The sequence below is a fragment of the Yersinia sp. Marseille-Q3913 genome (assembly GCF_963892745.1).
In the GTDB taxonomy this organism is placed as follows: Bacteria; Pseudomonadota; Gammaproteobacteria; order Enterobacterales; family Enterobacteriaceae; genus Yersinia; species Yersinia bercovieri.
On the sequence record NZ_CAWQAF010000014.1, the window covers coordinates 1 to 57671 of the forward strand.

Here is a 57671-nt window from a genome sequence, read left to right on the forward strand (position 1 = left end):
TGCGACCAATTGATTAAAAGTCAACTGCTCTACCAACTGAGCTAACGACCCATTACCGGTACTACTGACGATAATTTCCTGCTGCCTTAACGTTTTACAAGTTGTCTTGGCAACGGCGGCATATATTACTAATTTCTCTTCACAGTGCAACTTAAATTTCTGTTGAAGCGTCTAACTGCTTGTTCTTCACTCGCCAAAGCCCAGAAATTAGTCAATATGACCAATTCCTGGACTCGAAAAAGACTAAAGAGCAGATAAACGTTTCTGTGCCTGTTTAGCAGCATCAGTATTAGGATATTGCTTGATCACTTGTTGATAAACCGCCTTCGCTTTGTCGCTTTGGCCTTTATCCTGCATGATCACCCCAACTTTAAACATCGCTTCTGAACTTTTTGGAGACTTTGGATAATTTTTTACTACAACAGCATAATAATATGCAGCATCGTCTTTCTTACCTTTGTTGTAATACAACTGCCCTAGCCAGTAGTTGGCATTAGGCTGGTAAGTCGACTTTGGATACTGTTTCACAAAACCTTGGAAAGCAGTAATCGCTTGATCGTATTGCTTTTTCTCAAGAGCCAAGGAAACGGCTGCATTATAATCGCTGTTTTCATCACCAGTACTTGCCGCAGGAGCCGCTGCACCTGCCGCGGCAGTATCGGAACTTCCAGTCGCTGCATTAGCTGACGCAGCAGCATCAGCCGCAGGAGCTGCTGTTGAAGCCCCCTGACCACCACTCAGACTATCCATCTGCTGGTAGATCTGTTTTTGCCGCTCAACAATTTGATTGAGCTGGTACTGATTTTCTTGGATCTGACCGCGTAAACTATCAACATCGCGTTGCGAATCAGACAGTTGTTGCTGAAGTTGAGTTAATAGTTGGCTGTGAGCGTTGGAAATACGCTCAAGTTGAGTGACCCGATCTTCTACCGAGCCGGAGCCGACATTACTGATTGGCGCTTGGGCAGTAGCGGCCCATGGGACCGCTACGCCAACCAGTAACGACAGACCCACCAAGTGACGTCTGAAGTTACTGTTCATGCGATTCTCTTAGTAAACCAGAACTGCACGACGGTTTTTAGCGAACGCTGCTTCGTCATGGCCCAGTACTGCTGGTTTCTCTTTACCGTAAGAAACGATAGAGATCTGGTCAGCAGAAACGCCTTTACCTTGCAGATACATCTTCACTGCATTAGCACGACGCTCGCCCAACGCGATGTTGTATTCTGGCGTACCGCGTTCATCCGCGTGGCCTTCAACAACAACTTTGTAAGATGGGTTGCTACGCAGGAATGCAGCGTGTGCATCCAGCATTTGAGCGAAGTCAGAACCGATATCGTATTTATCGAAACCGAAGTAAACGATATTGTTCTTTTGCAGTTCTTGCATCTGAAGACGTGCTTGCTCTTCGGAAGACAGGTTGCTGCCATTTTCTGTACCAGTGCCAGCGCCCATGCCAGATTGGTCATTATTTGCGCTTTTGTTAGAACTACACGCAGCTACAGCCAGAACTGGCAAAGCCAACATTAGCCCTTTTAGCACTTTGTTCAGTTGCATCTCTTTGATCCTTTTATAGTTTGCCATACATACGTATTTACACATGCATCACAGATACGGCGACCAGGCAGGAAATTTGACCTGTCCATCAGTTGCCGGAAGACGCGCTTTGAAACGCCCATCAGTCGAGACCAGCTGTAACACGGCTCCCAGCCCTTGTGTCGAGCTATAGATAACCATGGTGCCGTTAGGCGCGATACTAGGCGTTTCATCCAGGAACGTGTCCGTTAATACTTGAACGGCTCCCGTTACTAGATCCTGTTTGGCGATGTGTTGCGCCCCACCATTGGAACTAACCAATACCAGGAACTTACCATCAGGACTCACATCTGCGTTCTGGTTCTGAGAACCTTCCCACGTGATTCGCTGTGGCGCACCGCCATTAATATTCACTTTATACACTTGTGGACGACCGCCCTGATCCGAGGTATAGGCCAGGTTTTGGCTATCCGGGAACCAGCTTGGTTCTGTGTTATTGCTACGGCCATCGGTAACCTGGCTGATTTGGCCAGAAGCTAAGTCCATAACATACAAGTTCAGGCTGCCGCTTTTAGATAAAGCGAAGGCCAGTTTAGTCCCGTCCGGTGAGAAGGCTGGTGCGCCGTTATGACGTGGGAATGAAGCCACTTGTCTGATTGCACCATTTGCCAGCGTCTGAATAACCAGTGCTGATTTACCACTCTCGAAAGTGACATAAGCAATTTTGCTACCATCTGGAGACCAGGCTGGTGACATCAAAGGTTCAGGAGAACGGTGAACCACAAACTGGTTGTAACCATCGTAATCAGAAACCCGCAATTCATGTGGGAATTTACCGCCGTTCGTTTGCACGACATAAGCAATGCGGGTACGGAAAGCACCTTTAATCCCGGTCAGTTTTTCAAATACTTCATCACTGGCAGTATGCGCTGCATAACGTAACCATTGTTTGGTTACTTTATACTGATTTTGCGCCAAAACGCTACCCGCAGCACCAGAAGTATCGACTAACTGGTAAGAAACGACATAACTGCCATCGGCACTCGGTTGAACCTGACCAACAACAACGGCATCAATACCCAATGCAGTCCAGGCCGCAGGCGTGACTTCAGCCGCAGTGGAGGGCTGTTGTGGCATGCGAGCTGCGTCAATAGGGTTAAACTTACCACTGTTACGTAAATCCGCGCCAACAATAGCGCCAATCTCTTCAGGTGGTGTGCCCGGCCCCATCCATTTGAATGGAACGACCCCAATTGGGCGCGCAGAGTCTACCCCTTGGGTAATCTCAATTCGAACTTCTGCGTGTAATACAGACGCCCATAAAACTAAAAAGCCTAGCGCTACTCGAAATGCCTGCTTCATCTTGTCTCCCTTATCCGAGCGGGATGCCCGCGATAATTAGCAGAATTTTAACAAACCAACGCAAACAAAACTACATAATCCACTGGTCGATTAACACTATTATCCACTGCCAATCAAACTTTATTGCGGTTTAAAATCAAGTGGAACATTCTTAAACACTTCATAAACATCCTGGCTTGGCGGTTTAGGTATTTTAGCCAGTTTTGCCGCGGCGATAGCAGCCTGACACAGTGCCGGGTCGCCACCTTCAGCTTTAACATCAATTAATAGACCATCTGGTGCTAATTTAATTCGCAGATTACAGGTACGGCCTTTGTAAAGATCTGCATCATAAAATTTACTTTGGATTGCAGCAGTTACCTGGCCCAGATAGCCACTGATATCACCCGCTGATGCCCCACTCTTCTTGCCACCACCTTTACCTGCGGCGGCAGCACCTGCGCCTGAACCACTTTTCGGTGCATTCTTGGAGTTTGCCAGGCCACCAAACAGATCATCTACGTCTGTTGTGGCAGCAGCAGCTTCTGCGGCAGCTTTTTTCTTAGCGTCAGCAGCGGCGGCTTTCTTAGCGTCTGCGGCAGCTTTTTTCTCAGCATCTGCGGCCGCTTTCTTTTCAGCAGCATCGGTTGCGGCTTTTTCAGCAGCTTCTGCGGCCTTCTTCGCATCAGCATCGGCTTGTTTCTTCGCCGCAGCCGCTACAGCAGCCTCTTTTTTGGCTTCAGCTTCCGCTTTTTTCTGCGCGTCAGCCTGCGCTTTCACGATTTTATCTGCTTCCGCTTTGGCCTGAGCCGCTGCGGCCTCAGCCTGTTTCTGCTCTTCTTTCGCTTTTGCAGCAGCGGCGGCGGCAACTTTCTGTTGCTCAGCGGCCTGTTTTTGCTGCTCAGCGGCTTGTTTTTTCTGTTCTTCAGCCGCCTGCCTGGCATCTTCTTGCGCTTGCAGACGCTCTTTTTCCAACTCTTTCAGGCGCTGTTGTTCTGTGGCCTGTTTTTGCTGTAACTCTTCCGCTTGCTGTTCGGCTTTCTTCTGGCGTTGCTGTTCTGCGCGTTTAGCATCCGTCTGCTGCTGTTGCTGACGGTTATACTGTTCTGTCACCGCGCCCGGATCGACCATGACGGCGTCGATAACTTCGCCACCCGCACCACCGCCGCCCATTTCAGTCGTCTGCGTCAGAGAGCCCCAAATCAACAGGGCAATCAATACGATATGCAGAACCACCGAAACTATAATGGCGCGATTCAGCTTATCATTTTGCTCGGTTGCCTTACCCACGCTCGATTTCCACACTCGATGTCCGCGCTCTATTTCTAAAAAACGGAACTGCTAAAAACAGGGTATCTACTGACTGAATTCACTAGCAATCTAGCCAATATCAACGCAAATTTATATCGGTTGAGTCATTAAGCCCACCGATGTCACGCCAGCCTGATGCAGCATATTCAGGGCCTTGATGATTTCATCATAAGGGACCTCTTTTGCGCCGCCAATCAGGAATACGGTTTTCGGATTCGATTTCAATCTCGCCTGAGCTTCCGCCACCACTTGTTCTGAGGGCAGTTGCTCCATCCGCTGATGATCAATCACCAGCGAATATTGCCCCACACCTGACACTTCGACAATCACCGGTGGATTATCATCACTTGAGACGGTTTTTGAATCCGTCGCATCAGGCAGGTCCACTTCAACGCTTTGCGTGATAATCGGCGCTGTCGCCATAAAAATCAGCAATAGCACCAGCAAGACGTCAAGCAAGGGAACAATGTTAATTTCAGACTTAAGCTCGCGACGTTTACGACCACGTACTCGCGCCATACAACCCCCTACTTATTTGCTATCAGCGCTGGCAAAAGCCTGACGATGCAGAATAGCAATGAACTCTTCCATGAAGTTGTCATAGTTTTGTTCAAGTTTATTCACGCGCTGATTCAGACGGTTATAAGCCATAACCGCAGGGATGGCTGCAAACAGACCGATTGCCGTAGCAATCAGTGCTTCAGCAATACCCGGTGCGACCATCTGCAATGTTGCCTGCTTTACCGCACCCAGAGAAATAAAGGCGTGCATAATTCCCCATACTGTACCAAACAGGCCGATATATGGGCTGATGGAACCGACAGTACCAAGGAATGGAATATGAGTTTCCAGCGCTTCTAATTCACGGTTCATTGAGATGCGCATCGCACGGGAAGCGCCGTCAATCACAGCCTCAGGTGCGTGGCTGTTTGCACGGTGCAAACGGGCAAACTCTTTAAAACCAGAATGGAAGATCTGCTCGGAGCCGCCAAGCGTATCGCGGCGGGCCTGGCTTTCCTGATACAGGCGAGAGAGCTCAATGCCGGACCAAAATTTATCTTCGAAGGCTTCCGCATCGCGGGTGGCAGCATTCAGAATACGCGTTCGCTGAATGATGATCGCCCATGAAGCAATAGAAAAGCCCATCAAAACCAGCATGATAAGCTTAACAAATAGGCTTGCCTGCAGGAATAAATCCAGAATGTTCATGTCAGCCACTACTTAAACTCCGCGACAATAGACTTAGGAAGCGCTCTTGGCTTCATTTGGTGTGGATCGATACATGCGATCAATACTTCTGCACTACTCAGAAGATTGCCATGTGAGTCGAGAATTCGTTGAGCAAACGTGAGAGAAGCCCCACGCATTGCGGTAATTTCACTCTGAACTTCCAGCATATCATCAAGACGTGCAGGTGCCAGATATTCTACCGTCATGCGGCGGACAGCGAAAGCGACATGCTCACTGAGCAATTGCTGCTGGTGGAAATTGCGTTGGCGCAACATTTCTGTGCGCGCCCTTTCGTAAAAGGCAACGTAGCGTGCATGGTAAACCACGCCACCAGCATCGGTGTCTTCAAAATAGACACGTACTGGCCATCGAAACAACGTATTACTCACTCTACTTCCCAGTAATGCAATTAACGGACACACTATACTGAAGAGCGTTACGCTTTGGAATCACTTGCGAGAATAGAACGAAAATAATTATGGGCCAGGCGGCCCATAAGGAGAGATTTTGTGCAGATTAGGCGATATAGGTTCAGATTAAGCGAAAAAGTAGAATAATCCCGCGCCCAAGATCACAATTGCTGGAAGTGGTGAGAAAAAAGCGCGCAGCCACACCCGTTTAGGGCGAAAGCCTACACCATGAATCACACCAGTACACACTGCCCACACGATAAACACCTCTTGCCACACTTCAAGTGAGCTGGTTGCCGCCGCGAAACGCGAAGGGTCCCAAAACACACAGAAAGCCACAGCAAACGCGAGCAGCAGTGAAAGGGCCCTAAGCGGGCCCTTATCCATTAACTCATATAGCTTATCGGACAACATCGTCTTCGCCATTTTTAGCGGCTTTCTCGGCTGCATTGGCTTCACTCTGCTCCAGCGCCAGAGCAGTAATGATACCAAAGGAGCAGGCCAGAAGTGTCCCTAGAATCCAGGCAAAATACCACATGCTTTATGCTCCTTAGTACAGTGAATGCTTGTTGTTTTCGATAAAGTCTTTATCAATACGCCCGAACATTTTGTAGTAGCACCAGCTGGTGTACAGCAAGATGAGAGGCACAAAGATGATTGCAACAATGGTCATCACTTGCAGTGTCAACAGGCTAGATGTCGCATCCCACATTGTCAGACTGATATTTGGCACTGTGCTTGACGGCATAACAAATGGGAACATGGTGACCCCGGCAGTCAAAATCACACAGGCAATGGTCAGTGATGAGAACAGGAAGGCCCAAGCCCCTTTTTCAAAGCGCGACAGCAAAATAGTAAACAGTGGCAGAATCACCCCAAGAGCAGGCAGCGCCCACAGGCTTGGGTACTTGTTAAAGTTAATCAACCATGCACCGGCCTGATGTGCAACTTCTTTGCGCATCGGGTTAGATTGAGCCGCTGTATCCAACGCTGATGTAATAACAAAACCATCAATGCCATTAACTAACCAGATACCGGCCAGCAGGAAGGCAACCGCCATCACCAAGGCAGAGATCTGCGCGGCAGCACGGGAACGCAGATGTAGTTCACCACGGGTACGCATTTGCAGATAGGTTGCCCCTTGCGTGACCAGCATGGTTAAGCTGACCACCCCCGCCAGTAGGCCAAACGGATTCAGCAACTGGAAGAAGTTACCGGTGTAGAACAGGCGCATGTAGCTGTCCATATGGAAGGGCACGCCTTGCAGCAAGTTGCCGAACGCCACACCGAACACCACCGCAGGCACGAAGCTACCCGCAAAGATGCCCCAGTCCCACATGTTGCGCCAGCGGTTATCTTCCACCTTGGAGCGGTAGTCAAAACCGACCGGACGGAAGAATAACGCAGCCAACACCAGAATCATCGCGATATAGAAGCCGGAGAATGCGGCGGCATACACCATTGGCCAGGCGGCAAACAGCGCCCCACCTGCGGTTATCAACCAAACCTGATTACCATCCCAGTGGGGAGCAATCGAGTTAATCATAATACGACGTTCTGTATCATTCTTACCGATGATCCGCAGCAGGATACCGACTCCCATATCGAAACCATCGGTGACTGCGAAACCAATCAGCAGCACACCGATCAGCAGCCACCAGATAAATCGTAATACTTCATAATCAAACATAAGTGGACTCCTGTTTACCGTGCTTCCTGCACTGGTGCAGTCGGCTGTTCAAAATGATAGCGGCCAGTTTTCAGGCTGCTAGGCCCAAGGCGCGCGAATTTGAACATCAGGTACATTTCTGCAACCAGGAACAGCGTATACAGACCGCAAATCAGCCCCATTGAGAATAGGATATCCCCAGCAGTGACGGATGAGTTTGCAATTGCTGTCGGTAGCACTTCACCGATGGCCCATGGTTGACGGCCATATTCCGCCACAAACCAACCTGCTTCTACTGCAATCCACGGTAGAGGAATACCGAACAATGCGGCACGCAGTAGCCATTTTTTCTGACCAATCTGACCACGAACGACGTTATAGAACGACAAACCGATGATCAGCAACATCAAGAAGCCACAAGCCACCATGATGCGGAAGGCAAAGTACAGCGGCAGAACGCGCGGGATTGAGTCTTTAGCAGCTAACTGAATTTGTTCTTCAGTCGCATCAGTCACGTTTTGCGTATAGCGCTTCAGTAACAGACCGTAGCCCAGATCTTGCTTAGTTTTACTGAAAGCTTCACGTACGGCTGGATCAGTATTACCGGCACGTAATTTTTCTAACAAACTATAAGCCTGAATACCATTACGGATGCGCACTTCATGTTGAGACATCAAATCACGTAAGCCGATAACCGGTGTATCCAGTGAACGGGTGGCGATTATGCCCAGCGCGAATGGAATCTGAACAGCAAAGCGGTTCTCCATTGTCTCCTGATTAGGGATCGCAAACAGCGTAAAGGCAGCTGGAGGCGGTTGGGTTTCCCATTCAGCTTCGATGGCAGCCAGTTTGGTTTTCTGCACGTCACCCATTTCATAACCAGATTCATCACCCAGTACAATAACAGACAGCGTCGCGGCCAAACCAAAGCTCGCAGCAATCGCAAAGGAGCGCTTGGCGAACGGAATATCACGGCCTTTCAACAGATAGTAGGAGCTGATACCCAGAACAAACATCGCACCGGTAACATAGCCGGCCGCCACAGTGTGAACGAATTTCACCTGAGCAACCGGGTTAAGAACCAGTTCTGAGAAGCTCAGCATTTCCATACGCATGGTTTCAAAGTTGAAATCAGAGGCAATCGGGTTTTGCATCCAACCGTTTGCAACCAAGATCCACAACGCAGAGAAGTTAGAGCCTAATGCAACCAGCCAGGTTACGGCCAAATGCTGATGTTTACTCAGACGATCCCAACCGAAGAAGAACAGACCGACGAAAGTAGATTCCAGGAAGAACGCCATTAAACCTTCGATTGCCAGAGGGGCACCGAAAATATCGCCGACGTAATGTGAGAAATATGACCAGTTAGTCCCGAATTGGAACTCCATAGTCAAACCAGTAGCAACCCCCAGAGCAAAGTTAATAGCAAATAACTTGCCCCAGAATTTGGTCATATCTTTATAAATTTGTTTACCGGACAGCACATAGACCGATTCCATAATTGCCAACAAAAACGCCATACCCAGCGTAAGTGGGACAAATAGGAAATGGTACATTGCCGTTAAGGCAAACTGTAACCGTGACAGTTCGACAATATCAAACATCTTGACTCCTTGCTCCTCGCAGGAAGACTCCGACTTGCGGCAACCAGACTTCCCTATAACCCGGAGGTCTCATAACGGCCCGCAGTGAATGCCCAAAAAAACACAACAAAAATAACAATATCAACTACCCAGTATTACACCGCGGTAATAGTACGCTTCTAATCCCACACAATAAATAGGATTTTACGTGACCCAGCGTTGAGTTCTGGATACAGGTCAACAAATAGGCCATTTGCCTATTACGCCGTAGTTTGATCTAGAACAATTTAAGCGTATCTGAACATTATTGCCATATTGAAAAGTTGATTTAGAACAATTAATTATTTTTCATGTTAATTAAAAGTTCGATTGTTTTTATATAACCCAGAACTGTTAATAAAATGTAATTTTATGGTTTAGTTAATGCATTATTACTTCGTTATTATGCGATCTAGATTAACTTTTAAAATTATTAGATTCAGAGTGAGTTAAATCACAATTTCGAGTTTTATTATAAATATATTAGCCCATCCTGAGGGAAGCGTTCGCAAGTGTTGCCATTTTGTTGCATGATAAAGTGCTATTACTTGATAAAATATTGAATCCTCTCAATGAAAAAAATAGCAATTACCACATTACTCTGTGCCAGTACCGCCTCTATTGCCGCGCAACAAGTTGATATTACTATCCTTGGCACCTCTGATCTCCATGGTACTTTTGTGCCGTGGGACTATGCCAGCGACAGTGCAAATTTGGCTGGCAGCCTGAGCCAAATCGCCACTAAAGTGCAGAAAATACGCGGCGAACAGCCGAATATCATTCTGGTAGACGCCGGTGATACCATCCAAGGCAACTTTGTTGAAACCTTTAAAAATGAACCTATCAGCCCAATGATCCTCGGCTTTAATGCTTTGAAATATGATGCCTGGGTGATGGGTAACCACGAATTCGATTTCGGTCTGAAAGTACTGGGCACCTCATTAAAGCAATTTAACGGCACTGCACTGGCTGGCAATATTTTCTGGGACTCAGGTAAACCTTACCTGCCCTCTTATAAAATCATCGAGCGTCAGGGCGTTAAAATCGGCATTATCGGGATGGATACCCCAATGACCGCTGAATTTGCTCAGGGTACTGACCGTATTAATAGCATCCATTTCACTGACCCGGTACAGGAAGTGAAAAAAGTCATTCAGCAAATCCAGCCACAAGTTGACGCCATTGTTCTGGTCGCTCATATGGGAATTGATAATGAGAACCAGCGACCTGGAACTGGCGTTGGAGATATCGCCAGGGCTAATCCAGAGTTGGCCGCCATCGTCGCGGGTCATATGCATGTGAAGATTGATAAAGCCGTGGTTAACGGCGTCATTATCACTGAGCCAGATAAGTATGGCCGCGCCCTTTCCCGTATTGATCTGAAATTTGAACAGCGCGATGGCAAATATCAGTTAATCGATAAAGAGAGCTACACCTACCCAATTAAAGACGTCGACTCAGATAAAAAGCTGGAAGCCATTTATCAGCCTTACCATGATATTTTGCGCGCCAATGCAAACCGGGTGATTGCTAAGTTGAGTGGCAGCAATCTGGTGCCTGCCGATGAGATTAAAGGTATTCCTCAAGTCCATGTGCAAGACACCGGTATCAGCGCGCTGTATCAAGAAGCCGCGCATTATTACGCCCCTCAGGCCCAAATCATCGCCCTACAGATTGATAATGATCGACCGAAGCTAAACGTGGGTGATATCACTGCGAAAGACATTGCATTTAACTATCAATATGCCGGTGGTGAAATCACGGTTTATGCCCTGACAGGCAAAGAATTAAAGCAGTATATGGAGTGGTCGGCTGACTACTTTAATCAGGTTAAGCCGGGTGATGTCACTTACAGTTTTAATCCACAGCGCCGCGCCTCAAAATACTCAACCAATGACTTCTTTGATGGCGTGACCTACACCATTGATTTAAGTAAACCGGTGGGTTCAAGGATCACTGATTTGCGCCTCAATGACGGTACGCCTGTGCTTGATATCACGCCAATTCATCTGGGCATGAATAGCTATCGTATGGGCCATCTCACGCAAAAAGGTGGCGTGCTTGAGGGGCAGAAATTCCTGATATTGTCTGATAGTAAAGCCGAATACGGTGAAGAAGCTGGCACCATCCGTAATCTGACTATTCGCTATCTGACCGATGTTAAGGCGGGAAAATATGAGGGTAAACCTCAGCAGCGCTGGCAGTTAGTTGGATTGGAAGGATATGAAAAAGAACGGAAAATAGTTAAAGACTTGATTAATAAAGGTACAATTTCAGTGCCGACAACCGCTGATGGTCGCTACACCAATATTGCGTCAATCAATGTCAAAGATAAGTTATTTAGGGACAAAGCCAGCTACGATGCCGCACTAACCACCTTGCGGCAGCAAGTCGCTAACGCCAGCAATGAGCAGGCTAAGCAACAGACGCAAACGGATATTGCATTAATCACCGCGTTAAATAAATTCTAATCAACCATTGAAAAGGCCACCGAAAGGTGGCCTCTATAGAGTGCCGTTTATTGATTACTGCGGCAAGATTGCCTTAACCGCATGACCAATTTCAGCCAAACTACGTACCGTTTTCACGCCTGCCGCTTCCAGTGCCGCGAATTTGTCATCCGCCGTACCTTTACCACCAGCAATAATGGCACCTGCGTGACCCATACGTTTACCTTTTGGCGCAGTAACGCCAGCAATGTAACCGACAACAGGTTTAGTCACGTGCTCTTTGATATAAGCTGCCGCTTCTTCTTCTGCATTACCGCCAATTTCACCTATCATCACGATGACTTCAGTTTGTGGGTCTTCCTGGAACAACTTCAGAATGTCAATAAAGTTGGAACCTGGGATTGGGTCGCCACCAATACCAACACATGTCGATTGGCCAAAACCAATGTCAGTGGTCTGTTTTACCGCTTCATAGGTCAGCGTACCTGAGCGAGAAACGATACCAACTTTACCTGGCAAGTGAATATGGCCCGGCATGATGCCAATTTTACATTCGCCCGGAGTGATAACACCTGGGCAGTTCGGGCCGATCATGCGCGCATCAGACTGTTCTAATCTGACTTTTACCACCAGCATATCCAGCGTTGGGATGCCTTCAGTAATACAGATAATCAGTTTGATACCGGCGTCGATGGCTTCCAGAATCGAATCTTTGCAAAATGGTGCTGGCACATAGATAACAGATGCGGTCGCACCAGTAGCTTCTACGGCTTCACGCACGGTATTGAAGACCGGCAGGCCCAGATGTTGAGTGCCGCCTTTACCTGGCGTGACACCGCCAACCATTTTTGTGCCGTAGGCGATAGCTTGTTCAGAGTGAAAAGTCCCTTGGCTACCGGTAAAACCCTGGCAAATAACTTTGGTATTTTTATTAATTAAAATTGACATTATTTAGCCCCCACTGCCGCTACAACTTGCTGAGCCGCATCTGTCAGGCTGGTCGCAGCAATGATATTCAAACCGCTGTCTGCCAGTTTTTTGGCACCCAGTTCGGCGTTATTCCCTTCCAGACGAACCACCACGGGCACGCTAACACCGACTTCTTCAACGGCACCAATAATGCCGTCAGCGATCAGGTCGCAACGCACAATGCCGCCGAAGATGTTAACGAAAACCGCTTTCACTTTGTCGTCAGACAAAATGATTTTGAAGGCTTCAGTCACACGCTCTTTGGTTGCACCACCGCCCACATCAAGGAAGTTAGCCGGTTCACCACCGTGCAGTTTCACGATGTCCATGGTACCCATTGCCAAACCAGCACCGTTGACCATGCAACCGATGTTGCCATCCAGCGCCACATAGTTCAGTTCCCACTGCGCAGCTTGTGCTTCACGGGCATCTTCTTGCGACTGGTCGCGCATTTCGCGCAGTTCTGGTTGACGGAACAGAGCATTACCGTCCGCGCCCAATTTGCCATCCAGGCAGACCAGATCACCCTGTTTGGTGATAACCAGCGGGTTTATCTCAACCATCGCCAGATCACGTTCCAGGAACAGTGTTGCCAGACCCATAAAGATCTTGGTGAACTGAGCCACTTGCTTACCCGTCAGCCCCAGCTTAAAGGCCAATTCGCGCCCCTGATAAGGCTGTGGGCCAGTCAACGGATCCAGTGCAATTTTATGGATCAGTTCTGGCGTCTCTTCGGCAACTTTCTCAATTTCAACGCCGCCTTCGGTAGATGCCATAAACACCACACGGCGGGAGCTGCGATCAATAACCGCGCCCAGATACAACTCTTTGTCGATATCAGTTGCTGCTTCAACCAGAATCTGGTGAACCGGCTGACCATGCGCATCTGTCTGGTAAGTCACCAGTTTTTTACCTAACCACTGTTCAGCGAAAGCACGAATATCTTCTTTGCTGTTAACCAGTTTCACGCCACCCGCTTTACCGCGACCGCCCGCATGAACCTGACATTTAACCACCCACGGGCCAGTACCAATCTTAGATGCGGCTTCTTCTGCTTCACGCGGTGTGCTACAGGCGTAGCCAGTTGGAGCTGGCATGCCATACCGAGCAAACAGTTGTTTTGCCTGATATTCGTGTAAATTCATGATGTTCTATCCATATAAGGTCTGAGATGGGCCGAAGCCTACTAGGTTGCCTGATTGCGCGGAGGCAGGTAATCAACACCTTGCAATCAGGCTAACCTTGTCATTTATCTTTTTTATACGTCGAGCAGCAAGCGAGCTGGATCTTCCAGCATCTCTTTCACCGTCACCAAATAGCCCACAGACTCGCGGCCATCGATTAAGCGGTGATCGTAGGAGAGTGCCAGATACATCATCGGCAGAATCACTACCTGACCATTTACCGCCATAGGCCTATCTTTGATGGCGTGCATACCAAGGATCGCGCTTTGTGGTGGGTTGATGATCGGAGTCGACATCAGGGAGCCAAATACACCGCCGTTGGTAATGGTGAAATTACCGCCAGTCAGTTCTTCAACTTTCAGTTTACCATCACGGCCTTTTACAGCCAGCTCTTTGATTTTCTTCTCAATATCCGCCATGCCCATGGTATCTACATCACGCAAGACCGGAGTCACCAGGCCGCGCGGGGTAGAAACAGCAATGCTGATATCGAAGTAGTTGTGGTAAACCACGTCTTCGCCATCAAGGGAGGCATTCACTTCAGGATAGCGTTTCAGTGCTTCAACAACCGCTTTGATATAGAAGGACATAAAGCCCAAGCGGACACCGTGACGTTTCTCGAAAGCTTCACCGTACTGCTTACGCAGATCCATGATTGGCTTCATGTTGATTTCGTTAAACGTGGTCAGCATCGCGGTGCTGTTTTTCGCTTCCAACAGACGCTCAGCAACACGTTTACGCAGACGAGTCATTGGCACACGTTTTTCACTGCGGCCCGCCAACGCGGCTGGCGCTGCGGCTTCAACTTTAGCGGCAACCGCTGCTGGCGCTGCTTTACGGTTTGCCAAATGGCTATCAACGTCTTCACGGGTGATTCGACCGCCAACACCGCTGCCTTTAATGGCAGTAGCATCAAGGTCATGCTCAGCAATCAGGCGACGAATGGCCGGGCTGAGGCTATCGTTGCTCTCTTCTTCCAGGCTGGCAGTCTGGCGCTGGGCCGGGGTGGACTCAGTGCTTTGGCTCTTCTCTTCTGTCGGCTTGCCTGAGCTATCACTTGGACGGATACGGCCCAGAACCTGACGTGAGGTGACGGTTGCACCCTCATCTTCTAAAATGGCGTCCAAAATACCGTCCTGACTGGCCGGAACTTCCAGGATCACTTTGTCTGTTTCAATCTCAACCAACACTTCATCACGCTTAACGCTGTCACCCGGTTTTTTGTGCCAGGTTGCAACTGAGCCATCGGCGACAGACTCAGGGAGGTCAGGAACATTAATATCTACGCTACTCATTCTCTATCCTTTATGTGTTAACCGATTCGCTATTCAACGGTCAGCGCGTCATTAACCAGAGCTTGTTGTTGTTTCTGGTGTACGGAAATGTATCCAACTGCCGGTGAAGCGGACGCCGGGCGACCTGCATAGCGCAAGGAAGCACCAAATGGGATCACTTCGCGGAAGTTGTGTTGGCTGCAATACCATGCACCCTGATTAAGCGGCTCTTCCTGACACCAGACGAAATCATGCACGTGAGCAAATTGCTCCAATACCACCTGAACGGCATGGTGCGGGAACGGATAAAGCTGCTCGATACGCACAATAGCGACATCGGTTTGCTCATTCTTGCGGCGTTGTTCCAACAGATCATAATAGACCTTGCCAGAACACATCACGACACGCTTAACGCCTTTCGGGTCCATTTCGTCAACTTCGCCGATAGCAGGCAAGAAGCTACCATTCGCCAACTCATCCAGAGATGATATCGCTAACGGATGACGCAACAGTGACTTCGGCGACATCACCACCAGCGGACGGCGCATACCACGCAGCGCCTGACGGCGAATCATGTGGTAAACCTGTGCCGGCGTTGATGGGATACACACTTGCATATTTTGTTCAGCACAAAGTTGCAGGTAGCGTTCCAACCGCGCAGATGAGTGCTCTGGGCCTTGGCCTTCGTAGCCATGTGGCAGCAGCATCACCAGACCACACATCCGGCCCCATTTCTGCTCACCGGAGCTGATGAACTGGTCGATAACCACCTGAGCACCGTTGGCAAAGTCACCGAACTGCGCTTCCCAGATAGTCAGGGTGCGAGGTTCTGCGGTGGCGTAGCCATATTCGAATGCCAAGACCGCTTCTTCCGACAGCACTGAGTCCCAAACCTGGAAATCGCCCTGCCCGCTGTGCACATTCGACAGTGGTACATAAACTGAGCCATTTTTCTGGTTATGGATCACAGCATGACGATGGAAGAAGGTTCCGCGCCCCGCATCTTCACCCGACAGGCGGATTGGAATACCTTCATCAACCAGTGTGGCGTAGGCCAGTGTTTCAGCCCCACCCCAGTCGAATGGCTTCTCACCGCTGGCCATCAAGGCGCGATCACCATAAATCTTGGCAACACGGGATTGCATTTCAATGGCTTCCGGCGCATGGCTGATACGACGCGCCAAATCTTGCAGGCGTTTCATTTCAACTTTGCTTGGGTACTCTTCATCCCATTCATGGTTCAGATACGGCGACCAGGTGAAGGATTGCAGATTCATCGGACGCCACTCTTCCACCACACACTCGCCACCATCCAATGCATCACGGTACAAATTGACCATTTCCGTGGCATCTTCCAGGGTCGCGATATTTTGCTCAGTCAGCTTATCAGCATAGATTTTGCGCGGTGTCGGATGTTTTTTGATCTTCTGATACATCACTGGCTGCGTGGCACTTGGCTCATCGGCTTCGTTATGCCCATGGCGACGGTAGCAAACCAGATCGATCATCACGTCACGTTTAAAGGTGTTACGGAAATCCAACGCCAGACGCGTCACAAACGCCACAGCCTCAGGATCATCCGCATTCACGTGGAAAATCGGTGCCTGTACCATTTTAGCGATGTCGGTACAGTACTGAGTAGAACGTGCATCCAGCGGGTTCGAGGTGGTAAACCCAATCTGGTTGTTGATAACAATGCGCACAGTCCCGCCGACTTCATAGCCGCGAGCTTGTGACATGTTCAAGGTCTCTTGCACCACACCCTGACCGGCAATCGCCGCATCACCATGAATGGTGATTGGCAATACCATGTTGCTGCGGGCTTCATCCAGACGGTCACGGCGTGCGCGCACAGAACCGATAACCACCGGGCTGACAATCTCCAGATGGGATGGGTTGAAGGCCAGCGCCAGGTGAACCAGACCGCCTTCGGTTTCCACATCAGACGAGAAGCCCTGATGGTATTTGACGTCCCCCGTCCCCAGATGCTCTTTATGCTTACCGGCGAACTCATCAAACAGATCTTCCGGTTTCTTACCCAGCACGTTAATCAATACGTTCAGGCGGCCACGGTGAGCCATCCCCAGAACCACTTCACGTGTGCCATTTTTACCGGCATGGCGAATCATCTCTTTGAGCATGGTGACCAGCGAATCGCCGCCCTCCAGCGAGAAGCGCTTAGCACCGGGGAATTTGGCTCCGAGATAACGTTCCAGACCTTCAGCGGCAGTCAGTTCGCTCAGGAAACGGCGCTTCTCTTCTTCGCTGAATGTCGGTTTCCCGACCACCGACTCAATACGCTGTTGCAGCCAGCGTTTCTCTTCGGTGTTGGTTATGTGCATATATTCAGCGCCGATAGGGCCGCAGTAAGTCTGCTTCAGGGCTGCATACAGGTCAGACAGCTTCATGGTCTCTTTGCCGATAGCAAAAGAGCCCACATTGAAGGTGTTCTGGAAATCGGCATCAGTCAGGTTGTGGTAGGAAGGCTCGAGGTCTGGAACAGACTCCTGCTTCCACAAACCAAGTGGGTCAAGGTTGGCATGTTGATGGCCGCGAAAGCGGAAGGCGTTGATTAGCTGCAACACCTTGACTTGCTTGGCATCATTTTCAGGATCGCTGATGGATGAGTTATAACGCGAGGGGTCCTTCGCCAGGCGACGGAAATACTCACGCGTTTGAGAGTGGAACTGATCAGGTTTTACACCCGTCGTTGGTAGTTGTTGAAAAATTGAACGCCAACTATCATCAACGGAACCAGGATCAGTTAAAAAGTCTTCATAGAGCTGCTCTATGTAGGACTGGTTCGCGCCCGCCAGATAGGAGGAATCCAGCCAGGCCTTCATTGCGCCGTTCTGCATCATGATCCCTTAAGCTTTGAAGCTTCAGTTTTCGCCGTGGTTAACATATACACCGTAATATCAACGGTTTGCCGTAAAAACGGTTCACTCGACATGCTCAATGCACGTTCTGTTATGGACCTTAACGGTCCCGTTCAAGGAACCTCTAAAAACGGACAGCGCGTCGGCTTTTAGAGATTCCCTACCTTGAAGCTACCTGGGGAAACCATTCCCCAGGTTAATAAACTCACATCACGCACTATGTTGCAACAATCATTCGCTACGCTGTAACAGTCATTCGCTATGCTGTAACAGTCATTAGCAACACTTTGACTATCATGCGCTACGCTGTAACAGCATAGATTTAATGTGACCAATCGCTTGGGTCGGGTTAAGGCCCTTAGGACAAACACTGACACAATTCATGATGCTATGGCAGCGGAAAACACTAAAAGCGTCGTCCAGATCATCCAAACGTGCTGTTGTTTCAGTATCACGGCTATCTATCAGGAAGCGATAGGCAGCCAATAACCCAGCCGGGCCGATAAACTTATCCGGATTCCACCAGAACGACGGACAAGAGGTTGAGCAGCAAGCACACATGATGCACTCGTACAGACCATCCAGCTTCTCGCGCTGTTCCGGCGACTGTAAATGCTCACGTGCTGGCGGATTTTTGCCGTCATTTAATAGGTAAGGTTTGATTTTCTCGTACTGAGTATAAAACTGCCCCATATCGACCACTAAATCCCGCACCACCGGTAACCCCGGCAATGGGCGAATCACAATCTTCTTATTGCCCTTCTGCAAAGCTGAAATTGGCGTGATACAGGCCAGGCCATTTTTGCCATTCATATTCAGGCCATCGGAACCGCAAACGCCTTCACGGCATGAGCGGCGGAACGATAGCGTTGGGTCCTTTTCTTTCAGCTGGATTAGCGCATCCAGCAACATCATGTCCCGGCCCTCTTCCGCTTCCAGCGTATACTCTTGCATGTGCGGCGCGTCATCGACGTCCGGGTTGTAGCGATAAATTGAAAACTCAAGCTTCATGATCTAATCCTCCGCAACGGGTTAGGGTTTAACCCTATCAGCACAACACATGTCTTAATAAGAACGCACTTTCGGCGGGAAGGCCGCGCGTAACTTAGGTTGCATGTTTACCTCACGGCGGGTCATGCTTTCGGTGTCTGGCAAATAGAGCGAATGACACAGCCAGTTCGCATCATCACGTTCCGGGAAGTCGAAGCGGCTATGCGCGCCACGGCTTTCGGTACGGAAGTTTGCTGAGACGGCGGTGGAAAACGCAGTTTCCATCAAGTTGTCCAGTTCCAGACACTCAATACGCTGGGTATTGAATTCGCTAGAAGTGTCATCCAGACGGGCATTTTGCAGACGTTCGCGGATAGTTTTTAGTTCTTCCAAGCCGTTTGCCATAGCATCCCCTTCACGGAAGACCGAGAAGTTATTCTGCATACAGGCTTGCAATGCTTTGCGGATCTCAACCGGATCTTCACCTGAACGGGTGTTATTCCAGCGATTCATGCGGTCCAGCGAAGCTTCAATATCCGAATCGCTGGCATCACGGCTAGCACCCTGCTCCATCAATGACTCTTGCAGATGCATACCGGCTGCGCGACCAAATACCACCAGGTCCAGTAGTGAGTTGCCACCCAGACGGTTTGCGCCGTGGACAGAAACACAGGCAATTTCACCGACAGCAAACAGACCAGGGATGACAACGTCTTCGCCCTTTTCATTGACGGTGATAGCCTGACCGGTCACTTTGGTTGGGATCCCCCCCATCATATAATGGCACGTTGGGATCACTGGGATAGGTTCTTTGATTGGGTCCACGTGAGCAAAGGTACGTGATAACTCAAGAATACCCGGCAGGCGGGACTCCAACACATCTTTACCCAAATGATCCAGTTTCAGTTTGGCATGTGGCCCCCACGGACCATCACAGCCACGGCCTTCACGGATTTCGATCATAATGGAACGTGCCACTACGTCACGACCCGCCAAATCTTTGGCGTTCGGGGCATAACGTTCCATGAAGCGCTCACCGTGTTTGTTTAGCAGATACCCGCCTTCACCACGGCAACCTTCCGTCACCAATACCCCCGCTCCGGCGATACCCGTCGGATGGAACTGCCACATTTCCATGTCCTGCACCGGGACTCCGGCACGCAGAGCCATGCCGACACCGTCACCGGTATTAATGTGCGCATTGGTGGTGGATTGATAAATACGCCCGGCACCGCCGGTCGCCAATATCGTCGCCCGTGCTTTGAAATAGACCACTTCACCGGTTTCGATACAGATGGCAGTACAGCCAACAAAAGCACCGTCCTGATTCTTCACCAAATCCAGCGCATACCACTCGGAGAAAATTGTGGTGTGATTTTTCAGGTTTTGCTGATAAAGGGTATGTAGCAGGGCATGTCCAGTACGGTCAGCGGCTGCCGCTGTACGCGCAGCTTGCCCACCGCCGAAGTTCAGCGACTGCCCACCGAATGGCCGCTGATAAATGCTGCCATCATCCAAACGGGAGAAAGGTAACCCCATATGTTCCAGTTCCAGAACCGCTTCTGGGCCGGTTTTGCACATATATTCGATGGCATCTTGGTCACCGATATAATCGGAGCCTTTTACCGTGTCATACATATGCCATTCCCAGTTATCTTCGTGGGTATTACCCAGCGCGACGGTAATACCGCCCTGCGCCGACACCGTATGGGAACGGGTTGGGAAAACTTTTGATATCAGGGCGCAAGATAGCCCCATTTGTGAAATTTGCAGCGCGGCGCGCATACCTGCACCACCCGCACCGACAACAACAGCATCAAACTCTCTGACCGGCAGTTTCATTTAAGCACCCCACACCACAATTGTTCCATACAAGAGATAAACCAGCAGCGTAATCACGACAACAAGCTGTAACACCAGTCGTATCGCCAGCGGCTTTATATAGTCCGTTAATACCTGCCACAGACCAATCCAGGCGTGAACCAGAATCGACAGTAAAGTCAGCAGGGTAAATACTTTTGTGATGTGCGAAGCGAAGAAGCCGCGCCAGATTTCATAGGTGATATCTGGGACGATAACCACGAAGCCCAGAATATAAAGAATATACAGAGTGATGACGATTGCAGAAGCACGCAGTAACAGCCAGTCGTGTACTCCATTACGCCCTAACGCAGAAGCATTGCTTACCATACAAGGACTCCAGCTAAAACTGACAGCACCAGGGTTAACACCATTGTGACTTGGGCGGAGCGGGTCCCCGCAGCCAAGCTCTCTTCGATATAGCCGAAATCCATTAGCAAGTGACGAATGCCACCGCAAACGTGATAGGCCAGCGCAGTGAGTATTCCCCAGAAGATGAATTTAACAATAAAGCTATTCATGATCGCCGCAGCCTGCATGAATCCATCTTGCGAGGAAACAGACAAACCTAACAGCCAAAGGAGGATACCAACGGCAACGAAAGTCATTACGCCAGAGACGCGGTGTAAAATGGACGCTATCGCAGTAACAGGAAATCGGATCGTTTGCAGATCCAAATTGACAGGTCTTTGTTTTTTCACGTTTTTGCCCACACAGCTCTTATTAATTTCCATCCTCCGGGCCTGGGTGGGGATCAGACAGCGTTAAGGGCTTAAACCCTTCACATCACACATTTAGACATAACATCCTGAATGCTTAAATGGCGTGCTCTTTATAACGCTGGGTGCTCCTACTTCAGGGTAATCCGGAGACCTGGCGGCAGTATAGGGGGTTCACATTCTTATTACAATTCCCACACAATCTGATTGGGAACATTTCCCCTGAACAGTGATTACGATCACGATTTACATAATTTACATAAAATTAATTATCTGATTTGACAAAGAATAAACATTTAAATTACAACTAAAGTAGAAATATGCCATATCATTCACCAAAGGTCTGCGTATACACTTCCCCATAAGCGCGAGTTATGTAACAGTGTAATGAGTGAATATCCCCATAGAAATCGTAGGCAATGAATTATAAAAGATAAGAACCTGACAAATCGTTAACAACTTTGAAACATCACCTGTCGATCCAGCGTGTCGGATCACGGGCTGCATTGGCAAGATACTCTGTACCCTAAATCACGTTCTAGACCTAAAGAACTTGACGTAGCAGCGAGACAGCAAACAAGCGAACCCTGAAGCACTTACATTGATAAGTTATTCGAGTGAGAGAGCTACCTGCGCAGCAACACCGAGTCAGTAGGTTAAGCGATGAATAAAACAGAGCAGTGCTGCCTTACAGGCGTGTAAGCTATTTTAGTTGTTAGAGGTTTTAAAATAAGCGCTAAGGAGACTGTAAATGGCTAACAAAAAGGCGACGCTGAATCTGGAAGGCGAAGCTGCGATCGAACTGGGCGTGCTATCCCCAACCCTCGGCACTGACGTTATTGACGTCCGCACCTTGGGTTCTAAAGGTTATTTCACCTTTGACCCCGGTTTTACCTCTACCGCATCCTGCGAATCAAAAATCACTTACATTGATGGTGATGAAGGTATTCTGCTGCACCGTGGCTTCCCGATTGCCCAACTGGCAAAAGATTCGACCTATTTGGAAGTTTGCTACATTCTGCTGTATGGCGAGACGCCAACTGCAGAAGAGTATGAAACGTTCAAAACCACGGTGACCCGCCATACCATGATCCATGAGCAGATTACCCGTCTGTTCCACGGTTTCCGCCGCGACTCACACCCAATGGCCGTATTGTGTGGGGTCACCGGCGCACTGGCAGCCTTCTACCATGATGCGCTGGATGTGAATAACGAACGCCACCGTGAGATCACCGCTTTCCGTCTGCTGTCCAAAATGCCGACCGTTGCCGCGATGTGCTACAAATACTCCCTTGGCCAGCCATTTGTTTATCCGCGCAATGACCTCTCTTACGCGGGCAACTTCCTGCACATGATGTTCTCCACGCCATGTGAGAAATACGAAGTTAACCCAGTGCTTGAGCGCGCTATGGATCGCATTTTCATCCTGCATGCCGACCATGAACAAAACGCCTCTACCTCTACTGTCCGCACCGCCGGTTCTTCTGGCGCGAACCCGTTTGCCTGTATCGCCGCAGGTATCGCCTCCCTGTGGGGGCCAGCTCACGGTGGCGCGAACGAGGCCTGCCTGAAGATGCTGGAAGAGATTAAAACCGTAGAGCACATTCCTGAATTTATCCGCCGTGCGAAAGATAAAAATGACTCTTTCCGCCTGATGGGCTTCGGTCACCGGGTGTATAAAAACCACGACCCTCGCGCCACCGTGATGCGTGAAACCTGTCATGAAGTGCTGAAAGAGCTGAATCTGAACGACAACCTGCTGGAAGTCGCGATGGAGCTGGAACGTATCGCGCTGAACGACCCGTACTTCATTGAGAAGAAACTCTATCCAAACGTGGACTTCTATTCAGGTATCATCCTGAAAGCCATGGGAATTCCATCTTCAATGTTTACGGTGATGTTCGCCATCGCCCGGACCATCGGCTGGATTGCTCACTGGAATGAAATGCACGATGACGGCATCAAAATCGCCCGTCCACGTCAGCTTTATACCGGTTATGCAGAGCGTGATTTTAAAAGCCAGCTGAATAAATAAGCTGACATCTAGTTCTGTTCAGTCAAAACCCCGATGACGCGATCTGGAACGGAGAGGACGGGTAGAAGAGTCAAGCGTCCGCGCCAGGGATGGCGCGGCTCGAGCCTCCATGGATGGATTGACGGCGTCTTTACGATCTAGCTGTTCTCTCCGCAACCGGCACTTTGTCAATAACCTCACGCCACCCTTAGGTGGCGTTTTTTTTATCCCCAGAGAGTGGGGGTTATAAGCAACATCAATGAATCGCGCCACCAGAGATATGCAAATCATGCTCAATTTGCAACGCGATCGAAATGGCTAACTCCAACGCGATCAACACCGAGTGAGTCGACATACTCGGCGCACCAGGGTGATTGACCGCCTGCTCAGGCAGATAAGGGATATGGATAAATCCACCCTTTACCTCACTATTAAGCTGATTTAACCGATGCAATAGGCCATACATGACATGGTTGCAGACATAGGTTCCTGCCGTCTGGGAAACCGAGGCCGGAATACCCGCCTCACGCATCCCCTGCACCATCGCCTTAATCGGTAAACGGGTAAAGTAAGCTGCGGGGCCATTTTCAACGATGGGTTGATCTACCGGCTGATGGCCCAAATTATCGGGAATTCGCGCATCATCGACGTTAATCGCCACCCGTTCGATGGTGATATCCGCACGCCCTCCCGCCTGCCCAACGGCTAACACCAAAATCGGCTGAATATCATCCATCGCAGCATTCAGCGCAGTAAGTGCCTCGCCGAAGGCACAAGGTAACTGACGGGCCACCACTCTGACCCCGCCTAGCATTAAATCATTCAGTTGATTAACCACTTCCCACGACGGATTGATACGCTCCCCGCCAAAGGGTTCAAACCCGGTAATGAGTACGCTTTTCATCGCCTCTCCTAGAGGAACATCAGAAAATAGAGTAAAAATACGTTAACTATCAAAAGAGTAATACCGGTTGGAATTTGTGCTTTGATTACCGCATTTTTGTCCGGCAGCTCCAATAATGCAGCCGGGACAATGTTAAAGTTGGCAGCCATTGGTGTCATCAATGTACCGCAGTAACCGGAGAACATCCCGATAGCCGCCATCACCGCCGGATTACCGCCGTGTTGCAACACCAAAATGGGAATACCGATGCCGGCAGTCACGATTGGGAAGGCAGCAAAGGCATTGCCCATTATCATAGTTAATACTGCCATGCCAATAGCATAGACCGCCACGGCGACAAAGCGGTGATCCACCGCCAGATACTCTTGAGTCAAATGTGCAATGGCCACCCCGACACCGGCAGTGGTAAACAGCAGGCCCAGTGTTGCCAAAATTTGCGGCAAGATAAATGCCCAACCGATTGAGTCCAGCAGCCGCCGCGCTTCTTGCACCGGCTGTGCTGCCGTTTCATGGGTCATCACCACCGCAATAATCAAGCCAACGACACAACCAACAGTCATCGAAAACAGGGTGACCAAGGTGGCGTGATTACCCGTGCCAAACAGCCATTGATCCAGTGCCGGAATATTATTAAACAGTAACACGCCAATCACCGTCACCACCGGAATAGCCAGGGCGGGAATAAACAGCCGATTACCCAACCGCTTAGCGCTCACTTCGCGCTCTTGCGCTGTGCGCTGATGATAACTGCCCAGTTTTACACCGCCGAAACCTGCAATCAGCGCCATTATCACCACCACCACACCGACGGTAATATTCAGGATACGCTTCTCATCCGGCCCCTCGCCTGCCAGCGTATTGGCCAGTCGATAGGTCCAATCACCCACCAGAAAAATCAGCCCGTACAGCCCCCAGAACAGACCCGTCGTGATGCGGCGCGGGTTGGCTTTATCACGAAACGACATCACCGAGACAATCAGTAATACCGCGCCGGCCAGCCAGTACAAATATTGTTGTTGGAAAATCATTTGGTGTCTCCCTTGGTTGCCAGGGCAGACTGATTCAGCGCGGTTAATTCTGCCGCGAGTTGTTTATCTAAACGTTGCAGACGGAAAGCATGGATCAAGAAAGCACAAATCGCGGTCGGAATTCCCCACAACGCGATGTGTAGTGGCTCGGTTTGAATGCCCCCCGACTCCAACATAAAGTTGTGCATGAAGATAATGGCACCGAAGGCGACAAAAATATCTTCACCGAAGAACAGGCCGACATTATCCGTGGCGGCCGACATGGCGCGCAAACGATAGCGCACTTTTTCCGGCAGCTCACCATAACGGGTTTCCGCAGCCCCTTCCGCCATCGGTGCCAGCAATGGACGCACCATTTGTGGATGACCGCCAAGGCTGGTGAGACCCATTGCTGCCGTGGCTTCGCGCACAAACAGGTAGACAATCAGTAAACGGCCAGAGGTGGCACTCTTAATTTGCGCAATCCACGCCTGCGCACGCTCTTTCAAGCCGTGGCGCTCAAGCAAGCCGATAACGGCCAGTGGCAATAGCAGGATTAGTGGTAGGTTACGGGTGTTGAGAAAGCCCTCCCCCAACTTTTCCAAAATAGTAGCGAGGGGCATCAATGCCGCCACACCGGTGATGATCCCGGCGGTAATCACCACTAACACCGCGTTGATACGCAGTAAAAAGCCAATGACGATCGCCGCGATACCAATCAGCGGCCAAAGATTTACTGTTTGTTCCAAGGTGACTCTCCTGTCTTAAAATGCATTTAATGGGTGAATCTATTCCGCCAGGGCCAAGCGGTTATGATTGTGATTGCCCAACAATTACCCAGTCACGGCCTCACTACTGCGCGGTGACCGCGATATTTTCCTGCTGAAAACTGTTACGTAAGCGGCGGGCAAATGCCAAGGCATGAGCGCCATCGCCGTGCACGCAAACCGTATCTGCCTGCACCGCGACCCAACTGCCATCACCGGCCTGAACCTGATGACGCTGCACCATGGCTAAGGTTTGTGACAGTGCCAAATCGTCACTTTCAATGAGGGCATCGGGTTGGCTGCGCGGCACTAAGGTGCCATCGGGTTGATAGCGGCGATCGGCGAACACCTCCTGTCGCGTGATGAGGCCGGCCCGCTGGCCGGCGCTAATCAACTCACTACCCGCTAGCCCGACGAGGCGTAAGGAGGAGTCGACCGCTTTAACTGCCTGAGCAATAGCATCTGCCAGCGCAGGATCGACTGCGGCCTGGTTGTACAACATGCCGTGGGGTTTCACATGCTGCATCACCCCCCCTTCCGCCTTGACGATAGCCGCCAGCGCACCCAACTGATAAATCACTTGGGCATAGACGGTTTCAGGCGGGAGTTGCATCGCGGTGCGGCCAAAATTCTCGCGATCAGGGAAGCCAGGATGTGCGCCGATAGCTACGCCATATTCGATGGCCCAGCGCACTGATTGGCGCATGGTCTGCGCATCACCAGCATGAAAACCACAGGCGATATTGGCCGAACTGACCAACTGCAACAGCGCCTGATCATTGGCGCAGCCTTCACCTAAATCGGCATTTAAATCAATCTTCATTTGGCCTCCACGGCATCGAAACCTTTCTGCAAGCCCCACTCAATTTGTTGCAGGAAATGCTGCTGTTCTGATTTTGCCCGCAGCGCCTCTTCGACGGTACATGGCAGAAAATGCACCGGCTCACCGAGCCTAATTTGCGCTAAATGGTAGAGATCAGCCTCGATCACGCAGGCAATACGCGGGTAACCCCCAGTGGTCTGTGCATCCACCATCAGCACAATCGGCTGCCCGTTATGGGGCACCTGCACCACACCGGGCAATAAGCCGTGGGACAACATTTCGCGGGAGGTCGTGCGGGTGAGTTCTCGGCCCGTCAGACGATAGCCCATCCGGTTGCTTTGCGGGCTAAGCTGCCAGGCCTCACGCCAGAAAGCGCCCTGCGCAATATCGTCGAATTGATGATATTCCGGCCCCGGCACCGCACGAACTCGGTTACCGAACAGCAGTTGTTTGATGCCCACAGATTCTCGGGGCAACCGTGTCGGCTTACCCAATGGCAGGGCATCGCCCTCTTTAATCAATCGCCCTTGATAACCGCCAAAACCCGCTTTCAAATCAGTGCTGCGCGATCCCAACATCTCCGGCACATCAATGCCGCCAGAGATAGCCAGATAGCTGCGCATCCCACGGTGTGGCACACTGAGTTTGAGCTGTTGCCCCGGCTTGACCGGATAACGCCAGCCAGTCCACAGCAGTTGGTCATCAAGCCGCGCATCACAACCGGCCCCTGTCACCGCTAGCCAACCCGCCTGAGTAAATTCAGCGGCAAATTGTCCTAGGGTGATCTCCAGCCCGGCAGCATCAGCCTCATTGCCCACCAACATATTGGCCATTTTCAGCGCCGGTAAATCGAGCGCCCCGCCCTGACTGATCCCTAATCGGCGGAAACCGCCACGGCCACTGTCTTGCACCGTGGTGTAAATACCGGAACGAATAATCTTCAGCATACACCCCCCTTTAGCGGCAGAAAGCGCACATTATCCCCTGGGCGTAGCAAGGTTGGCGGCATCTCCAGTGGGTTAAATAGTGCCAGCGAGGTGCGGCCGATAAGCTGCCAGCCGCCGGGGGTCGCCAGCGGATAGATGCCCGTTTGGCTGCCACCAATCCCGACAGAACCGGGGGCGACCACCAGCCGTGGCTCCGCGCGCCGTGGGGTAGCGAGCTGTTCCGGCATCCCACCTAAGTATGAGAAACCCGGCTGAAAACCGAGGAAGTAGACGATATAGCTCGCCCCGGCATGGCACTCGACCACCTGACTCTCAGTCATGCCGGTGTGGCGCGCCACTTCAGCCAGATCAGGGCCGGCCTCGCCGCCATAAACCACCGGAATAGTGATATCGCGGGACTCAGGGACTAATGACTCGCTCTCTTCCCACCAACGCTGGAGTTTTTCGATGGCGTCCAGCGCCCTATTTTGCGGATCCGCTAGCAATAAGGTGAGATTATTCATGCCGGGGATCGCCTCAAGGACATCCGGATGATGAATCAGTCGATCAGCCAAACCCCAAATTCGTTGCTGGCTTGCTAAGGTTACCGGCGGTTCCAGCTCCAGAACCACCGCACTTTCTCCCAGTAAATAGCATCGTGCTCGTTGCAATCACATTCCCCTGATTAATTTAGAATTTCTATTTTCATTTTCGTTGGATAACTAACAGTTATAAGTACATATTTATGCGTTAGCGCCTGGCCGCTGTCAATAGAGCCTAATTAACCGCTAGTGGCAAATAATCACTAAGCACAGCATAAAGAGTGAAATTAACCGCTGATAACGGCAGGTTTTCTAGTTTTTTGATGTGAATTGACAGCAGAAACTAATTTTTTCTTATTTAGAATCAGTATTAAGCGAGGAAATATTCTTAAAAATTGCAGGCTTAACCCTCAATAGCAATGAGATGACTGTTTTAAACACGCTGAAACCGGATAAAACCTTATTCTATGAGTGGTTAACTACGCGATTAAGTGAGATAAATGCATTAATAACAGCAATGCACCGATGAAAATCATCAGTGCATACTGCATAAGAGGGCAAAACTGGGGTCAGGCGGGGTTGGGGATATCAATAAAGATAACCTCAAGTTGATGCTCTGCGGCCAACCATTCACCCAGCGCTTTGATGCCATAGCGCTCAGTGGCATGATGCCCTGCCGCATAGAAATTCACCCCCATCTCTCGGGCAATATGAATGGTTTGTTCAGAAACTTCGCCCGTTATAAATGCGTCCACCCCAAATTCAGCGGCTTGCTGAATGTATCCCTGCCCGCCACCACTACACCAGGCAATGCGACGGATCTCTGCTGGTGCATGATCGCCACAATGCAACACCCCACGGTTCAAGATTTTTTCCAGACGTTCACGTAAAATCACCGCATTTAGCGGCTGATCAAACTCGCCATAGGGCAGCAAGGGGTCAATTTCACCCAGCACCCGAATGCCGAGCAACTGCGCCAGCTGTGCGTTATTACCCAACTCAGGGTGGGCATCCAGCGGTAAGTGGTAGCCATACAGGTTAATGTCGTGGGTAAGCAATGTTTTCAAACGGTTACGTTTCATTCCGCGCACCACCACCGGTTCGTTCTTCCAGAAGTAGCCGTGGTGCACTAAAATAGCATCCGCCTGTTGCCCCACTGCCGCATCCAGCAGCGCCTGACTGGCGGTAACACCGGTCACGATGCGCCGTACATCTTGACGCCCCTCAACCTGCAACCCATTGGGCGCATAATCCTGAAAAGCCGCCGTATTAAGTTTGTTATTGAGCCGCATTTCTAATTCAGTATTACGCATGATGTCACTCTCCTTAAAGATAAAAAATGGCTAGAACTGCTGGCGATCCCCTTGCGCCATCAAAATAAAATTCACCCCCATATCATTGCCTTGCTGCAACTCACTGGCGATGGATTGCCGTACATCCTGCCCCTGCTGGAGTGAGGGTTTTATATGGCTAATCACCACCGGCAGACCTTTTAAGGGCTGACCTTCGCCGCTCTGCTTTTCCAGATTTTTCAACTCCTTTAGCAACCATTTGGGGGTCATATGACCATACAGCTTGCCGTCGCTTACCGCATTCGGGTAGGAGACTTCAATCATCATCCCTTTCAGTTGCTGCTGTTTGACCTTTTCAGCCAGCTTGCGCCACACCGTATCCAGATTTTTTGACTTCTCTATCTCATCCGGGCCGGTATCGCCAAAATAGGCAAAAGCGGCATTATTACTGCTAATCAGCAGCATCGAAGAGGGCGACTTATCATGGCTCAGCGGGTACATCTCACCAGTTAAGCGCGTGAGTCCGAGGCTCACCGGCTGGGCTGGGCGCACCATTTGCATCCGGTAAGTGCCCAAACGGGTGCCACTGCCGCTGTCGGTAAAATTGGGCCAGACGCGCCAGTTAAAATAGTAGTTCCTCAGCACATCAATGGTATCAGCCGAGGCATAAATAGTTTTTTTGCTGTCCTCCGGTGAACCGATAATCAGGCCGGATACATGGTCAAGATGGGCGTGGCTGATGAAATAGCTATTAATGCGTTGGCGGAAGATATAGCCCTGCCGGGTCAATGGCGCGGCCATTTCATCGGTAATATCAGGGAAACTGCCTTTTTCCAGCGCTTTGGCAATGCCCGGTAACACTGAACCGGCATCCAGCGCCAAATAGAGTGGCTGGCTATCATCACGAATCAGATAGGAGGTCAGGTTGCCATCGGTGACGCCACCATCGACGCCAAGTGCTACCACCTCAAAGCCCGCCGCGGCCAGTGAGCTATACAGGCTAAAGGATAAAACCAGCCCCGTGTTAAGCGCCATTTTGGCCCTATTATGGCGGCATAACATGGCGTTAGCCGAAGAATTTAACAAAAACATGAAGGCTCCTTGTGATTAGGCTTCCTTGCTGCCATCCCGCTTAGCGGCGTCAAATGCCGCGAGTGTCGCCAATCTAGCCAGCTTATGGTCCACCAGCGGTGGTGGGTAATTCAGATGTTGCTGCTGCCGTTGCGCCCAGCGCCAGGGCTGATGAATATCACTGTCTGGCACCGCCGCCAGTTCCGGCAACCAACGGCGAATAAAGGTGCCCTCTTGATCAAAACGCTCTCCTTGCGTGGTGGGATTGAAAATACGAAAGTAAGGAGCCGCATCGGTGCCCGTCGACGCCGCCCACTGCCAGCCACCATTATTAGCTGCCAAATCGCCATCCAATAATTGAGACATAAAATAGCGCTCGCCGTGCCGCCAGTCGATCAGCAGATCTTTGACCAGAAAACTGGCGCTAATCATACGCAGGCGGTTATGCATCCAGCCGGTTTCATTCAGTTGCCGCATTGCGGCATCGACAATAGGATAACCCGTCTGCCCCTGCTGCCAGGCGATTAATTGCTGTTCTGAGTGATTCCATCTTACTGCATCAGTCCAGCCAATAAAGGGATGATGCTGACATAAACGGGGATAGGCCACTAATAAATGACGATAAAACTCACGCCAGATCAACTCATTAAGCCAGGTAAAAGCCCCACTGTCACTCTTCTCCAGCAGATCAGGGCACTCGGCCCGCAGGCGGTTAAAGCATTGACGGGGTGAAAGTATTCCCAGCGCTAAATAAGGAGATAAACAGCTAGTTCCGGCAATGGCGGGCCGATCACGCTGTTGCAGATAGTCCTGAACCTGCTCACGGCAGAAACTGCGCAGGCGCTGCAATGCCGCCTCCTCACCTGCCGGAAATAATGAGTTGTCGACCGAGTGCTGCGGATAATCAAATGGCTCGAGCGGCGATAATTCGACAGCGCCTGAGTTTTGCCGCGCTTTTGGTGCGGGTACACAACGGCAATCACTCATCATCAGCCGCTGAATAAAGGCGCGGCGAAACGGGGTAAATATTTTGTACATCTCATGGTTGCCGGTCTGGACACTCCCCGGCGGCAATAGCACGCTGTCATGGAAACTATGGCAAGCAATCGACTGACGATTTAGTTGCGCCGTGAATGCCTCATCCCGCCGCCGCTCGTTCAACTCATACTGTTGATTGTAAAACAGCGCATCAACTTGCTGCTGCTGACAAAAACTATCCAGCCAGACAATAGATTCCTGAAAATCATCACACTGATGATAGTGCAGCGGTATCCCGCGAGCGGCGAGTGCCGCCTGTAGCAGTTGCAGATTTTGCCGTAAAAATGCCGCCTGCCGTGGTGCCATATCATGTGCTGCCCACTGCTTCGGCGTGGCAATAAATACCGCCATCACCCTGGCGTGCTCATCCTGACAGGCCGCATATAGGGCTAGATTATCAGTGACGCGTAAATCATTACGCAACAAAACCAAATGGGTAGCCATGCCCTATCCTTGCGGTGAATAAAAGCTAAAGTAGTGCTGCCCGGAGAGATAATCATTCGGGAACTCAATCAGATAAGTCATTAGTTGGGCGACAGGTGCGCTCAGGGGCAATTCACCCAGCCGATATTGGTCGATAAGCTGCGCCAGCGCCTGCCGTTGGGGCGAATTGAGGTGAGGCCGGAAATAGCCCTGCACATGCATTAACACATTAGTGTGATTAGCGGTGGTGGGCTGATGAGAGAGTAAATGCAGTAATCGCTGGCGATACTCAGCGCTGAAATCAATAAGTGAAGACCATTTATCCATTGAGGCAATAAAAGGGCCAATTTCACGGTATTCAGGCTGCGAATGTGCCAACAACACCAACTTGTAGCGGCTATGAAATGCCATCAACTTGCCACGGCTAATCCCCGTGAGACAGAGTGCATCAAGTTCATCGCGCACATAACAATATTCACTACTGTGCATCGCCTGATTGCTTTGCGGCATCCTATTCTCCATCAACTTTTACGGCTTATTACGTTACAGCAACCATTAACATCATAACAGTTATCGTCAGAAAACCACGGCATAGGCTGAGCGCCTGGCGACACAAGCAATAAAAATGCCACTCAGCACTGACTGAATGGCATCGTTATTCTCGTTAGAAATACAGTAATACTATTTAATCACTATGCCACCTGTTGAGTTGTACTTCCCCACAGGTGAGCTATCTGCTGTTGCAATTGGGTATCCATGCCCTCAGTAAAGCTGGATTCGCCATTGGACACAGGGAAAGTATTCATACTCTGAATCAAGTCATCAATAACAGAGTCACTCAGAACCTGATAACCCTCACCATTTTTGCCTTTATCACCAATAACAAAAGCAGCACGCTTACCATTGAAGTAATCATTAAAGGTGACTGATCCCACTCGCTCAAAATCACCTTGTGCTGAATCGTTATTTACCGGGCGTCTGACTAAAATAGTCAGATCATAGCCACTACGCTGTAACCAAAGATCCTGCCAACTGACACTATTAAACAGAATATTATCTTCGTAGGTGATATCAGTCACTGTACAATCAATAACCGATGCACTGACAACGAATTTATCAACACCGTCACCGCCACTGAAACTATTCTGGTAGCCGCCGAGAACCAAAACATCATCTCCCACTCCGCCATCAAGCTGGCTGAATTTTGAAATAACATCAGCAATCAGACGATCATTCCCCTCATCCCCCTCAATAACACAGTGATAGCCCAGCAGTTTTATCGAGTCATTACCCGCTTTTCCCGAGACAATATTTTCATTACCAAAAACCCGGCCAAAATCATCGCCTTCTCCTAACTCAGTAACATTATTATTGCCAATAGTGACAACGTAATCCTGATCCTGCCCACTGTCTGTCTCATTATAATTACCGGCAATCACCACATAATCTTGCCCGACACCGGTTTTAACAACCCCTGCTTCACCGAATACAAATGCTTTATCATTACCACGCCCTAAATCAGCATGATTTATCCGGCCAGCAATAACGGCCATGTCATTCCCTGCACCGCCAAACATGGTATTTTCACGGCCCATCAAAACACCAATATCATCACCCTGACCACCAGTGAACATATTGGAAATACCCATGCCATAGAAGGCATCATCACCATCACCGCCCCAGAGATTATTATTATCACCAAGATAGGCACCCAGGTCGTTACCATGCCCCCCCAGTGTGAAATTATAATTTCCCAAAGACCAATTGAGGTCGCCATCCCCACGTAGAAAACCACTACTTCGCAAAAAGTCGAAAGTTTTCTCTTCCATATTCAGTAGATCTTTGGCCATATTCTCTTTTAAATTATCAACCATATCCACCATCTCCGTTTGCTTATCCTTATTAAACAGCGTGGCAAACAGATTGGGTAAATTAAGAGAGTTAAAACCAAATGCACGATCTTTATTTTCAGTGGCTGCCGTAGATCCAGATGGAGGGATGGCCGCATTATCGGTGTTCGCAGTCGCAGCCTCCACCGGGGGCTTATCTTGTAAACCATGAGATTGGGCGAAAGAAGTCATCGCATTCTCACCCATATTCAAATTCGCTTTTAAGCCATCAAGTAATTTCTGCGGATTACTCAGTACCTTAAGTTTTTCACCACCAAATTCTGCAACAACATCAAGCATCTCTTTTAATATAGCTTCAGCATCAACAGGCTCGCCAGTACGAGAGATAATTTCTCCTGAAGCATCGTAGTCAACACCAAAAATATCTCCTAATGTCATTTCACCATTGACTAATGATAACTTACCTAATAACTGATTTTTAATCTGTCGTGGCATATCATCAATACTATAAGTCATGGTCGTTTTAACTCTACCTGACAGGGTAAACTGTTGAGTACTGATGGCGAACAAAGAACCCAAATTAATATCCATAATAGATTGGATATTGTCACCAAAAGTAAAGTTCCAGTTACTGTTGGTGACAATGATATCGGCACCTTGCCCACCAATAGCCAGATTAAATACCATAGTGTCATTTAACTGCCGTAATTTATCTACCTTGGTTAATTTGACCTGATTGTTATTTACTGCAGCAGCAGGCTTTCCTAACCATTGGTTATACTTTTTATTCAGAGTCCCTTCAATATCACTCTTCAAGCCACGGCCACTGCGCACAAGCTGAGAATCTAATTCAGTCAGACTTTTATAATCCACACTGCTGGCACCATCCAGTGCGGATAGATCGTTTAAATACTGTTTCGCACCCGAGAGGGTCCATTGCTGATCCTGAACCTGCAACCAATCCCCGTCACTCCCCTCATTGGCGATACTCTCCAATGTCACACTGACCCGGGTAGCACCGTCAAATGGATTAACCAATGGCGGGGATACCACGGTTTTTTCCGTCATCAATATCAGATCATTACTGTATCCATGATTGAAACTAATATTACGGTTACCCATGAAGACCTGGACACCTTCAAAGGCTTGGTAACCGCCAATATTAACGCTATGCTTGCTCATTCCATCACCAATATGGATCATGATATTGTTATCACCAAATACCAGTGTTTTAAACCCACCATGACCCACTTTTATACCGAGATTTGAGGTTCCCCAGTTAATACAGGTAAATTCATCGTCACCGATCTGAATATTTATATTTCCGGAATAGCTAATTGCCTGATCTTTAACCGTAGATGGTGAATCTGTGGCAATTTTTGTTTTTCTTTCCGGTTGAGTATACTCTTCGACAATGCGGCCAATCGCACCAGTCGCCGGCAAATCAACATCACTTTTACCAATGCGATTAATATCAATTTCAGAGAGATGAACACTATTTTTCACTCGCTCGGAAACATTTTCAACTCCCCCGTCGTTATTCAACCGTAACACAATTTTGTCTTCACTGGCTTTATGTCTTGCATTGCCATCATCATCCAGTGTGATTTTACGCCCCTCCTCGTTAATGAGGATCCGTGAATTTCGGGCGGCGACATCAGCCCGAATACCTTGCTTATCTAATTCTAAGATAAACTGTTGTGCGAAACCGTGTTGCTTGGTTTTATCTATTAGTCTACAACCCACCAAACTAATATAGCCTGGCGTACTTTTGATGCGGTGATCATCATCAAGCTTATCTTGAAGAGATTTAACTCTTTCTGCTAACTCGGCTGCTGAGGCGTTAGCCATGGTCTGATTGCCCTGCCCATTATTATGGTCACGCCCATGACCCACCAGTTGCCAACGGATATTCCCTTGTAATGATGCAGGCTCACCGGAGATCACGCGATAATTGCCATCAGCATCAAGCTGCACCAGAACAGAGCCGGGATGTTTAGCGGCTAAATTAGCAGCTGCTTCAGCTGCAATGTGGTTATCTTCCAATTGGACAATGACTTGTGAATGATATCGGATTGAGCTTTCCGTCTGATCTTCCGTCGCCAGGATTCTGACCCATTTATCGACCTTGAGTGGATTATATTCATCATCACCTAATGTTTTTAAGTGTGGTAACTTGATAGTTAATACATCCTTAGCGAGATCTTCTGAGTTATTACTAACAAAACGAATGCTCTTTTCGTCAGTAATCATACGGAGGTCATTCTGATTTTCTAATTTTCTAATTTTATTGATGTATGGTCTTATCTTATCCGTAACACCAATAATATCCGTTCCTGGTATCTTTACTCTATGGGTGTGTTTTTTATTTTTATCAAAAACTTCCAATGTAATTGAATTTATTTCATTAGTCCCTTTATGAGTGGTAAAATCAACTACTTTCCCTCTTGTGTTTTTATCCAGATTAAACTGAATATTTTCTTCCTTCATTTTATTTAATAAGAATTCTTGTTCTCCTCGACGTGACTCTTCCCAAATTCCTGTCACTTTATCCATTTCATTATTGGATCTGAATTTAGAATAACCAATAATAAAAGTTTGGTCAGGATCTTCAGCAGGATTAAATTTATTAATCGATGTAAACTTATCTAATCCGATAAACTTATTTAGTGTATAAAACTGCTTGTGATATTTATTCATAAAATTACAAAATTTATCGTAACTATCAAAAGCCACTCCACCTTCATTAGGATCGAAAAAAGACCAATACCTTTTCCCATCTTTTTCTGTAACTGAAATTGCCATCACATGGTTAGAAGACATAAACAGTGAGAAAGTATTCTTCTCACTGTTTTTTAAACTCTTAATATACATTTCAAATCCGATATCGTTATCAGCCAATGAAAAACTTTTATCACCAATTGAGAAACCATTATTATTTAGTAGATCTCCATATTCAAAGTTATTTTTTTGTGTTTGATTTTTTATTTCATTAAGTAATTCAGAAAAAACACTCACCGAATTATACATCTTACCATCGAATTTATTATTTATCTTATCAAAAAAATGTTCATCAACAACCCCGTTACTTTTTTTAATACCATCCTTAACTGAAGATATTATTTCCTCAAGAGATAATTCTGTCCCTCTAGATTTTTGCATTATTCTTTTTACAATCAACTCATAATTATTAATATTTATTTGTCTATTAGATAATGATTGCAAATTAAAGACATCATTAACCTCACTTTCAAAAAAGCCTTTATTATATTCCATTAGTAATTCATTTTTAATTCTAATTATGTCATTATTTTTATTTTTATTTTTATTTTTTTGTAAATCAACCACCTCAACCAACCATTCCAAATATCTTTTCCCACCTCCAGGCCCATAATTACGTTCCGCCATTAGATATTTTGTTGATAAGGAAAAACAAACGCCTCCCTTAAGCCTTTTAATATATTCTTTATCACTATTAGTGTTTTTTTCCTCTACAATTTCCTGAAGTTTATTTTTTATCTTGTTCAGTAAATCACCAGATTGAGAAAAATGAAATGAGTAATTTTTATCTTCCTTACCACTTGTTTTGGAATCAAAAAATACCCTATTAGAAATCCTTGTCATCCAATTTTGCTTATGTTGAGTATGACTATTGGTATTAAAGTAATTGCTATCATTTTTGTCAGGTATTATCGGATGCACGCTGTTTACTTTTTCTATACCCACAGCAATATCATCTGATATCTTTTTAGTAGAACCGCTATCAGACCCAAGTATAGGAGTGCTCTCAGACAGCGGACCAACATCAGAAGAGGAGGAAGTAGCGAAAGCATCATTGGTATCGGTTTGGTAAGCGACTTGGTTCTTATTTAGACCACTACCTTTAGCATTCTGTCTATTTGCGGGGGTGTCTTTTTCACTTTGTTGAACACTTTTCGCATTTTGTGCGGCAGCAGCTGCCTTACTGCTCGCATCCTTAAGATCATTTTCACCACGTTGTTCAGCTGTAGTGGCATCTTTTCGTGCCTTCTTATTGGTATCTCTGGCGCACTCATGCAGTCCTTCAGCGTCTGATCTTCTTTTTGCCACATCCTGTTCAGCTACAGCCTTTGCCGCATCAGCTTTCACTTTACTTTGTTCGCCTTTTGTCAAGGCCGATTCAGACTTAGCAATAGCCTCATTCATCTTTTGTTTGTATTCACTAACGTGAGATTGAGACTTATCTAAATTTTCATTCGCACTTCTTTTTGATCCTTCGAGTGTCTCGTTTATATCCTGTAATAAATTACGAGCAAACTGTTCTCGGTATATCCCTCCCGTCACAGTATCTGTATTGTTAACATCCGCAATATTATTAATACCCTGAGTTATCTTTTGCTGCTCATCTGCTAGCTCGCCAGCCTGTAACTGCATTTGCTGTCGATAATCACTACCTGTAGCCACTAAAGCAGATTTATCGGTACTGTCTAACTGCGCCTGGATAAGAGATGCATCACTAGTATATTTATCTTTTTCCTGTTTAAGTTTTTCTCCATCCTTCTCTGCTCGCTCATTATCATTAATAACTTCTTTCTCTACTTCTGAATGATGGTCATGAGTACTTACTTGCTTATAATCTCCGCCCCCTAACGTACGCTCTGCTATACTTTTAATATCAGACAGATCTGGCATTTCAATATCAGTCGTCGACTCACTGGCCGCAGAAAAATCATGACCACCATCGCCAGCATGATACTTACCTTCTAAAGCTGTCTCATTTAATTTAAAACCATTTAAGTTTTCTATTTCGGCTAACTTAATTTCACCATGACCATTTCTGAACCCACTGGTATTCCCCTCACTACCATTGATTAAGTAGTTTATCGCCTGACTGCCTGCCCGTCCAAGTAGGTTCTGTTTTATACTGCCAAATAATGCCGATAATTTATTGCTTTGTGTGTTACTGGACGCCACAGCTAAACTATAATAGTCGCCACTCCCCACTTTTACAGAGACATTGTTTCGCCCATAAGTAGCAACAACAGACAACCCATCACCAATGTTAATATTGGCATTGGTTTTACCTTTCATCACTGCAATATTTACACCATCCCCGACCTTGGTATTGACATTATATTTACCCAAAGAAATATTAATAGAAATACCATTACCTACTTTAGTGTTGATATTTGTATCACCATAAACAGCGGCAACGTTTAACCCATCACCAATATCTGTCGTAATATTGGTTTTTCCTTTGGCCAGCGTGATTTCATTTCCATTACCGACTTTGGTAACGATGTTGCTATCAGCCCATAATGCGTGGTAGGCATCTCCATCACCTACTTTTGTCACAACATTATTATTGGCCTTAGCCAGAACGACATTTCTCCCATTACCTACTGAGGTGATAACATTATTTTTCCCCCAAGCAGCGGTATAATTATCGCTATCACCGATGACACTAACGATATTCCCCTCACCTTTCACTACTGTCACTTCCTGGCCATCACCTACCCTGGTAAGGATATTCGCATCCCCTTTAACAAAATTATATCTTTCTCCATGCCCAATCTGGGTAATAAAATTTACCTTCCCCCACACTGCATTAACACCGAGTCCATCGCCAATTTTAGTAATAACATTTGCTTTTCCTTTGGCAATACCAATGGTCATTCCATTGCCGACATGGGTCATGACATTACCCGTTTCGGATATTAATAAACCAATAGTGGTATCATCGCCAACCTTAGTGAGAAGGTTGCCTTTTCCATATAATGCAACGGCCGTTATTCCGGTACCTACATGAGTAATAACATTCCCTTCAGCCTTGGCCAATACGCCCATAAAACCATTGCCCACTTTGGTCATGATATTTACTTTGGATAAAGCCAAACCACCTGTGATGCCATCACCAATGTGTGTCATGACATTAGCCTTCCCAAGCATTATCGCCATAGCTGTACCATCACCCACCTTAGTCATTATATTTAACTGACCAATAAAAACAGCACCTCCGATAGATTCATTTTTATGAATATTTATTTGAGAAAAAATATTGGCATTGCCGATCATTGCTGCAACAGAAAGCCCCAAACCAACTTTGGTAAATACATTAGCTTTCCCGATCATTAATGCAAATGACTCACCATCACCAATATGGGTTAATATATTGGCTAAACTAACCATTGCCGCTAATGTCATTCCATCACCGACTTTAGTCATAATATTAGCCCCATTAGCCAACATTAATGCTATGGTTTGACCATGACCAACTTGGGTCAGAATATTTGCTTTCGCGATCATTAACGCCAGAATATCACCATCACCAATTTTGGTTGCAACATTCCCCAATGCAGCCATCAATACATAGCCATTACCATTACCGATATGGGTCATGATATTACCCACAGCAAGCATCGCCGCTATTGTAGTTCCATCCCCTACTTTAGTATATATATTACCGGCAGCGATCATCACTCCGATAGTTTGACCATCTCCCAGATGAGTAAAAATATTACCGAGGCCAAACAAAATACCTGTGGCATCCCCATTGCCTACTTTTGTCAGGATATTACCACCTCCAAGCATAATCGCATCTGTTTTCCCTCCACCAACGTGGGTTAACACATTCAGACCACCGGCCAAAATAGCCTGCATATCTCCGCGACCTTTTTTAGTCACAATATTAGCGCCAGCTACCGCAATAACAATTGACCTGGCATTATGCTCATTATCACTGATATGCGTAATAATATTACCCAAACCAAGAGCGACAATAGTCAGATCGCCATTGCCAATATTTGTTACAACATTACCACCACCACCGACGACAGAAAAAATTGAACCTTGCCCTTTTCTGGTCATAACATTTAGGCCACCAGCTGCAATCCAGAATGCCTCGCCATCGCCAATTTGAGTATGTGTATTAAATCCACCCAGCATTCGAACTATGCTATCCCCATCACCACTGTGGATAGAAATATTGCCTAATGCGGTCAATTGCACGTCATATTTCCCAGTGCCTATCCGCACCATGACATTAACAGCGCCTCCAGCAACCACGCGCATATCACCTTTTTCACTTTTATGTACGATGACATTCGCTAGCCCAGTGCCATCAAATATTAGGTTACCTTCCCCACCGCCCTTAACAATAATATTTGCTATCCCACCACCGTTAAAGACCGTTTTTCCTTTAATCGCTGTATGGGTAATTATATTACCTGCACCACCACCACTAAAAATAACATCACCAAACCCAACATTAGATTCTATAACATTCGCAACACCTCCTCCGTTAAAATTCACATTGTTATTTAGGTGGCCTGAATTATGGCCTGTAATGCTTGATACTTTCCCACTTTCTAGTCGGCTAATTTCTTCATCTGCATAAACCTCACCAGGATAACTATACTCTATACCGTTAATTGCAGGCACCGTGGCATTATTTGTAATCTTCACAAAATCATGTAATTTTACAGAATTAATAATTTCATCTAACTTCTTAAAATAGACTTCCTTTGCCCGTCTGACATTCACATAGTTCCTATCTTTATATTTATAATAATAAGACGTAATATGAAATCTTACAGCAGGCTCTTTTTTACCTTCCACTCCCGCTTCAGTAGTCACTTTCGAACCATCAACCAGTTTTATTTCATATAGATATTCATAGTCATAGTCATAAAAAAAATAAGTATTTGCTATTTTCGTTGACTTAGCTGCTTGTAATATCCTGCCACCATCTAGCCTAATTGCATTTAGCGTTACATTCTTAACAGGGATTGAAATAGGATTATCTTTCTCATAAACAGTTGTCACTCCATTAATAACATCTAACTTCCTGAAGTCAGTTTCATAATTTGTAACTATACCACGTGTTTTTACCTTGTAATTGATATCAACTAAATCAACTGATGGCTCGTCATCCAAAAAGACTCTACGATTCTTACCAGCTTTAGAGTCAAATTCAAGTCCATACGTTCTTGTCGTTACTTTGGCTTTTACATCCCCTGTACTTACATCAGTAAACAGCTTAACTTTAGATGTGGTCTTATATTTATTACCACCCTTTTCATAGTCACATTCATATAAGTAATAATCTTTTTTCTTTATTACGCTATTTTCTTTCGTTGTAATATCCACTGAATTATTTCTAAAACGAGCAGAGCCTAAAATTATATCTTTTTCTGTTAACCTATTGTTAGTACCATAGTTAGCTGATTCACGAGTGATCTTATTATATCCACCAATAACACTGGCATTAATACTCCCGGTAGCCCCACTGTGATTAATTATATTGGCTAAACCTGTGGCATTGACATTAACATCTCCACTTCTGTACTTATTTATATTCAACCCTCCGGTCAGGGTGCTTACTTGTAGATTACCTGTAGTATCTTCAATTTCCAGATATCCGGCACCGCCTTTTACTGTATCATTGCCACTTCCAGTTTCGATTTTTACACCAATAGCTCCGACGTTGATATTGTCATCCCCACCACGGGCATAGATAACCCCGCCCAATCCAATTGCATCAATATCATTATCGTCATTATCACCATTATAAACACCGGTAAAAAAAAACTCTGTACTACGGTTAGTAGCTTTACTCATAACGACATCCTTATTATATTAAATTTTAAACCATTGAACCTTTGGTTTATTTGAAGAGCACTGCTTATTAACTTCTCCTCTAATGGCACACACACGTTCTCCTTTTCTGGCAAGGAAAATATTCCTACGCAGATCATTAATCATCGTTCTTGCGTGACCAAAAGGCGCTATCATTTCTGGGAAAAAAATATTACTCCCAGAATTCCAATCTTCTTTATTAATATCACGTTCACCTGAAAGTATTTCGCTCATATTCTTTTCTGATAAAAATGCCCAATTGCAAAATGCCAGTGGGTTGCCATATTCATCCTCATAATATCGAAATTGATTTAGCCTAATTGACGGAGATATCTGCCAGTACAACTCCGTAACAAAATATAATTTATGCAACGGGGAGCGCTGTGTTAGCAGCATCACCCCCCCCATTATCTTTTGTAATTCGGCTGATTTTAGTGACGTAAAGCCATTATTCATCATAACGAAATCAACCATCTACTATGCCATTAGTTTATTTTTTCATTTATATTTCTTATCGTTACTTTTAGCTTTGTCATCTACCACCAGATTATCATTGGTCGGTAATAGATTTGCGTTAATCATATTGTCAATTTCCTGTTGCATTCTAGGGTCTTCCAGCATATTTTTCACCATTGCGACCATATACATAAATCCAGATGCAGGCATATGAATTACGTGTCTTAACTCAAGTTCACTATCGTTTTCAGCCACAATTCCCTTTGCCATTTCGTGCTGATTTTGACTAACAAAATAGAGTGAAAAAACACCTTTGTTATAGTTTACCAACGATGTTGTCTGTACGTAAGTTTCCATATTATCTCCATATTATATTAACAAATAACATTAGTATTAATTAGCCAAGATAGTGTACGTGAAAAACGAATCAATTTAATGATAATTAAATATATAATAATGATATTAATCAGTTTAAATAATTTAAATTAATTATGTATCTTGCGATAAAATTAATTTGTATTATGGGTTAGTTGCATTTAATGCTGAAAACATCGCACAAATGAAAAAGCCCGCGAACACATGATGTTCGCGGGCCTGACGTTGAATTGTCCTTTTGCTGTCGCAGTTAAGTTTTTAACTAAAACAGCAAATCTCTTTTAGTCATCAATAAAAATCTTGTGCCGCCATTTCAGACTGTGCCAACCAGACCGGTTTATCACTGGTTTTCGCCCAGACACGGTGCAGGTAGCTGTAAAAACGGGCGCGATCTTTGCGGAAAAGCATCACTGGCAGCGCCAGTAAGCCCACCAGAATCACGGCGCTACGGCGCAAGAGAACCTGATGTAATGGGTATGCGTTGTACATGGACATAACGATCCTCCTTTAAAAACGCCTTCGTGTTGTGGGTGACCCTGAGTGTTCGCTGGGCCAATTTACCGCGTGGCGCTGAAAGTTAAATAAGATAATTGGTAACTGAACAAAATTTTACCGCATTGATTGAAACTTTACCACTCATCCGACCACTCATAGTGCATAAAAATCGATAGAAATTGTCACTTCTGTAATTTTGTTACAATGACGTTAATTTAAAGCCGCTTACTCGTTGCGTAGTCGTTATGCTCTTTCTAACAATTAGCAAATTAAATGTATCCACCCAGCAAATACCCATTCAGCAAGTCAAATTAACTATCACCTTTTTCAAGATGAATAAATTACACCCGTTTCGTGTACTTTTTTTGACCGTTTTTATACTTTTTTTACACCCCACCCCATTTTTTTATCAAGAACTTTTCGCCCAACTTCCTAAGCTGCTGTTATCAAATAATCAGTGACCAAAACTGGATTATCAAAACATGCGCTGTGGAGGTGTATTGTGAGTTTCAGCATCATGGGTGGTGCGCTGCTGGTTCTGCTGCTTCTGGGCTATCTGGTTTATGCCCTGTTTAATGCGGAGGACTTTTAAATGGCAGCGTCTGGATTTCTGCTTATCGCCAGTTTCATGCTGGTGTTGTTGGTGCTCTCCCGTCCGCTGGGGAGCGTTTTGGCACGTCTTATCGAAGGCGAACCTTTTGCGCCATTACAAAAAATCGAGGCCGGCTTATGGCGCTGTAGTGGGGTAAAAAATGCGGAGATGAACGGCTGGCAATATGCACTGGCGATCCTCAGCTTTAACCTGCTGGGCATTGTGTTGCTCTTTGCACTGCTGATGGCGCAAGGCTCACTGCCGCTGAATCCAGAAAATATGCCGGGTATGTCGTGGCATCTGGCACTGAACACAGCGGTCAGCTTCGTCACCAACACCAACTGGCAAGCCTATAGCGGCGAAAACACACTCAGTTATCTGAGCCAAATGGCGGGGCTGACGGTACAAAACTTCCTCTCTGCCGCGACCGGTATTGCTGTCGCTTTTGCACTGATTCGGGCTTTTGCCCGCCATTCTGCGGCCACACTCGGCAATGCCTGGGTCGATCTGGTGCGCATCACTCTATATGTCTTACTGCCGATTGCGCTGATCATCGCACTGATTTTTGTCAGTCAGGGCGTGTTGCAAAATCTGGATAGCTACCTGCACATCACCACCCTGGAGGGGGTAAAACAGACCTTGCCGATGGGGCCGGTGGCCTCACAGGAAGCTATCAAGATGCTGGGGACCAATGGCGGCGGCTTCTTTGGTGCCAACTCGGCACATCCGTTTGAGAACCCGACTGCTTTCAGCAACTTTGTGCAGATGTTGGCGATTTTCTTGATCCCTTGCGCACTCTGCTTCGCCTTCGGCCAGGTGGTGGGTGATAACCGTCAGGGCCATGCGCTGATCTGGGCCATATCGCTGATATTTGTCGTCGCCGTGGTAGTGGTGATGTACGCCGAGCTGGCCGGTAACCCGCACTTAACTCAACTGGGTGCCGACAGCAATATCAATATGGAAGGTAAAGAGTCCCGTTTCGGCATTCTCGCCACCAGCATGTATGCCGTGGTGACGACTGCCGCCTCTTGCGGGGCGGTTAACGCCATGCACGACTCCTTTACCGCCCTCGGTGGCATGGTGCCGATGTGGCTGATGCAGATTGGCGAGGTGGTGTTCGGCGGCGTCGGCTCTGGTTTGTACGGCATGTTGCTATTCGTGCTGCTAACCGTGTTTATTGCTGGCTTGATGATTGGCCGCACCCCTGAATATCTCGGCAAGAAAATTGACGTTTTTGATATGAAAATGACCGCGCTGGCGATTCTGGTCACCCCCACGGTCGTGCTACTGGGCACCGCACTGGCACTCTGTACCGACGCGGGCCGTGCCGGGATCCTCAACCCCGGTGCACACGGTTTTAGCGAAGTGCTCTACGCCCTCTCCTCTGCGGCCAACAACAACGGCAGCGCCTTTGCCGGCCTGAGTGTTAACACGCCGTTTTATAACCTGCTGCTCGCCACAGCAATGTTTCTGGGGCGATTTGGGGTGATTCTGCCGGTATTGGCGATTGCCAGTTCGCTGGTGGCGAAGAAACGCCAACCTGCGGGTAATGGCACCCTGCCCACCGCCGGGCCACTGTTTATCGGCTTGCTGGTAGGCACAGTGTTATTGGTCGGAGCATTGACCTTTATCCCCGCGCTGGCCTTAGGCCCGGTCGCTGAGCATCTGCAAATCTGGTTACCACATTGAATAGGTTACTCAAGCCAGTGATTCGGGTTCGCGAGAATCGCACCCCCTGCGGCTTCAAGTACGAAAAGTATTGCTAAGAGAGAATAATGATGACTCACAAACAACGCGCGATTTTTGAGCCTGCACTGGTTCGTACAGCGCTGCTTGATGCAATGAAGAAACTGGACCCGCGCGTCCAGTGGCGTAATCCGGTGATGTTCGTGGTCTATCTGGGCAGTTGGCTGACCACCGTGATCTGGCTGGCGATATTGAGTGGGCAAACCGCCGGTAGCGCCACCTTTACCGGTAGTGTCGCCCTGTGGCTGTGGTTTACCGTGCTGTTTGCCAACTTTGCCGAAGCACTGGCCGAGGGGCGCAGCAAAGCACAGGCTGAGAGTCTGCGTGGGGTGAAAAAAACCAGTTGGGCCAAAAAGCTCTCCGCAGCTCGCGTTGATGCGCCACAGGAGCGCGTTTCTGCCGACAGTCTGCGTAAAGGTGACCTGGTGCTGATCGAAGCGGGTGATACTGTGCCTTGCGATGGCGAAGTGCTGGAGGGCGGCGCATCGGTGGATGAGAGCGCCATTACCGGTGAATCCGCCCCGGTTATCCGCGAATCTGGCGGCGACTTCTCCTCCGTCACCGGCGGTACTCGCGTGCTGTCCGACTGGCTGGTGGTCGAGTGTAGTGCGAATCCGGGTGAAACCTTCCTCGACCGAATGATCGCCATGGTCGAAGGGGCAAAACGGCGCAAGACGCCAAACGAAGTGGCGCTGACCATCTTACTGATCGCGCTGACCATCGTCTTTTTACTGGCGACAGCAACACTCTATCCGTTCTCCGTGTTCAGCGTTGAGGCAAACCAAGCCGGTCATCCCGTCACCATCACCGTGCTGGTTGCGCTGCTGGTTTGCCTGATCCCCACCACCATTGGCGGCTTGTTATCCGCTATTGGCGTGGCGGGAATGAGCCGCATGTTGGGGGCCAACGTGATAGCCACCAGTGGGCGCGCAGTGGAAGCTGCCGGTGACGTTGATGTGCTGCTGCTGGATAAAACCGGCACCATCACCCTGGGTAATCGTCAGGCGTCAGAGTTCTTGCCCGCACCGGGGGTCACCGAGCAGCAACTAGCGGATGCCGCGCAGCTCTCTTCGCTAGCTGACGAAACGCCGGAAGGCCGCAGTATCGTGGTGCTGGCTAAACAGCGATTTAACTTGCGTGAGCGGGACCTGCACAGCCTGAATGCCACCTTTGTGCCCTTCTCAGCGCAAACCCGCATGAGCGGTGTTAACGTGCAGGATCGGATGATCCGCAAAGGGGCAGTTGATGCTATTCGCCGCCATGTGGAGTCCAATCAGGGCCACTTTCCGCGCGCCGTGGATGATGCGGTAGAGCGTGTCGCCCGCACGGGCGGTACACCGCTGGTGGTAGCGGATGGGCCACGGGTGCTGGGGGTGGTGGCGCTGAAAGATATCGTGAAAGGCGGTATTAAAGAGCGTTTTGCTGAACTGCGCAAAATGGGCATTAAAACCGTGATGATCACCGGTGACAACCGCCTGACTGCCGCCGCCATTGCCGCAGAAGCTGGCGTGGATGATTTTTTGGCACAAGCCACGCCGGAAGCTAAATTGGCGTTGATTCGTCAGTATCAGGCAGAAGGTCGGTTAGTGGCGATGACGGGCGACGGCACCAACGATGCGCCAGCACTGGCTCAAGCAGATGTGGCGGTGGCGATGAACTCGGGGACTCAGGCGGCCAAAGAAGCGGGCAATATGGTGGATTTGGACTCCAATCCGACCAAGTTGATTGAGGTGGTGCATATCGGCAAACAGATGCTGATGACCCGTGGATCCCTGACCACCTTCAGTATCGCCAATGACGTCGCCAAATATTTCGCCATCATCCCGGCGGCCTTTGCCGCGACCTATCCGCAGCTCAACGCCCTGAATGTGATGCAGTTGCACTCCCCCGCCTCGGCAATCCTGTCGGCGGTGATCTTTAACGCACTGGTGATTGTATTTCTGATCCCACTGGCGCTAAAAGGGGTCAGTTATAAGGCGATGAGTGCCGCCGCCCTGCTGCGCCGCAACCTGTGGATCTATGGTCTGGGGGGATTACTGGTGCCCTTTGTCGGTATCAAACTGATCGACCTGGTGCTAACGGCATTAAATCTGGGCTAGGAAAGTCACGTTTTTCGTCAAGGCCACTGTCACCTTGGGTGGTGGCCCGTTTTAAGCGCTAAATTGAGGTAATAAAAGATGTCATCGACCACAAATATCTCATCAATAACTCGCCAGTCATATCTACGGCCTGCTTTGGTGCTACTGCTATTACTGACACTGATCACCGGTATCGCCTATCCACTGCTGACCACCGGGCTGGCTAAATTAATGTTTTCCCAGCAAGCTAAGGGGTCGCTGGTCATGTTGGGTGATGAGGTGGTAGGCTCCAGTTTGATCGGCCAGAACTTTACTCAGCCGGGTTATTTTACTGGTCGCCCATCGGTTACCGCAGAGATGCCTTATAATCCAATGGCCTCAGGTGGCAGTAATTTGGCGATCAGCAATCCGGCGCTGGATCAGGCTATCAGTGAGCGGGTTAAATTACAGCGCCAGGCCAACCCTACGCAAACTGGCCCAGTGCCGGTTGATCTGGTCACCGCGTCTGGTAGTGGTTTGGACCCCAGTATTTCGCTGGAAGCCGCCTATTATCAAGCGCCCCGCATCGCCAGCCTGCGCCAAATGCCGCTGTCTGAGGTGAAACAATTGATTGATAGCAACATACAGAAAGCGACACCCAATTTCTTCGGTGAATCAGTGGTCAACGTGCTGAACCTGAATATGGCACTGGATGCCCAAAGTCATGTGACAGTACCGGCTAGCCCGGCAAAACCTTAAGGACTGATCATGGATGCAGAACCAACCCGCCCGGACCCCGACAGCCTGCTCGCGGCCGCCAATGAGAAGCCCCGTGGCCGGTTGAAAGTCTTTTTTGGTGCCTGCGCCGGGGTGGGTAAAACCTACGCCATGCTGCAAGAGGCTCAGCGCCTGCGTACTCAGGGGCTGGATGTGCTGGTCGGGGTGGTGGAGACACACGGGCGCAGCGAAACCGCCGCGTTGCTGGAGGGGCTAACCATTCTGCCGCAAAAGCGCATCCCTCACCGCAACCGTCAGGTCCGTGAGTTTGATTTGGATGCCGCACTGGCCCGCCATCCGGCACTGATTCTGATGGATGAATTGGCCCACAGCAATACCCAGGGTTCCCGTCATCCGAAACGCTGGCAAGATGTTGAAGAGCTGCTGGATGCCGGTATTGATGTGCTGACCACCGTGAATGTGCAGCATCTGGAGAGCCTGAATGATGTGGTTGGCGGCGTGACGGGGATTCGCGTGCGGGAAACCGTACCCGACCATATGTTTGATGAGGCCACGGAAGTGGTCCTGGTGGATCTCCCCCCTGATGACCTGCGCCAGCGCTTGAATGAAGGCAAAGTGTACATTTCCGGTCAGGCAGAGCGGGCCATTGAGCATTTCTTCCGCAAAGGCAACTTAATCGCCCTGCGCGAACTGGCCCTGCGCCGTACCGCTGATCGGGTGGATGATCAGATGCGCGCCTTCCGTGACACCCAGGGGCGCGAGCGCGTCTGGCACACCCGCGACGCTATCTTATTATGTATCGGCCACAACAGCGGCAATGAAAAACTGGTGCGCACCGCAGCCAGGCTGGCGGCCCGTTTGGGGTGCATCTGGCATGCGGTGTATGTGGAAACCCCTCGTCTACATGGCCTGCCGGAAGCCCGGCGGCGGGCTATCTTGCGGACACTTAAGCTGGCGCAAGAACTGGGGGCGGAGACCGCCACACTCTCGGAACCGAGTGAAGAGAAGGCCATACTGCGCTACGCCCGTGAACATAATCTGGGAAAAATTATTATTGGCCGCCGCGTAGAGAAACAGTGGAAACTGCGCGGCAGCTTTGCCGACCGCCTCGGTAAGTTAGGGCCAGATTTAGATCTGGTGATTATCGCGCTGGAAGATAATGATCGTGCCGCCAGTGTCGCGAAAGAGAGTGACTCACGCACCTTCACCGAGAAGTGGCGCATGCAGTTACGTGGCTGTATTGCGGCCATCGGCTTATGTGCCGTGATCACTCTATTATCACAATGGCTAATGCAAGGGTTCGATCAAGCCAATCTAGTGATGCTTTACTTACTGGGCGTGGTCATTATTGCCCTGTTCTATGGCCGCTGGCCTTCTGTATTGGCGGCATTTATTAATGTCATCAGCTTCGATCTGTTCTTTGTGCAGCCACATGGCTCGCTGGCGGTCACTGATGTGCAATATCTGGTGACCTTTGGTGTGATGCTCATTGTCGGGATCGTGGTCGGTAATCTGACCGCCGGAGTGCGCTATCAGGCCAGAATTGCCCGTTATCGTGAGCAACGCGCCAGGCATCTATACGAAATGTCACGTGGGTTAAGCCGCGCTCTCACCCCGGCTGATATCGCCAAAACCAGCCGTCATTTTCTCTCCAGCAGTTTTCAGGCCAAAACGGGCCTGTTGCTACCACAGGAGGAGGGGCGCTTACAACAAATTGCCACCGATGATGGCGGCACTCTTTCCGTTGATGAGGCCATTGCGCGCTGGAGTTTTGACAAAGGTGCACCGGCTGGCGCGGGCACAGATACCTTGCCGGGAGTGCCCTATCAACTGCTACCGCTCACCGCGTCCAAACAGACCTTCGGTGTACTGGCGATTGAACCGGCTAACTTGCGCCAATTAATGGTGCCGGAGCAGCAGCGCTTGCTGCAAACCTTTACCAGCCTGATTGCCAATGCACTGGAGAGGCTACATCTGGCGCGCAGTGCCGAACTGGCGAAGTTAGATGCAGAGCGGGAGCAACTGCGCAACTCAATGCTGGCAGCACTCTCCCACGATTTACGCACCCCGCTGACGGTGCTATTTGGTCAGGCAGAAATCCTGACGCTGGATCTGGCCGCTGAGGGTTCGCGCCATGCCCCACAGGCTAACCAGATCCGTCAGCAAGTATTGAGCACCACCCGACTGGTCAATAATTTACTGGATATGGCGCGCATTCAATCTGGCGGTTTTAATCTGCGTAAAGAGTGGCAGTCACTGGAGGAGATCGTCGGCAGCGCACTGCATATGCTAGAAACCACTCTCAGCCATCATCAGATTCGTGTCGAGTTGCCAGATGAGATGGTGCTGATCAATTGTGACGGCAGCTTACTAGAGCGAGTGTTTATCAACCTGCTGGAGAATGCCCATAAATATGCCGGGAATGTCGCGCTACTGGGCATTCGTGCGGTGGTGCAAGGTGAATGGCTGAATGTGGAAGTGTGGGATAACGGCCCTGGTGTCACTCCTGGGCAAGAGCAGCTTATTTTTGATAAATTTTCCCGTGGAAACAAAGAGTCGGCCATTCCTGGTGTCGGCTTGGGATTAGCCATATGTCGTGCCATCATTGATGTGCACGGCGGGCGGATCTGGGTTGAGAAAAGCCAGGATGGCGGTGCCAGCTTCCACTTTACTTTGCCGCTGGAAGCCGCACCTGATATTGATGCCGATAACGTTGATATCGAGTGCATTGATACAATGAATGATAATACCAAGAACAGTGGCACAAACAAGCTATTGAGCTAGCCGTAAGGAGAAGCGACCATTTCCACCACCAATATCCTGATTGTTGAAGATGAAAAAGAGATCCGCCGCTTTGTGCGTATTGCGCTGGAGAGTGAAGGCTGGCGGGTATTTGAGAGTGATACTCTGCAACGGGGCCTGATTGAAGCGGGCACCCGTAAACCTGATCTGATCATTTTGGATTTGGGGCTGCCCGATGGCGACGGTCTGACCTATATTCAGGATCTCCGTCAGTGGAGTGCTATCCCGATTATTGTGCTATCAGCTCGTAACAGCGAGGAAGACAAAGTGACCGCGCTGGATGCTGGTGCTGATGACTATCTGAGCAAACCTTTTGGTATCAGTGAATTACTTGCACGAGTGCGAGTTGCTTTGCGCCGTCATAGTGGTGCTAGTCAGGAGAGTCCGTTGGTGAGTTTTGCTGATATCAGCGTGGATTTAATCAACCGCCAGGTCACTCGGGCCGGTGAAAACCTACACCTGACCCCCATTGAGTTTCGCCTGCTCTCAGCCTTACTGGCCAATGCCGGTAAGGTGATAACTCAACGCCAGCTACTCACCCAAGTCTGGGGGCCAAATTATGTCGAACACAGCCATTATCTACGCATTTACATGGGTCACTTACGCCAGAAATTAGAAGCAGACCCTACCCGCCCCAAACACCTGCTCACTGAAACCGGTGTCGGCTATCGCTTTATTCTTTAGCTCAAAAATCTATATTAGTTACAGCGCCCATACTCTCCATTCATTCGCGGCGCGCATTAAATCACACCATTAATAATAGATTTAAAGATAAATCTAATAATTATTAATTTTCAAAAAAAACAATCATAGGATAATAATATAAAAAACACACCAAAGGAAAACACCATGACTGACATAATCCACGAACAAAAAATATATGAAACAAGCTCTAATCATCACTCTGATAAATACAAGAAAATAACCAAATCAGTCGATAATAAGAATAATATCACGTTAAAATTTTACAATATAAAATCAAATGAATTATCTTTTGATAAAGAAGAAAATAAACACTTTATTTACATCACAGACAGCACTATAACTACAGGCAACAACATCACTGACACACTTAAATTAAATGAACTCATAGCAAGTGAAGTCAAAGAAATAGAGTCTATCACATTCATATTCTGCGATCCTGACGGAAAAGAAGAGAGTTCATTAGAAATAGGAGCTGGCATTGATGGGTATAAATTAAAGAAGTTTATCCATATACACAATACAATATTCTTCGGCGGAAACTACCGTTATTTGACCACAACTGACAGTCGACAAAGTATTACCTATGAACATCAAGAGATCGATTTCTCTTCTAGTGCCAGGAAAACTGTAATCCTTGGAGAAAATTACAGTAATAATATTATCGCGAGCAGTCAAGATGACACTATAAAAAGCTATGATGGAGACGACACAATAGATGGCGGCGCTGGTGATGATGTTATTTCTGCGGGTGGCGGCAATGATAATATTACTGGTGGTACCGGAAATGACACAATACACGGCGGGCAAGGTGATGACACTATCGATGGCGGCGCTGGTGATGATGTTATTTCTGCGGGTGGCGGCAATGATAATATTACTACTGGTGGTACCGGAAATGACACAATACACGGCGGACAAGGTAACAATATTATTCACGGGGGGAGCGGAGATGACACAATACACGGCGGACAAGGTAACAATATTATTCACGGGGGGAGCGGAGAATGATATAATATATGGTGAACAAGGGCAGGGTACTATTTATGGGAACGATGGGGATGATACTATTTATGGAGGTAGCGGGGGTAGCTACGGTAACTCGTATAAAATACGTGTGATTTATGGGGGGGGAGGTAATGATCATATTATTGGGGGTACCAAAAATGATGAAATACACGGTGGAGAGGGTAATGATACTATTTTTGGGGGTGATGGTGCAGACACAATTTTAGGTGGCGCAGGTGCAGACATTCTGCGGGGCGGGAATGAATTCGACTATATTATGGGTAACGAAGGTAACGATTATATTTCTGGAGATTTCGGTGGAAACTTTCTTTTTGGCGGCAATAATGACGACTTAATATTCGGTGGTGATGAAGATGACCTGATAGAGGGTGATGGAGAGATTTATAATACAGATATTTATCATTATGACGAAAGGTACAAAAATAATAGTGGCAACGACCATCTTTTTGGTGGCGCAGGAGTCGATACTTTTAAGGGGGGGGAAAGGTAATGATTTCTTAGACGGCGGCGAAGGGGATGACATGTATTACTTCGATTATGGTGATGGAGCCAATATAATAAGTGAAAACTCAGGAGAGAAAAACAATCTTTATTTCAGAAATCACTTACGCAAAGATTTAGATATAACCCGACATGGGAGCCACTTATTGATTTCCAGCAATATAGCAGGGGATAATTTACGCGTTTTAGTTAAGGACCATCTAAGTGATAATGGGCCAAAGGTTAAATATTTAGTGTTAAAATCGGCCACCGATGACTCATCCGAAAATCGTATGGAATTCTCTATGATTGTTTGTAAGCAATACCATGACGACGGTCCTATTACAGATTATGCCATCGCTGATATGTTAAAGAATGAACGTAAATATGGCATTAACAAGGTATCTTCTATTTTCAATCGACAAAGATCGAGTCATGATAGTGAAAAAAACCTTGCTATGCTGATAGAGATAATATCACAACAAGAAAGGTCAAAATTAGCTAGCGAATTATCAAACCCCTCTTTCATACCAAAGAATGTCGTTAATTTTATCACCTCCCTGAATCAACAATAGCTCTCATTTATTGCTGAAAAGAAGATGGGCAAATAGTGTTTCAGAGCGTAGTATCGGCCTTTTGCTATAAAACAGGTGTTATACGTGATGAGTACCTGGTTAATTTACGCTCTACTGTCTGCCCTCTCCGCCTCTCTGGTGGCAATCTTTGGTAAAATTGGCCTGCAACATTTAGATGCCAATACTGCGACCGCAGTGCGGGCGGTAGTGATGGCGCTATTTTTAGTTGGCGTGGTGGTAGTTCAGGGCAAATTCAATCTGGTCGGTGCCGTTCTGGCCGATAAAAAAGCCCTGTTATTTGTGGTATTGAGTGGCGTCGCCGGTGCATTGTCCTGGTTGTTCTATTTTATGGCCATTAAAAATGGCAATGTTTCACAAGTCGCCCCCATTGATAAACTCAGCGTCGTTTTCGCCGTGATTCTAGCCTTTATTCTCTTTGGTGAAAAAATCTCGCTCATTGCTGGATTGGGGGTCGCATTGATTACCGCCGGCGCTTTGATGGTGGCATTAGGCTGATTAGCTATATTGAACGCAGTAAAAAGGCAGCGCTTAGGCTGCCTTTTCCATTATGCTGATTGCCCGTTATTTAGCGCCAGCCAATACATCGCTGACAATATCAACGGCTTCCTGCTCTATCTTTTCGCGGTGTTCTGCGCCAAGGAAGCTTTCACAGTAAATTTTATATGCCTCTTCGGTGCCAGATGGGCGGGCGGCGAACCAGCCGTTGTCAGTCATCACCTTCAGTCCGCCAATCGACGCGCCATTACCCGGTGCGCTGGTTAAACGCGCAGTGATAGGATCACCTGCCAACATACTCGCGGTCACCATTTCAGGTGACAACTTAGCCAGCGCATTTTTCTGCGCCTGGGTTGCCGGAGCTTGAATACGGTTATAACTTGGCGCACCAAAACGTTGCGCTAACTCATCATAGTGATGCTGTGGATTCTTGCCGGTCACTGCCGTGATTTCCGCCGCCAGCAGACACATGATGATGCCATCTTTGTCAGTGGACCAGGGGGTGCCGTCAAAGCGCAGGAAGGATGCCCCGGCACTCTCTTCGCCACCAAAACCAAAACTGCCATCGTGCAACCCGTCGACAAACCATTTGAAACCGACGGGCACTTCCACCAGCTTGCGGCCTAAATCAGCCACCACTCGGTCGATCATCGCACTGGAAACCAGCGTCTTACCCACAGCCACATCAGCGCCCCATTGCGGGCGATGCTGGAACAGATAGTTGATCGATACCGCAAGGTAATGGTTCGGATTCATCAATCCGGCCGGCGTGACAATGCCATGGCGGTCATAATCGGGATCATTAGCAAAGGCTAAATCAAATTTGTCGCGCAGCGCCAGTAGCCCCGCCATCGCCGATTCTGATGAGCAATCCATGCGGATCACACCATCATGGTCAAGATGCATAAAGCGGAAAGTTTGATCGATGGAATCGTTAACGAGTGTCAGATCCAACTTATAGTGCTCACCAATACGTTGCCAGTAGGCAATACCTGAGCCACCGAGCGGATCGACACCCAATTTCAAATTCGCGCGTTGAATGGCAGGGATATCCACCACATAGCCCAAGCCCTCAACATAGGGCTGGATCAAATCTTGTTCACGCAGATGATTGCCACGCCAGGCTTTATCCAACGTCTGACGTTTTACGCCCTCTAATTTCAAGCTGAGTAACTGGTTAGCGCGTTTTTCAATTACCGAGGTCAGATTGGTATCTGCCGGGCCGCCATTGGGTGGATTGTACTTGATGCCACCATCTTCAGGCGGGTTGTGGGATGGCGTGATAACAATGCCATCAGCCAAGGCTTTACCCTGCAGATTATGGCAAAGAATGGCATGTGAGATAGCGGGGGTCGGGGTGAAACCATTATCTTGTTGCACCACCACATCCACGCCATTCGCCGTCAACACTTCCAACACTGAAATAAAGGCCGGTTCAGACAATGCGTGGGTATCTTTCCCCACATAACAGGGGCCAGTAATGCCGTGTTGATGGCGAACTTCCGCAATCGCCTGCGCGATAGCCAGAATGTGCGCTTCATTAAAACTGTAACGTAATGAACTGCCACGGTGCCCAGAGGTGCCAAATTTGACCGCATGGGCTGGGTTTTCTGCATCCGGCTGCAATACATAGTATTGCGACGTCAACTGAGCAACATTAATCAAATCGCTTTGCTGAGCTGCTTGCCCAGCACGAGGGTGGTTAGCCACAATAACGACTCCTATATACCCGTTATCTTTCAAGCTACAGATATCCTGGCCGCGCTTGTTTACGGCCCTCCTGCATATTGAAATCTATTGGGCACAGTTTCAAAGAAATTAGATAGTCCCGCACACTTTATCAGTCAAATCCGGCGGGAACTGCATTGCCAACATGATGTGTTGCACCATGCTGCGCTTACGCTCGGTATTGGTATTGGTAATCACCCAGTATGGCGTACCGGGGACATGTTTGGGCTTGGTATGTGTCCCATTTTGCAATAACGTCTGCTGATCACCCGCAAAATAGACCCGAGTGCGGCCATGTAGTGATTCAGTCGCCTCAGTAAATGCTTGAGCATCCAGTGTGTAGAGTGTTGATAATACTAACATAAAGCGGTTAACCGCCCTGTTTTGCTCGGCATATTCATCGGATAGCAGCAGTTCGCGCACCGCACGAACCCGATCCCGTGGTGCTGGAGCCGCCACCACTTTCGCCGCATCATGAGTGGTAGCTGAACTCACTACCGGCTGACCTGCGGTAAACTTCAGCATACGTCGCAAAATATCGGACGCACTTTCACCAATGTGTTGCGTATGACTGGCAATATAGCGATAAAGCTCTTCGTCGAGTTCAATAGTTTTCATCATTATCCAGTACGGTTTTCTACTTTCTTATGCATATCCAAGGAT

48 protein-coding genes are annotated in these 57671 nt (G+C 48.2%); 13 read left to right on the top strand and 35 right to left on the bottom strand.

Annotated elements, in window-relative coordinates:
• Positions 1 to 243: 243 nt before the first annotated feature.
• The 11 genes from cpoB to cydA form a co-directional block, all read right to left on the bottom strand.
• Positions 244 to 1041, bottom strand: coding sequence for a cell division protein CpoB (gene cpoB / locus AACW11_RS07665; RefSeq protein ID WP_212586344.1), 798 nt, complete (start codon positions 1039 to 1041; stop codon positions 244 to 246).
• A 9-nt stretch (positions 1042 to 1050) separates the two neighbouring features.
• The gene (pal, locus tag AACW11_RS07670; protein WP_005278500.1) at positions 1051 to 1557 is read right to left on the bottom strand and encodes a peptidoglycan-associated lipoprotein Pal; all 507 of its coding nucleotides are present in this window, start codon (positions 1555 to 1557) and stop codon (positions 1051 to 1053) included.
• A 48-nt stretch (positions 1558 to 1605) separates the two neighbouring features.
• Positions 1606 to 2898: a Tol-Pal system beta propeller repeat protein TolB gene (gene tolB, locus AACW11_RS07675; protein ID WP_005278498.1), complete on the bottom strand. Its 1293-nt coding sequence runs from the start codon at positions 2896 to 2898 to the stop codon at positions 1606 to 1608.
• A gap of 120 nt (positions 2899 to 3018) precedes the next feature.
• A complete protein-coding gene (tolA, locus tag AACW11_RS07680) occupies positions 3019 to 4167 on the bottom strand; it encodes a cell envelope integrity protein TolA (protein ID WP_212586345.1) in 1149 nt (382 codons plus the stop codon).
• A gap of 111 nt (positions 4168 to 4278) precedes the next feature.
• Positions 4279 to 4707, bottom strand: coding sequence for a colicin uptake protein TolR (gene tolR, locus AACW11_RS07685; protein WP_004393306.1), 429 nt, complete (start codon positions 4705 to 4707; stop codon positions 4279 to 4281).
• A 12-nt stretch (positions 4708 to 4719) separates the two neighbouring features.
• On the bottom strand, positions 4720 to 5406 hold the full coding sequence (gene tolQ / locus AACW11_RS07690) for a Tol-Pal system protein TolQ (protein ID WP_004715787.1): 687 nt from the start codon (positions 5404 to 5406) through the stop codon (positions 4720 to 4722).
• Complete coding sequence (ybgC, locus tag AACW11_RS07695; RefSeq protein WP_005165498.1) at positions 5406 to 5807, bottom strand: tol-pal system-associated acyl-CoA thioesterase; 402 nt, start codon at positions 5805 to 5807, stop codon at positions 5406 to 5408. Before ybgC ends, tolQ begins: the two co-directional genes overlap by 1 nt.
• Positions 5808 to 5954: 147 nt before the next feature.
• Positions 5955 to 6242: a cyd operon protein YbgE gene (ybgE, locus tag AACW11_RS07700; RefSeq protein ID WP_049599449.1), complete on the bottom strand. Its 288-nt coding sequence runs from the start codon at positions 6240 to 6242 to the stop codon at positions 5955 to 5957.
• Positions 6229 to 6366, bottom strand: a complete 138-nt coding sequence (cydX, locus tag AACW11_RS07705; protein ID WP_005278488.1) for a cytochrome bd-I oxidase subunit CydX — start codon at positions 6364 to 6366, stop codon at positions 6229 to 6231. The genes ybgE and cydX overlap by 14 nt, the downstream gene beginning before the upstream one ends.
• Positions 6367 to 6378: 12 nt before the next feature.
• On the bottom strand, positions 6379 to 7518 hold the full coding sequence (gene cydB / locus AACW11_RS07710) for a cytochrome d ubiquinol oxidase subunit II (protein WP_212586346.1): 1140 nt from the start codon (positions 7516 to 7518) through the stop codon (positions 6379 to 6381).
• 14 nt (positions 7519 to 7532) lie between these two features.
• On the bottom strand, positions 7533 to 9101 hold the full coding sequence (gene cydA, locus AACW11_RS07715; RefSeq protein WP_048619692.1) for a cytochrome ubiquinol oxidase subunit I: 1569 nt from the start codon (positions 9099 to 9101) through the stop codon (positions 7533 to 7535).
• Positions 9102 to 9691: 590 nt separating this feature from the next.
• On the opposite strand from cydA, the gene AACW11_RS07720 reads away from it, so the two are divergent.
• Positions 9692 to 11590 carry a bifunctional metallophosphatase/5'-nucleotidase gene (locus AACW11_RS07720; protein WP_212586347.1) on the top strand — a complete coding sequence of 633 codons (1899 nt, stop codon included), beginning with the start codon at positions 9692 to 9694 and terminating at the stop codon, positions 11588 to 11590.
• Positions 11591 to 11644: 54 nt separating this feature from the next.
• On the opposite strand, the gene sucD is transcribed toward AACW11_RS07720, so the two are convergent.
• The 8 genes from sucD to sdhC all read right to left on the bottom strand — a co-directional run bounded on the left by sucD (position 11645) and on the right by sdhC (position 21459).
• Complete coding sequence (sucD, locus tag AACW11_RS07725; protein ID WP_212586348.1) at positions 11645 to 12517, bottom strand: succinate--CoA ligase subunit alpha; 873 nt, start codon at positions 12515 to 12517, stop codon at positions 11645 to 11647.
• Entirely contained in the window at positions 12517 to 13683 is a 1167-nt protein-coding gene (gene sucC, locus AACW11_RS07730; RefSeq protein WP_049608426.1) for an ADP-forming succinate--CoA ligase subunit beta, read from the bottom strand. Before sucC ends, sucD begins: the two co-directional genes overlap by 1 nt.
• Positions 13684 to 13796: 113 nt before the next feature.
• Positions 13797 to 15017, bottom strand: coding sequence for a 2-oxoglutarate dehydrogenase complex dihydrolipoyllysine-residue succinyltransferase (odhB, locus tag AACW11_RS07735; protein ID WP_212586349.1), 1221 nt, complete (start codon positions 15015 to 15017; stop codon positions 13797 to 13799).
• A gap of 29 nt (positions 15018 to 15046) precedes the next feature.
• Positions 15047 to 17854: a 2-oxoglutarate dehydrogenase E1 component gene (sucA, locus tag AACW11_RS07740; protein ID WP_212586383.1), complete on the bottom strand. Its 2808-nt coding sequence runs from the start codon at positions 17852 to 17854 to the stop codon at positions 15047 to 15049.
• A 315-nt stretch (positions 17855 to 18169) separates the two neighbouring features.
• Complete coding sequence (locus AACW11_RS07745) at positions 18170 to 18886, bottom strand: succinate dehydrogenase iron-sulfur subunit (RefSeq protein WP_212586350.1); 717 nt, start codon at positions 18884 to 18886, stop codon at positions 18170 to 18172.
• Between the two features lie 54 nt (positions 18887 to 18940).
• A complete protein-coding gene (gene sdhA / locus AACW11_RS07750; RefSeq protein WP_212586351.1) occupies positions 18941 to 20707 on the bottom strand; it encodes a succinate dehydrogenase flavoprotein subunit in 1767 nt (588 codons plus the stop codon).
• The gene (gene sdhD, locus AACW11_RS07755; protein ID WP_212586352.1) at positions 20708 to 21055 is read right to left on the bottom strand and encodes a succinate dehydrogenase membrane anchor subunit; all 348 of its coding nucleotides are present in this window, start codon (positions 21053 to 21055) and stop codon (positions 20708 to 20710) included.
• The gene (gene sdhC / locus AACW11_RS07760) at positions 21049 to 21459 is read right to left on the bottom strand and encodes a succinate dehydrogenase cytochrome b556 subunit (RefSeq protein ID WP_172666406.1); all 411 of its coding nucleotides are present in this window, start codon (positions 21457 to 21459) and stop codon (positions 21049 to 21051) included. Before sdhC ends, sdhD begins: the two co-directional genes overlap by 7 nt.
• A 736-nt stretch (positions 21460 to 22195) precedes the next feature.
• On the opposite strand from sdhC, the gene AACW11_RS07765 reads away from it, so the two are divergent.
• Entirely contained in the window at positions 22196 to 23479 is a 1284-nt protein-coding gene (locus AACW11_RS07765) for a citrate synthase (RefSeq protein WP_212586353.1), read from the top strand.
• Positions 23480 to 23588: 109 nt separating this feature from the next.
• Positions 23589 to 23708, top strand: a complete 120-nt coding sequence (locus tag AACW11_RS07770) for a gluconate 5-dehydrogenase (protein WP_339379047.1) — start codon at positions 23589 to 23591, stop codon at positions 23706 to 23708.
• A 6-nt stretch (positions 23709 to 23714) separates the two neighbouring features.
• On the opposite strand, the gene pcp is transcribed toward AACW11_RS07770, so the two are convergent.
• The 14 genes from pcp to AACW11_RS07840 all read right to left on the bottom strand — a co-directional run bounded on the left by pcp (position 23715) and on the right by AACW11_RS07840 (position 44043).
• Positions 23715 to 24362 carry a pyroglutamyl-peptidase I gene (gene pcp, locus AACW11_RS07775; RefSeq protein ID WP_212586354.1) on the bottom strand — a complete coding sequence of 216 codons (648 nt, stop codon included), beginning with the start codon at positions 24360 to 24362 and terminating at the stop codon, positions 23715 to 23717.
• Between the two features lie 8 nt (positions 24363 to 24370).
• The gene (locus AACW11_RS07780; RefSeq protein ID WP_212586355.1) at positions 24371 to 25390 is read right to left on the bottom strand and encodes a DUF979 domain-containing protein; all 1020 of its coding nucleotides are present in this window, start codon (positions 25388 to 25390) and stop codon (positions 24371 to 24373) included.
• Positions 25387 to 26118, bottom strand: a complete 732-nt coding sequence (locus AACW11_RS07785; protein ID WP_212586356.1) for a DUF969 domain-containing protein — start codon at positions 26116 to 26118, stop codon at positions 25387 to 25389. Before AACW11_RS07785 ends, AACW11_RS07780 begins: the two co-directional genes overlap by 4 nt.
• A gap of 103 nt (positions 26119 to 26221) precedes the next feature.
• Positions 26222 to 26959 (bottom strand): 5-oxoprolinase subunit PxpA, encoded by a 738-nt coding sequence (pxpA, locus tag AACW11_RS07790; protein WP_212586357.1) that lies wholly within the window; start codon positions 26957 to 26959, stop codon positions 26222 to 26224.
• Positions 26956 to 27906 carry a 5-oxoprolinase subunit PxpC gene (gene pxpC / locus AACW11_RS07795; RefSeq protein ID WP_212586358.1) on the bottom strand — a complete coding sequence of 317 codons (951 nt, stop codon included), beginning with the start codon at positions 27904 to 27906 and terminating at the stop codon, positions 26956 to 26958. Before pxpC ends, pxpA begins: the two co-directional genes overlap by 4 nt.
• A complete protein-coding gene (gene pxpB / locus AACW11_RS07800; RefSeq protein ID WP_212586359.1) occupies positions 27900 to 28556 on the bottom strand; it encodes a 5-oxoprolinase subunit PxpB in 657 nt (218 codons plus the stop codon). Before pxpB ends, pxpC begins: the two co-directional genes overlap by 7 nt.
• 440 nt (positions 28557 to 28996) lie before the next feature.
• Positions 28997 to 29740, bottom strand: coding sequence for a type 2 GTP cyclohydrolase I (locus tag AACW11_RS07805; protein ID WP_212586360.1), 744 nt, complete (start codon positions 29738 to 29740; stop codon positions 28997 to 28999).
• 30 nt (positions 29741 to 29770) lie between these two features.
• Positions 29771 to 30781 carry an MBL fold metallo-hydrolase gene (locus tag AACW11_RS07810; RefSeq protein ID WP_212586384.1) on the bottom strand — a complete coding sequence of 337 codons (1011 nt, stop codon included), beginning with the start codon at positions 30779 to 30781 and terminating at the stop codon, positions 29771 to 29773.
• A 45-nt stretch (positions 30782 to 30826) separates the two neighbouring features.
• Positions 30827 to 32272, bottom strand: coding sequence for a deoxyribodipyrimidine photo-lyase (gene phrB / locus AACW11_RS07815; protein WP_212586361.1), 1446 nt, complete (start codon positions 32270 to 32272; stop codon positions 30827 to 30829).
• A gap of 3 nt (positions 32273 to 32275) precedes the next feature.
• Positions 32276 to 32761 (bottom strand): YbgA family protein, encoded by a 486-nt coding sequence (locus tag AACW11_RS07820; protein ID WP_212586362.1) that lies wholly within the window; start codon positions 32759 to 32761, stop codon positions 32276 to 32278.
• A 182-nt stretch (positions 32762 to 32943) separates the two neighbouring features.
• Entirely contained in the window at positions 32944 to 42699 is a 9756-nt protein-coding gene (gene rtxA / locus AACW11_RS07825) for an MARTX multifunctional-autoprocessing repeats-in-toxin holotoxin RtxA (protein ID WP_249192903.1), read from the bottom strand.
• An 18-nt stretch (positions 42700 to 42717) separates the two neighbouring features.
• Complete coding sequence (locus tag AACW11_RS07830) at positions 42718 to 43191, bottom strand: toxin-activating lysine-acyltransferase (protein WP_283050740.1); 474 nt, start codon at positions 43189 to 43191, stop codon at positions 42718 to 42720.
• Positions 43192 to 43215: 24 nt separating this feature from the next.
• A complete protein-coding gene (locus AACW11_RS07835) occupies positions 43216 to 43530 on the bottom strand; it encodes a peptide chain release factor 1 (RefSeq protein ID WP_212586363.1) in 315 nt (104 codons plus the stop codon).
• Positions 43531 to 43836: 306 nt separating this feature from the next.
• A complete protein-coding gene (locus AACW11_RS07840) occupies positions 43837 to 44043 on the bottom strand; it encodes a YbfA family protein (RefSeq protein WP_032814742.1) in 207 nt (68 codons plus the stop codon).
• Positions 44044 to 44545: 502 nt separating this feature from the next.
• On the opposite strand from AACW11_RS07840, the gene AACW11_RS07845 reads away from it, so the two are divergent.
• From AACW11_RS07845 to AACW11_RS07890, 10 genes are all read left to right on the top strand, one after another.
• Complete coding sequence (locus AACW11_RS07845) at positions 44546 to 44635, top strand: K(+)-transporting ATPase subunit F (RefSeq protein ID WP_032898491.1); 90 nt, start codon at positions 44546 to 44548, stop codon at positions 44633 to 44635.
• A complete protein-coding gene (gene kdpA, locus AACW11_RS07850; RefSeq protein ID WP_212586364.1) occupies positions 44636 to 46324 on the top strand; it encodes a potassium-transporting ATPase subunit KdpA in 1689 nt (562 codons plus the stop codon).
• A gap of 89 nt (positions 46325 to 46413) precedes the next feature.
• Positions 46414 to 48480, top strand: coding sequence for a potassium-transporting ATPase subunit KdpB (gene kdpB / locus AACW11_RS07855; RefSeq protein WP_212586387.1), 2067 nt, complete (start codon positions 46414 to 46416; stop codon positions 48478 to 48480).
• A 78-nt stretch (positions 48481 to 48558) separates the two neighbouring features.
• Positions 48559 to 49197: a potassium-transporting ATPase subunit KdpC gene (gene kdpC, locus AACW11_RS07860; protein ID WP_212586365.1), complete on the top strand. Its 639-nt coding sequence runs from the start codon at positions 48559 to 48561 to the stop codon at positions 49195 to 49197.
• Between the two features lie 9 nt (positions 49198 to 49206).
• Positions 49207 to 51960, top strand: coding sequence for a two-component system sensor histidine kinase KdpD (gene kdpD / locus AACW11_RS07865; RefSeq protein ID WP_212586366.1), 2754 nt, complete (start codon positions 49207 to 49209; stop codon positions 51958 to 51960).
• Positions 51961 to 51978: 18 nt separating this feature from the next.
• Positions 51979 to 52662 (top strand): two-component system response regulator KdpE, encoded by a 684-nt coding sequence (gene kdpE, locus AACW11_RS07870; RefSeq protein ID WP_212586388.1) that lies wholly within the window; start codon positions 51979 to 51981, stop codon positions 52660 to 52662.
• Positions 52663 to 52827: 165 nt separating this feature from the next.
• Positions 52828 to 53691, top strand: coding sequence for a calcium-binding protein (locus tag AACW11_RS07875; protein WP_212586389.1), 864 nt, complete (start codon positions 52828 to 52830; stop codon positions 53689 to 53691).
• A complete protein-coding gene (locus AACW11_RS07880; protein ID WP_212586367.1) occupies positions 53633 to 54199 on the top strand; it encodes a calcium-binding protein in 567 nt (188 codons plus the stop codon). The genes AACW11_RS07875 and AACW11_RS07880 overlap by 59 nt, the downstream gene beginning before the upstream one ends.
• The gene (locus AACW11_RS07885; RefSeq protein ID WP_212586368.1) at positions 54138 to 54764 is read left to right on the top strand and encodes a hypothetical protein; all 627 of its coding nucleotides are present in this window, start codon (positions 54138 to 54140) and stop codon (positions 54762 to 54764) included. The genes AACW11_RS07880 and AACW11_RS07885 overlap by 62 nt, the downstream gene beginning before the upstream one ends.
• An 87-nt stretch (positions 54765 to 54851) precedes the next feature.
• Positions 54852 to 55280, top strand: a complete 429-nt coding sequence (locus tag AACW11_RS07890) for an EamA family transporter (protein ID WP_145498346.1) — start codon at positions 54852 to 54854, stop codon at positions 55278 to 55280.
• 66 nt (positions 55281 to 55346) lie between these two features.
• On the opposite strand, the gene pgm is transcribed toward AACW11_RS07890, so the two are convergent.
• Positions 55347 to 56990, bottom strand: coding sequence for a phosphoglucomutase (alpha-D-glucose-1,6-bisphosphate-dependent) (pgm, locus tag AACW11_RS07895; RefSeq protein WP_212586369.1), 1644 nt, complete (start codon positions 56988 to 56990; stop codon positions 55347 to 55349).
• Positions 56991 to 57098: 108 nt separating this feature from the next.
• Entirely contained in the window at positions 57099 to 57626 is a 528-nt protein-coding gene (gene seqA / locus AACW11_RS07900; RefSeq protein WP_212586370.1) for a replication initiation negative regulator SeqA, read from the bottom strand.
• Positions 57627 to 57671 lie beyond the last annotated feature (45 nt).

Excerpts from the sequence above, each read along its gene's own strand:
- cydX (WP_005278488.1), bottom strand. The coding sequence starts at position 6,366 with ATGTGGTATTTTGCCTGGATTCTAGGGACACTTCTGGCCTGCTCCTTT.
- AACW11_RS07820 (WP_212586362.1), bottom strand. The coding sequence starts at position 32,761 with ATGCCGCAAAGCAATCAGGCGATGCACAGTAGTGAATATTGTTATGTG.
- AACW11_RS07840 (WP_032814742.1), bottom strand. The coding sequence starts at position 44,043 with ATGTCCATGTACAACGCATACCCATTACATCAGGTTCTCTTGCGCCGT.
- seqA (WP_212586370.1), bottom strand. The coding sequence starts at position 57,626 with ATGAAAACTATTGAACTCGACGAAGAGCTTTATCGCTATATTGCCAGT.
- kdpD (WP_212586366.1), top strand. The coding sequence starts at position 49,207 with ATGGATGCAGAACCAACCCGCCCGGACCCCGACAGCCTGCTCGCGGCC.
- AACW11_RS07780 (WP_212586355.1), bottom strand. The coding sequence starts at position 25,390 with ATGATTTTCCAACAACAATATTTGTACTGGCTGGCCGGCGCGGTATTA.
- AACW11_RS07770 (WP_339379047.1), top strand. The coding sequence starts at position 23,589 with ATGGATGGATTGACGGCGTCTTTACGATCTAGCTGTTCTCTCCGCAAC.
- kdpB (WP_212586387.1), top strand. The coding sequence starts at position 46,414 with ATGACTCACAAACAACGCGCGATTTTTGAGCCTGCACTGGTTCGTACA.
- phrB (WP_212586361.1), bottom strand. The coding sequence starts at position 32,272 with ATGGCTACCCATTTGGTTTTGTTGCGTAATGATTTACGCGTCACTGAT.
- odhB (WP_212586349.1), bottom strand. The coding sequence starts at position 15,017 with ATGAGTAGCGTAGATATTAATGTTCCTGACCTCCCTGAGTCTGTCGCC.
- AACW11_RS07765 (WP_212586353.1), top strand. The coding sequence starts at position 22,196 with ATGGCTAACAAAAAGGCGACGCTGAATCTGGAAGGCGAAGCTGCGATC.
- sdhC (WP_172666406.1), bottom strand. The coding sequence starts at position 21,459 with ATGGAAATTAATAAGAGCTGTGTGGGCAAAAACGTGAAAAAACAAAGA.
- AACW11_RS07880 (WP_212586367.1), top strand. The coding sequence starts at position 53,633 with ATGACACAATACACGGCGGACAAGGTAACAATATTATTCACGGGGGGA.
- tolR (WP_004393306.1), bottom strand. The coding sequence starts at position 4,707 with ATGGCGCGAGTACGTGGTCGTAAACGTCGCGAGCTTAAGTCTGAAATT.
- ybgE (WP_049599449.1), bottom strand. The coding sequence starts at position 6,242 with ATGTTGTCCGATAAGCTATATGAGTTAATGGATAAGGGCCCGCTTAGG.
- cydB (WP_212586346.1), bottom strand. The coding sequence starts at position 7,518 with ATGTTTGATTATGAAGTATTACGATTTATCTGGTGGCTGCTGATCGGT.
- sucC (WP_049608426.1), bottom strand. The coding sequence starts at position 13,683 with ATGAATTTACACGAATATCAGGCAAAACAACTGTTTGCTCGGTATGGC.
- sdhD (WP_212586352.1), bottom strand. The coding sequence starts at position 21,055 with ATGGTAAGCAATGCTTCTGCGTTAGGGCGTAATGGAGTACACGACTGG.
- AACW11_RS07890 (WP_145498346.1), top strand. The coding sequence starts at position 54,852 with ATGAGTACCTGGTTAATTTACGCTCTACTGTCTGCCCTCTCCGCCTCT.
- AACW11_RS07805 (WP_212586360.1), bottom strand. The coding sequence starts at position 29,740 with ATGCGTAATACTGAATTAGAAATGCGGCTCAATAACAAACTTAATACG.
- cpoB (WP_212586344.1), bottom strand. The coding sequence starts at position 1,041 with ATGAACAGTAACTTCAGACGTCACTTGGTGGGTCTGTCGTTACTGGTT.
- kdpA (WP_212586364.1), top strand. The coding sequence starts at position 44,636 with ATGGCAGCGTCTGGATTTCTGCTTATCGCCAGTTTCATGCTGGTGTTG.
- sucD (WP_212586348.1), bottom strand. The coding sequence starts at position 12,517 with ATGTCAATTTTAATTAATAAAAATACCAAAGTTATTTGCCAGGGTTTT.
- AACW11_RS07830 (WP_283050740.1), bottom strand. The coding sequence starts at position 43,191 with ATGGTTGATTTCGTTATGATGAATAATGGCTTTACGTCACTAAAATCA.
- rtxA (WP_249192903.1), bottom strand. The coding sequence starts at position 42,699 with ATGAGTAAAGCTACTAACCGTAGTACAGAGTTTTTTTTTACCGGTGTT.
- kdpC (WP_212586365.1), top strand. The coding sequence starts at position 48,559 with ATGTCATCGACCACAAATATCTCATCAATAACTCGCCAGTCATATCTA.
- pxpA (WP_212586357.1), bottom strand. The coding sequence starts at position 26,959 with ATGAAGATTGATTTAAATGCCGATTTAGGTGAAGGCTGCGCCAATGAT.
- AACW11_RS07875 (WP_212586389.1), top strand. The coding sequence starts at position 52,828 with ATGACTGACATAATCCACGAACAAAAAATATATGAAACAAGCTCTAAT.
- pcp (WP_212586354.1), bottom strand. The coding sequence starts at position 24,362 with ATGAAAAGCGTACTCATTACCGGGTTTGAACCCTTTGGCGGGGAGCGT.
- pal (WP_005278500.1), bottom strand. The coding sequence starts at position 1,557 with ATGCAACTGAACAAAGTGCTAAAAGGGCTAATGTTGGCTTTGCCAGTT.
- pxpC (WP_212586358.1), bottom strand. The coding sequence starts at position 27,906 with ATGCTGAAGATTATTCGTTCCGGTATTTACACCACGGTGCAAGACAGT.
- AACW11_RS07745 (WP_212586350.1), bottom strand. The coding sequence starts at position 18,886 with ATGAAGCTTGAGTTTTCAATTTATCGCTACAACCCGGACGTCGATGAC.
- sucA (WP_212586383.1), bottom strand. The coding sequence starts at position 17,854 with ATGCAGAACGGCGCAATGAAGGCCTGGCTGGATTCCTCCTATCTGGCG.
- cydA (WP_048619692.1), bottom strand. The coding sequence starts at position 9,101 with ATGTTTGATATTGTCGAACTGTCACGGTTACAGTTTGCCTTAACGGCA.
- AACW11_RS07720 (WP_212586347.1), top strand. The coding sequence starts at position 9,692 with ATGAAAAAAATAGCAATTACCACATTACTCTGTGCCAGTACCGCCTCT.
- AACW11_RS07835 (WP_212586363.1), bottom strand. The coding sequence starts at position 43,530 with ATGGAAACTTACGTACAGACAACATCGTTGGTAAACTATAACAAAGGT.
- sdhA (WP_212586351.1), bottom strand. The coding sequence starts at position 20,707 with ATGAAACTGCCGGTCAGAGAGTTTGATGCTGTTGTTGTCGGTGCGGGT.
- tolB (WP_005278498.1), bottom strand. The coding sequence starts at position 2,898 with ATGAAGCAGGCATTTCGAGTAGCGCTAGGCTTTTTAGTTTTATGGGCG.
- AACW11_RS07810 (WP_212586384.1), bottom strand. The coding sequence starts at position 30,781 with ATGTTATGCCGCCATAATAGGGCCAAAATGGCGCTTAACACGGGGCTG.